Consider the following 56,062-nt stretch of genomic DNA (forward strand, 5'->3'; position numbering starts at 1 on the left):
CCCGACCCGCAGCCCGTCCGCCATCAGCGACCACTCCCCGCGTAGACGACGGCTTCTTCGTCGCCGCCGAGTTCGAACGCCTCGTGGATCGCGCGCACGGCGTCGTCGAGCTGCGCGTCCCGGATCAGCACCGAGATGCGGATCTCCGAGGTGTTGATGATTTCGATGTTGACGCCGGCTTCGGCCAGCGCTTCGCAGAACGTCGCCGTGACACCCGGGTGCGAGCGCATCCCGGCGCCGACCAGCGACACCTTGCCGACGTGGTCGTCGTAGAGGACCGACTCGAAGCCGATCTCCGCCTTGACCTTCTCCAGTTCCTTGACGGCCTTGGCGCCGTTGGCCTTCGACAGCGTGAACGTGATGTCCGTGCGGCCGGAGACGGTGCTGGACACGTTCTGCAGCACCATGTCGATGTCGATCTCGGCGTCGGCGATCACGCGGAAGATCCGGGCCGCGGCACCGGTGTGGTCCGGCACCCCGGTCACCGTGATCTTGGCTTCGGAGCGGTCGTGCGCCACACCGGTGATCAGGGCTTGTTCCACGGGGATCTCCTCGATAGAACCGGTCACCGTCGTGCCCGGCTTGTCGCTGTAGGAAGAACGGACTCGGATCGGGACGCCGTAGCGGCGGGCGTACTCGACCGAGCGCAGGTGCAGGATCTTCGACCCGCTCGCGGCGAGCTCGAGCATCTCTTCGTAGGTGACGGTGTCGAGCTTCTTCGCGTCCGGCACCACCCGCGGGTCGGCCGTGTACACACCGTCCACATCGGAGTAGATCTCGCAGACGTCGGCGTTCAGCGCGGCGGCCAGCGCGACGGCGGTGGTGTCCGAGCCGCCGCGGCCCAGCGTGGTGATGTCCTTGGTGTCCTGCGCGACGCCCTGGAAGCCGGCGACCAGCGCGATGTAGCCCTGGTCCAGGGCCTCGGTGACGCGGCTCGGGGTGACGTCGATGATGCGCGCGTTGCCGTGCACCGACGTCGTGACCACGCCGGCCTGCGAACCGGTGAACGACCAGGCCTCGGCGCCCTGGGCCGCGATCGCCATCGCGACCAGCGAGTTCGAGATGCGCTCACCGGCGGTGAGCAGCATGTCCATTTCCCGCTCCGGCGGCGCCGGGTTGACCTGCTGCGCCAGGTCGAGCAGCTCGTCGGTGGTGTCACCCATCGCCGAGCAGACGACGACGACGTCGTTGCCCGCCTTCTTCGTCGCGACGATCCGCTCCGCCACGCGCTTGATCCGGTCGGCACTTTCCAGCGACGATCCGCCGTACTTCTGGACCACGAGGGCCACGCCCGAACCTCCTCGCGGGCCGGGCGGCTCCCTGGTGGGCACCGGAGAGCCCCCGCGTCCCATGATTTGAACTGGAGCCTACCGGGGCCGCGGCGGGCTGCCACCCTCTTGACGTGGGGCGCACCCGTCCGGCGGCGGTCTCGGAAGTAAATCTTCCGTAACACCAACGAAATGCGCGGAGCCCTTCCTTCCGAGTGATGCAGCGCACGCCCTGGGTATCGTCGGGGTCGTGCGGAAACCAGCTGTGACGAGCGTCCCGATCGCAACCCTGATGGCGGAACGGTGGAGCCCGCGGGCTTACGACTCGTCCGCTTCGGTCACCGACGAGCAGGTACGGGCCCTGCTGGAGGCGGCCCGCTGGGCGCCGTCGTTCGGCAACACCCAGCCGGCCCGCTACCTGGTGGGCGTCCGGGGCACGCCGTCGTTCGACGCGATCTTGAGCACCTTGAATTCGGGCAACCAGGCCTGGGCGCACCGGGCGAGCCTGCTGCTGATCGGCGTGATGGTGACGACGAACGAGAAGGGCGCGGTGCCGTACGCGGAGTACGGGCTCGGGCTGGCGTCGGAGAACCTCGTGCTGCAGGCGGTCGAGCTGGGCTTGATCGCGCACCAGATGGCGGGCTTCTCGCCGGACGCGGTGCGCGCGGCCTTCTCGCTGCCGGAGGACGCGGTCCCGAAGGTGGCGATCGCGGTGGGGTCGCCGGCGTCGCCGGACGTCCTCGAGGAGGACTGGCGGATCGAGCGCGAGAAGGCGGACCGCGTGCGGCTGCCGCTGGAGGAGTTCGCCTTCACCGGCAAGTGGGGCGAGCCGGCGCTATGAAGCCCCGCCCACCCGGCGGATGACCTTGGCCAGGATGCCCGACACGACCATCCAGAAGATCGCCGCGATCCCGTAGTTCACCAGCACGCGCAGCTTCTCGTCACTCGGCGTGAACAGGTCGCCGAAGCCGAGGGCCAGGCTGTCCGCCCAGGACTTCACGAACGAGACGATGCCGTTCGCCGGGTTCGCCGAGCCGACCGTGAAGATCACGTGGATCACCAGGAACGCGGCGAAGATCAAGCCCACCCAGCGGACGATCGACGCCACCAGCGAGGCCACCTTGCCCCCGGTCTGGCGCCAGTCGACGGCGGCGCGCCGCGAAACGCGCGTTTCCTCCGACGACGACTCTGCGTGCTCACCCATGCCCGCAGTTTCGCACGGTGTCCCGCCGATTGCTACCCACAAGTAACTGACCGGGTAACAGTTCCACCACGGCCCGGCTTCCCTCCGCGCACGTTCGCTGGTTATGGTGGGGCCGTGGCGCGTGCTCTCCTGCTTCGCTGCCGCGACGGGGCCTGACCGGACCGGCTCCCCGTCGCGGGGCTTCGTGGTGCCGGTCGCACCCGTCGATCTGGAGACACCCCAAATCCCATGAGCAAGATCCGCAAGCCTTCTCGCCCGGCTCCCGCCGACCAGCCCGCCTGGAACACCCAGCGCGGCACGTCCATGCCGGTCCACCGCTACCGCCCCTGGTACGAGCTGGTCGAGAACATCGACCTGCCAGACCGCACCTGGCCCGAAAAGCGCATCGAGCGCGCGCCGCTGTGGTGCGCCGTCGACCTGCGTGACGGCAACCAGGCCCTGATCGACCCGATGTCGCCCGCGCGCAAGCGCAAGTTCTTCGACCTGCTGGTCCGCATGGGCTACAAGGAGATCGAGGTCGGCTTCCCGGCCGCGTCGCAGACGGACTTCGACTTCGTCCGCGAGATCATCGAAGAGCACGCCATCCCGGACGACGTCAGCATCCAGGTGCTGACCCAGTGCCGTCCCGAGCTGATCGAGCGGACGTTCCAGGCGCTGGAAGGCGCGCCGCGCGCGATCGTCCACATCTACAACTCGACGTCGATCCTGCAGCGCCGCGTGGTCTTCCGCGAGGAGCGCGAAGGCATCAAGAAGATCGCGACGCAGGCCGCGGAAATGGTCGTCGAGCTGGCCGCGAAGCAGCCGGACACCGACTTCCGGTTCCAGTACTCGCCGGAGTCCTACACCGGCACCGAGCTGTCCTACGCGCTCGAGGTCTGCAACGCCGTCACCGAGATCTGGCAGCCGACGCCGGAGAAGCCGGTGATCCTGAACCTGCCCGCGACCGTCGAGATGGCCACCCCGAACGTCTACGCCGACTCGATCGAGTGGATGAGCCGGAACCTGGCCCGCCGCGACTCGGTGATCCTGTCGCTGCACCCGCACAACGACCGCGGCACCGGCATCGCCGCGGCCGAGCTGGGCTACCAGGCCGGCGCGGACCGGATCGAAGGCTGCCTGTTCGGCAACGGCGAGCGCACCGGCAACGTCGACCTGGTCGCGCTGGGCATGAACCTCTACAGCCAGGGCATCGACCCGCAGATCGACTTCTCCGACATGGACGAGATCAAGCGGACGGTCGAGTACTGCAACCAGCTGCCGGTCGGCGAGCGCTCGCCGTGGGGCGGCGACCTGGTCTTCACCGCGTTCTCCGGCAGCCACCAGGACGCGATCAACAAGGGTCTCGACGCGATGAAGGACGCCGCGGACAAGGCGGGCGTACCGGTCGACGAGCACCCGTGGGAGGTCCCGTACCTGCCGATCGACCCGAAGGACGTCGGCCGCACGTACGAGGCCGTGATCCGGGTGAACTCGCAGTCCGGCAAGGGCGGCGTCGCCTACATCATGAAGGCCGAGCACCAGCTCGACCTGCCGCGGCGGCTGCAGATCGAGTTCTCGAAGGTCATCCAGCGCTACACCGACACCGAGGGCGGCGAGGTCGACCCGACCACGATGTACAACGCCTTCTCGGCCGAGTACCTGGAGCTGAAGACGCCGCTGGAGCTGGTCCGCCAGCACGTCCGCGACAACGGCGACGGCGAGTACGACATCACCGCGACCGTGCGCGTGGAGGGTGACGAGCACGAGGTCACCGGCCGCGGCAACGGCCCGATCGCGGCGTTCTTCGACGCGCTGTCAACGGTCGGGTACGACCTGCGCCTGCTGGACTACAGCGAGCACACGCTCTCGCCGGGCGACGACGCGCGGGCCGCGTCGTACATCGAGTGCGCGATCTCCGACCGGGTGTTCTGGGGCATCGGCATCGACCCGTCGATCGTCACCGCGTCGCTGCGCGCGGTCGTCTCGGCGGTGAACCGCGCCAACCGGTAGTCAGTGAAAGCCGAGCGGCTGGTCGCGCTGTTGTTCACGCTGCAACGGCGGCGCAGCGCGACCGCCGCCGAGCTCGCCGCCGAGCTCGGCGTGTCCGAACGGACGATGCACCGCGACCTGGCGGCCCTGCGCGACGCGGGCGTTCCCCTGTGGACGGAGCCGGGGCGTCACGGCGGCTTCCGCCTGGTCGACGGCTGGCGCTCCGGGCTCGACGGCTTGACGGCGCGCGAGGCCGTCGCGCTGTTCGCGCTGGGGGTGCCGTCCGCGCTCGCGGGACTCGGTCTGGACACGGCGAGCAGCGCGGCGCGGGCGAAGGTGGCCGCGGGCATGCCCGCCGAGCTGCGCGAACACGCGGCTTTGGTGGCGGGACGGTTCCACCTGGACGCCCCTGGCTGGTTCGGCTCGCCGGACGAGCCGCCGTCGCTGGCGGCGGTGGCGCAGGCGGTCTGGGCACAGCGGCGGGTGTCGGTGTCCTACCGCCGCCGGGACAAGGTGGCCTCGCGCGAGCTGGAACCGCTGGGGCTCGTGCTGAAGGCGGGCATCTGGTACCTCGTGGCGCGGGTGGTCAAGGACGACGCTTTGCGGACGTACCGGGTCTCGCGAATCCTCTCGGTGGCCTCTTCGGACGTGCCTTTCGACCGGCCCCCGGACTTCGACCTGGCGAGCTGGTGGCACTCGTCGTCGGCGGAGTTCGAGCAGGTGGCGCGGCCGGTGCGGGTCCGGGCGCGGCTGAACCGGACGGCGGTGCGGGAGCTGCGCCGGGTGTTCGGCGGGGAGCACCTGGCGGACACGGTGGTTTCGCTGGGGCCGCCGGACGACGACGGCTGGGCCGAGGCCGAGCTCGCCCTGGAAGGGGGCGAGATCGGCCTCGGCCAGCTGGTCGCGTTGAGCCCGGGGGTGGAGGTGCTGGAGCCGGCTTCGCTGCGGGCGGCGCTGGCCGGGATCGGTGCGGAGCTGGCCGCCCGCAACAGCTGATCCACAAGTGGGGGTGGCTGGGGACAACCCCCGCTCGCGGCGGCCGTTCAGGCGGTTTTGTCCCACCCCGCCGATAGAATGGACCTGGGGACGCCCCCCGGAGAGGGTCAGGGTTCCGGCAAAGTCGTGTTGGTGCAGGCAGGCACGGCTCTCGGTGGTGATCATGTGGTTGTCGAAGCCCATGATCTGTGAGAGAGCCGTGCCTGCTGTTGCATCTTCTCCCATCCCTGCCGTGCTGACCCGACTGGCCTGCGCCGACCTCGATCGAGCAGCTGATCTGCGTGATTACCTGGCCCTGGTGCCTGATCCGCGGAAGCGGCGGGGGGTGCGGCATTCGCTGGGATCGGTTCTGGCGCTGGCCGCGGCCGCAGTCGCTGCCGGGGCCCAGTCGTTCACCGCGATCGGGGAATGGGCCGCCGACGCACCCCAGCGCGTGCTGGCCCGCCTCGGCGCCCGGTTCGACCCCCGCCGCGACCGGCACATCGCCCCGGACGAAGCCACCGTGCGGCGGGTGCTCTCCGGCATCAACGGCGACGACCTCGACACCGCGATCAGCTGCTGGATCAACGCCACAACAGATGGTCCAACTGCGATCGCGGTGGACGGCAAATCCCTGCGCGGCACCTTCGCCCGCACCGGCGGAGCGGGCGTGCACCTGCTCTCCGCGCCGACCCATGAGGACGGGATCGTGCTGGCCCAGCAGAACGTGACCAGGGGAACGAGCGAAATCAGCTGGATGCAACCCCTGCTCGAGGGCATCGACCTCGCCGGTGTCGTGGTCACCGCCGACGCCCTGCACACCACCCGCGGCCTGGCCCGCTACCTCACCCGCCGCGACGCGGACTACGTGTTCACCGTCAAAGCCAACCAGCACCGCCTCCACACCAGGCTCACCACAATGCCCTGGCCACAGGCCACCCACCACACCAGCACCGGAATCGGACACGGACGCCTCGAACAACGCACCATCGAGACCCTGCCCGCCCCCGACGACCTCGGCTTCCCCGCCACCACCCAGGTCTTCCAGGTCACCCGATACCGCACCGACCGCACCACCGGAACACGCGAAACCCACACCGGTTACGGCATCACCAGCCTGCCCTCAGACACCAGCCCAGCCGCCATCGCCACCCACCTACGCCGACACTGGCACATCGAGAACCGGCTGCACTGGGTCCGCGACACCACCTACAACGAAGACGCCTCCCGCGTCCGCACCGGCACCGGACCCCGCGCCATGGCCTCCCTGCGCAACCTCGCCATCAGCGCCCTCCGCACACAAGGCCACAACAGCATCGCCACAGCCCTCCGCCACATGGCCCGCAACCCCACCCGACCACTCACACTCTTCGGAATCACCCCATGAACAGCACAAACGACTTTGCCGGAGCCCTGCCGGAGAGGGTGGGGGCGCGTCAGCGGCAGGCGCTGCGGTGCTCCGTGGTGGAAGCCGGGGCTGTCGGCCGGGCCCGGTTCGAAAGTGCGGACTGACCTGGGGGTGTCAGGTCTCCGTAGCCGACGAGCCGATGCGTCCCGGTCTCCTGGCAGCTTGGTGCCCACCACCCCGAAGCCGCGATGGTGACTACGGCCGGTAGCACCGCGTCAAGGCGGGAAAGCGTGCCTTGACCCGGCGCCACCGGCCGTGTTCTGGCTTCGGATCGGGGCGGTGGGGGGGTCTGGGTGGGGTGCGAGTCCGGCCGTCAGCCTCCCGTTCCGGCCGGGCGTGGCCCCTGAAAAACGGTGCTCCGACTTTGCCGGAGCCCCGCCCAGAGGCGCGTCAGCGGTAACCGGTCGTGTCCGCCGGCTTGCCCGCGTCCGCGACCTCACGCATGTACCGCCACGCGTCCGGGCGGCTGCCGTCCACGTCGTCCACTCCGTACTCCTTCGCCAGCTGGCCGCTGCTCACCGTCTGGCCGGACCAGCGCTTCCGGGAGGGGTCCGCGGCCAGCGCCACCACCGTGCGCCCACAGAACGTCGGCGTCTCCGAGATCGCGAAGTGCGGCACTCGCGAGCACGCGTCTCGCCAGTTCTCCTCCGTCACCCCGTAGTGCTCCAGCATCGCCTCCGACCGCAGGTATCCCGGGGTGAACGCCACCGCCGTCGCCCCGAACGAAGCCAGCTCGGCCGCCTCGCCGATCGCCAGCAGGTGCGCCGACGCCTTCGCCAGGTAAAACGGCAGCGAAGTGCCTTCGCGGTACTTCGCGTTGTACTCGGCCGTCCCGTCGGTCAGCTCGACGACCAGGCCGCCCGGGCGGCCGATCAGCCGCGGGAGCAGGAAGTGGCTGGTGATCAGGTGCGCGTCGATGCCGAGGCGGATCATGCGCAGGCCCGCCTCGAGGTCGTGCTCCCACACCGGCTTGCCCCAGCCCAGGTGCTGGTCGCCGCCCCAGAGGCCGTCGATCAGGATGTCCAGCGGGCCGACTCGCTCGGCCAGTGCCGAGACCTCCGAAGGCACCAGGTGGTCGACGCGGATCGCCTCCGCCTCGCCGCCCGCCTTCTCGATCAGCTCGGCCGTTTCTTCGATGGTCTCGGGACGGTCCACTTCGGAGCGTCCCGCCCGGCTGGTCCGGCCGGTCACGTACACGAAGGCGCCCGCTCGGCCCAGCTCGACGGCGATCGCCCGGCTCGCGCCGCGCGTGCCGCCCGCCACCAGGGCGACTTTTCCGGAAAGTGTGTTCATGCGCCCCAGCCTCACGGCGAACCATGACAACTCCTGGCATGGTTTCGGCGACTCTGTGGGCGAGCTGTCGGGTTGCTGTGAGTCCCCGCCGATCGGGAGTGCTTCGCCAGGGGCAGGCGGTTGATGGAGGTGTGGACGGATCGACGGCGGGGCTGCTGGTGGCCGGGTGACTGGCGTCCGACCAGGCGCTCTACGCCCTCGGCCGGTTCGGTGGCGGGGCGGCGCTGGACCGGCTGAGCCGGCGGCCGGATCGTCACCGAACCCGGGATCAGCCTGCTGCTCTCCCTGGCCGTGGCCCTGATCCTGGGTTCGGTGATCACCTACCGCGTGAAACGGTCCGCTACAGCGCCTTGAGGATGTCCGCCGGTTCGGTCCGCGTGACGAAGTCCGGATGGACGTCGATGAAGCGAATCACCCGGTCCTGGCCGGCCACGACGACCGCCGGGTGGACCAGGTCCCAGCTGCCGTTGACCTGCTCGAGGTCGGTGCCCAGCGTCTTCATCGCCTCGCGCACGGCATCGGAAACCGGGTAGCTCAACCCGAGGCTCCGCCCCACGGTGCTGCCGACGTCCGAAAGCACGGGGAACGCCAGGTCCGGCGCAGGCCCGTCCGGCTTCTGCGGGCTGATCGCCGCCAGGGTCGCGCCGCGCTCCTGCAGCTCGGGCAGCAGTTCCTGCTGGTAGGTGCGCAGCGTCAGGTTGCAGTACGGGCACCACTGGCCGCGGTAGAACACGAGCACCGCCGGCCCGTCGGCCACGAGCTCACCCAAGCTGGTCGCCGCCCCGTCGGCTCCCGGCAGCGTGAAGTCCTCGATCTTGTCGCCCACCTCGGCGAAGTCCGTCGCGGCACGGCGCCGGTCCGCGTCGAGTATTTCGGCGAGCTCCGGCGGCAGGGCGCCGCGGAGCTGGGTGTTCAGCCCGGTCAGGGCGGTTTCGAGCGTCATGGATCCCCCTAGCTGGTTGTACTGATCGGTACAGTGACACGAACTGTACTATTCAGTACATGGAGACGCAAGCGGCTTCGACCCCGCGCGGCAAGCGGACCCGCGACGCGATCGTCGACGCGGCGGCGGGACTGATGTACGTCGACGGCGTCGCGGGCACCAGCGTCGACAAGGTGCTCGCCGCGAGCGGGGCCGGGAAATCGCAGATGTACCACTACTTCAAGAACAAGGAACAGCTGGTCGAGGCCGTGATCGACCGGTACCTCGAGCAGATCCTCGGCAACCAGCCCGCGATCTTCACGCTGTCTTCCTGGGCCGATCTCGAGACGTGGACCGAGCAGCTGCTCGACGTCCACCGCCGTGCGGGCGGGCCGATCGCGTGCCCGCTGGGCAACCTCGCCGGCGAGGTCGGCGACAACCCGAAGCTCGCCCCGCTGGTCGACCAGGCCTACCGGACGTGGGAGTCCCACCTGGAACGCGGGCTGAAAGCGTTGCAGGACAACGGCGAGCTCGCTCCGGACGCCGATCCGGCGAGGCTCGCGCAGGCGGCGATGACGTCCGTCCAAGGGGGACTGCTGCTGGCCCACATCCGGCACGACCTCACGGCCCTGGAGGACGCACTGGGCATCGCGCTGGCCTACCTCCGCTCCCACGCCACACGTCGTGAGTGAGAAACAGGGTTAGAACACTGTTTCTCACTCACGAGGCGGTGAGCTGGGCGACCTCCGCGCGCAGTTCCTCGATCACCTTGGCCACCGCCGGCCGCTGCAGCGCGCCGGTGCGGCACACCGCCTCGACCAGGCGGGCCGCGCGGATTCCGGCGAGCGGCCGCCCGACCAGGCCGCTGTCGCGGCCGGTGTTCATCGTGTACCGCGGCAGCAGCGCGATGCCGTGACCCGCGGCGACCAGCCGCTCGGTGATCCGGAAGTCGTTGATCCGCTGCACCACGACCGGCCGGACGCCGGTGCGGATGGTCAGCGAGCGCAGCACGTCGTCCACCGGGAAGCCGAAGTCGACGCTGATCCAGCGTTCGTCCGCCAGCTCGGCCAGCTCGACGCGGCGCTGGTTCGCCAGCCGGTGCCCGGCCGGGAGCGCGACGTCGAGCGGCTCGCGCAGCAGCGGCACCACCTCGAGGCGGCCGGAGTCGAACTCCGGTGCGTGCTCGTCGCGGTGCGCCACGACGATGTCGTAGTCCGCGACCAGGCCGGGCACCTCCGGTGGCGTCATGTCGACGTCCCGGACGTCGACCTCCAGGCCGTCGTACCCGGCGACGCGGGACAGCAGCCCCGGCAGCAGCATCAGGCCGGCCGACTGGAAGATCGCGATCCGCACCCGCCCGCGCGGCGCGCTGCGGTAGGTGTCCAGTTCGGACTCGGCCCGTTCGAGCGCGGCGAGCACCTCGTCGGCCCGGGCGACCAGCGCGCGGCCCGCGTCGGTCAGCCGCAGGCCGCGGCCGGCCGGCTCGGTGAGCGGCAGGCCGACCTCGCCCTGCAACGCGCGCAGCTGCTGCGAGACCGCGGACGGCGTGCAGTGCAGCGCCCGCGCGGCCGCCGTCACGCTCCCGCGGTCGGCGAACTCCCGCAGCGTGCGCAGCCGGCCCAGATCCACGCCGCCACTGTACTTGAAGTGCTGCTACAAGGTCCCTGCAGATATTCTCGCTGGTCCTTCACGGTCGCCGTTGACACAGTGAAGGCATGCCCGCTCGTGACCGTTTGCTCGCCGTGCTCGTCGCCGTCCTCTGGGGCCTCAACTTCCTGGCCATCCACGCCACGCTCGGCCAGTTCCCGCCGGTGTTCGCGGGCGCGCTGCGGTTCGCCGTGATCGCCGTCCCGACGATCCTGTTCGTGCCGTGGCCGAGGGTGAAGGTGCGGCACCTGCTCGGCTACGGCCTTGGCTTCGGCACCGGGCAGTTCGCGTTCCTGTTCATCGCGATGGACACCGGCATGCCGACCGGGCTCGCGTCGCTGGTGCTGCAGGCGTCGGCGCCGTTCACCGTGCTGCTCGGCGCGGTCTTCCTGCGCGAACGCGTCACGCCGCACCAGCTGGGCGGCATCGCGTTGGCGGTGGCCGGCATGGTCGCGATCGCGTGGCAGCAGTCCGGGCACGCCGCGCTGCTGCCGATGGTCCTGACCCTGCTGGCCGCGCTGAGCTGGGCGTTCGGCAACCTGAGCACGCGCAAGGCCGAGCCGGACAACCCGCTGCACTTCACGCTGTGGATGTCGGTGGTGCCGCCGCTGCCGATGTTCGCGCTTTCGCTGGTCATGGAGGGGCCGGCCGCGCAGTGGCGCTCGCTGACGACGCTCGGCACGCCGACCGGGCTGACCGCACTCGGCGGGCTGACCTACGTGGTGCTGATCGGCACGGTCGTCGGCTCGGGCCTGTGGACGACCCTGATGCGCCGCAACCCGGCCGGTGTCGTGTCGCCGTTCTCCCTGCTGGTGCCGGTGGTCGGGCTGACGGCGTCGTTCCTGTTCCTGGGCGAGCGGCCGACCTGGCTGGAGGTCGGCGCCGCCGTCGTGGTGATCGCCGGGGTGCTGCTCGGCTCGCTCCGGTTCGCGCCGAAGCGGGAGCTCGTCGCGGTTTAGGCGGCGGTCTCTTCCTGCTTCGGGGTTTCCGCGTCGGCCTGGTGCTCGCGGCCGAGGCGCTTCTTCATGACGACGAAGACCACGGCGCCGATGACGACGGCGGCGATCAGGCCGTACTTGGAGAAGCCGCCGAGCCACTTCTCGGCGGCCTCGCCGACGTAGTAGATGAGGGCGGTGGTGCCGCCGGCCCAGGCGATGCCGCCGAGCGCGTTGGCGATCAGGAACTTCGGGTAGTGCATGCGCAGCGAACCGGCGAGCGGCCCGGCGAGGATCCGCAGGAACGCGATGAACCGGCCGAAGAAGACGGCCCACATGCCGCGTTTGTTGAAGATCCGTTCGGCGTTGGCGATGTGCGTCGGCCCGAAGTGCTTCGGGAATTTCCGGCCGGCCCAGGCGAACAGCCGTTGCCCCCCGGTTTTCCCGATCAGGTAACCGATGCTGTCGCCGATGATGGCCCCGGCGCTGGCCACGACGCCGACCCACAACGGGCTGAGATCGGGGTGGCTCAGCGTGAGCAGGGCGGCGCTGACCAGCACGACTTCGCCGGGCAGCGGAATGCCGAGGCTCTCGATCATGATCACCGCACCGACGATCAGGTACACCGAGAGCGGCGGGATCGCCTCCAGCCATTGGTCGATGTGCACAGCCGTACCCCCTGGTACCTACGTCGGATCGTGTTCGCTTTCCGAAGGGTACCGGGGGCGCACACGGGAGTCGGCATCCTCAGGTATTGACCGGGGTCCTACTTAGGTCGGGGTTCACCCTGGCACGCCACGCGGGAGGTGCAGATCAGGGCATCACACGTGACTCCCGGGGCATCATGCGTGACTGGCGGGGCATCACGCCCCCGAAGCAACCATCCACCGCAGTTGTCCACAACATCCACCCCCATGTGGACAACTCCGCCGGACAGGAGACCCGATGAAGTACGTGGTCCTGATCTACGGCAACCCCGCGTCGCGCGCTGCCTGGGAAGGCATGACCGATGAACAACGCGCCGCCGGGCTGGCCTACTACCAGCAGCTCAACGACGATCTCGATGCCTCCGGCGAGCGGATCGTCTCCGAACGGCTCGCCTTCCCGGAGCTGACCAAGCAGGTGGGCGTCACCACCGACGGCCCGTTCGCCGAGGCCAAGGAGTTCCTCGCCGGCTTCTACCTGCTCGACTGCGAGAGCGAAGAACGCGCCCTGGAGATCGCCGCGAAGGTCCCGGAGGCGTCTTTCGGCAAGGTCGAGGTGCGGCCGGTGATGGGGTTGCACGGACCGGAGCTGTGACCGACGTCGAACGCCTGCTCCGCGAGCTCGCGCCGCAGGTCCTCGCCGCGCTGGTGCGGCGGTACGGCGACTTCGACGCCGGTGAGGACGCCGTCCAGGAAGCCCTGCTGGCCGCTTCACAACAGTGGCCGGAGGAAGGCGTTCCGGATCACCCGAAGGGGTGGCTGATCACGACGGCGTCCCGGCGGCGGATCGAGCAGTGGCGCAGCGAGACCGCGCGGCGACGGCGGGAGGAGGCCGTCGCTCACCACGAGCCACCCGAGCCCGAGCCGGTCAGCGGGGTCGACGACACCCTCACCCTGCTGCTGCTCTGCTGCCACCCGTCGCTGACGCGGCCGTCGCAGGTCGCCCTCACCCTGCGTGCGGTCGGCGGGCTGACGACCGCCGAGATCGCGCGGGCCTTCCTCGTCCCCGAGGCCACCATCGGGCAGCGGATCAGCCGCGCGAAACAGAAGCTGAAAGGCGAACGGCTCACGAACGACGACCGCCCCGAACGGCTCACCGCCGTCCTGCAGGTGCTGTACCTGATCTTCACCGAGGGGCACACGGCCAGTTCGGGGGACGCGCTGAGCCGCGTCGAGCTGACGACCGAGGCGATCCGGCTGGTCCGGCAGCTGCACGCGGAACGGCCGGACGACGGCGAGGTCGCCGGGCTGCTCGCGCTCATGCTGCTGACCGAGGCCCGGCGCCCGGCCCGCGTCGACGCGACCGGCGCGCTGGTCCCGCTGGCCGAGCAGGACCGGACCCGCTGGAACCGGGCGTTCATCGACGAAGGCGTCGCGCTGATCACGAATGCACTGGCGACCGCGCCCGTGGGCCCCTACCAGCTGCAGGCGGCCATCGCCGCGGTCCACGACGAAGCCGCGACCGCCGAAGAGACCGACTGGGCCCAGATCCTCACGCTCTACGACCTGCTGCGGGTCGTCGCGCCCGGCCCGATGGTGACGCTGAACCGCGTGGTCGCGTTCGCGCAGGTCCACGGCCCCGAAAGAGGCCTGGCGGAGCTGGGTGAGGCGGCGAAGCACCTCGGGGGGCACCACCGGGTCGACGCCATCCGCGCCCACCTGCTCGAAACCACCGGCGACCGGGCCGCCGCCCGGGACGCTTACCTGGCCGCCGCCCGGCGGACGCTGAGCCTGCCGGAACAGGCGTACCTCCAGTCGCGGGCCGCCCAGCTCGCACTTTCCCTATGAAAGTGGCGCGGCGTGGGTGGCCCACTCGCCACTTTCATAGGGAAAGCTGCGTCAGAGGATCTCGGCGGAGGTGCCGATGTCCGGCGGGCCCAGGTCGGGGTTGAGCGCCCCGGTCAGTTCCACCAGCTCCGGCTCCACCTCGTGCGGCTGGATGCGCCCGTCGCGGATCTCCTCCGCGTAGTGGCACGCCACCCGGTGGCCGCCGCCGATCTCGCGCAGCTGCGGGCGGTCGGTGTCGCACCGGCTCGCCTGCCGCCACGGGCAGCGCGTGTGGAACCGGCAGCCCGACGGCGGGTTGGCCGGCGACGGCAGGTCACCGGCGAGCAGGATCTGCTCACGGGTGTCCTCGACCTGCGGGTCCGGCACCGGGATGGCCGACAGCAGCGCCTTCGTGTACGGGTGCAGCGGATCCCGGTACAGCGAGTCCGCGTCGGTCTCCTCCACCAGCGCGCCCAGGTACATCACGCCGATGCGGTCGGAGATGTGCCGCACCACCGCGAGGTCGTGGGCGATCACGACGTAGGTCAGGCCGAGCTGGGCCTGCAGGTCCTCCAGCAGGTTCACCACCTGGGCCTGCACCGAAACGTCCAATGCGGACACCGGCTCGTCGGCGACGATCAGGTCCGGCTCCACGGCCAGCGCCCGCGCGATGCCGATGCGCTGGCGCTGCCCGCCCGAGAACTCGTGCGGGTACTTCCGCAGCGCCGTCTCCGGCAGGCCGACCGCGGCCAGCAGCTGCCGCAGCCGCCGCTGGGTGGCCTCCTTGTCCTTGTCGAGGCCATGCGCGTGCATGCCCTCGAGCAGGATGGACTCGACCGACTGGCGCGGGTCCAAACTGGACATCGGGTCCTGGAAGACCATCTGCATCCGGCGCCGGGCCTTCCGCAGCTCCTCGCCCTTGAGCTGGGCGACGTCGGTGCCGTCGAACTTCACGGAACCGGCGGTGGGCTCGTTGAGCCGCAGGATCGCCCGGCCCAAAGTGGACTTCCCGCAGCCGGATTCGCCCACCAGGCCGTAGGTTTCGCCGCGGCGGATGGCCAGGTCGACGCCGTCGACCGCGAACACGTGCCCGACCGTCCGGTCGAACACGATGCCGCGCTTGATCGGGAAGTGCACCTTGAGGTCGGTGACCTCGAGCAGCACGTCACCAGCGGGACGGGTCATCGGGCTCCTCCTCCCGCGGCGACCGCGGGCCGCACGGGGTTGTGACAGCGCAGCAGGCCGCCCTGGTCGGGCGCCAGCTGTGGCTGGACCTCGCGGCAGACCGGCAGCGCGTTGGGGCAGCGCGGCGCGAACGCGCACGCGTGGTCCCACGGGATGTTGTCGGCCACCGAGCCCCGGATGGGGATCAGCTTCTCGCCGCGGCCCGCGTCCAGGCGCGGGATCGAGGCGAGCAGGCCGTGCGTGTACGGGTGCCGCGGCTCGGCGAACAGCTGGTGCCGCCGCGCCCGCTCCACGATCTTGCCGCCGTAGAGGACGTTGACCTCGTCGCACAGCCCGGCGACGACGCCGAGGTCGTGCGTGATCATGATCAGCGCGGTTCCGGTGTCCTGCACCAGTTCCCGCAGCAGCGCGAGGATCTGCGCCTGGATGGTGACGTCGAGCGCGGTCGTCGGCTCGTCGGCGATGAGCAGCCGCGGGCGGCAGGCCAGCGCGATCGCGATCAGCGCGCGCTGCCGCATCCCGCCGGAAAGCTGGTGCGGGTACTCGGAAAGCCGCCGCGACGGGTCGGGGATGCCGACCTTGTCGAGCAGGTCCACCGCTTCCACGGACGCCGTCTTGCGGGACATCCCGCGGTGGCGCTCCAGCACCTCGGTGATCTGCAGCCCGATCGGGATGACCGGGTTCAGCGAGGACAGCGGGTCCTGGAACACCATGCCGAGGTCACGGCCCCGGCGGTCGCGCATGTCCTTGTCGGACAGCGTGAGCAGGTCCGTGCCTTCGAAGCGCACCGAACCGCTGACCTTGTTGCCGCGCTTGGCCAGCAACCGCATGATCGCCAGCGACGTCACGGACTTGCCGCAGCCGGACTCGCCGACCAGGCCGACCGTCTGGCCCGGCTCGACGTCGAAGCTGACGCCGTCCACCGCGGTGAACGGCTGCTCGCCGCGCCGCTGGAACACGACCGAAAGGTCGCGGACTTCAAGGAGTGCCATGGGTTCTCACCGCCTGTTCTTCGGGTCGAGGGCTTCACGGAGGGACTCGCCGAGCAGCGTGAACCCGAGCGCGACGATGATGATCGCGATCGCCGGGTAGTACGCGAGCTCGGGCCGGACGTCGAGGAACTGCCGGGCACCCTTGCTCAGCATGATGCCCCACTCCGCCCGGTTCGGGTCCGGGTCGCCCAGACCGAGGAACGACAGCGCCGCGGCCTCCAGGATGGCGGTCGCCAGGGTCAGCGTGGCCTGCACGATGACCGGGCCCAGCGAGTTCGGCAGCATGTGCCGGAACACGATGGTGCCGCGCTTGACGCCCAGCGACGTCGCCGCGAGGACGTGGTCGCTGCCGCGCTGCACCAGCATCGAACCGCGCAGCAGCCGCGCGAAGATCGGCACGCCGATCAGCGAGACGGCGAGGATCACCGTCCACTGGCTGGGCTTGGCGAACAGCGCCGCCACCGAGATCGCCAGCAGCAGCGACGGCACCGACAGCATGACGTCGACCAGTCGCATGAGGACGGTGTCGACCCAGCCGCCGAACGCGCCGGCCAGCCCGCCGATGATGATGCCGAGGAGCACGCCGATCACCGTCGCCAGCACGCCGACGAGAAGGGTGTTCTGCGCGCCGACGATCAGCCGGGACAGTTCGTCGCGGCCGAAGTCGTCCACGCCGAGCGGGAAACCGGGACGGCTGCCCGGGATGATCCCCTGGCCGAGGGCGACCTCGCCCTGCAGGTAGCGCTCGAACGGGTCCTTGGGCGCGATCAGCGGCGCGAACACCGCCAGCAGCACGAACAAGCCGGTGATCACGCCACCGGTGATCGCGACCGGGCTGCGCAGCATCCGCCGCAGGGCTTCGCGGCCGAGGCTGTTGCCGCTCGCCGCGGCCAGCTTGTCGATCGGCTCTTTCTTCTTGTTCAGCAGAGTGTTCATCGCACACGCACCCTCGGGTCGATGATCCCGTACGAGACGTCGACCAGCATGTTCACCAGGACGTACACCAGCGCGCCGAAGAGCAGCAGCGCCTGGAGCCGGGGGTAGTCACGCCGTTCGATGCCTTCGGCCAGCAGGAATCCGAGGCCGCGGAAGTTGAACACCCGCTCGGTCAGCACCGCGCCGCCGAGCAGCGCGCCGGTCTGCAGGCCGATGGTGGTGACCACCGGGAGCAGGCCGTTGCGCAGCACGTGCCGCCGCCGCACGACGGGCTGCGTGAGGCCCTTCGAGTTGGCCGTGCGGATGAAGTCCTCGTTGAACACTTCCAGCACCGACGCACGGGTGATCCGGGTGATCACCGCGAGCGGGATGGTCGCGAGCGCGAACGCCGGGAGGATCAGGTGCTTGATCGCGTCCCAGACGGCGTCCCACTCGCTGGTCATGATGCCGTCGAGGACGGCGAAGTTCGTGATGGCGGTGGCGTCGAGCCCGGCGGTCTGCCGGCCCTGCGAAGGCAGGCCCAGCGGGCCGGCGAGCAGGTCCTGCATCATGTAGCCGAGGAAGAACACCGGGACCGCGACGCCGATCAGCGTCAGCACGATGATCACGTTGTCAGCGGCACCACCGCGGTAGCGGGCCGAGAGGTAGCCCGCCGGGATGCCGATGAGCACCGCGATGATCATCGCGGAGATGCCCAGCTCGATGGTGGCGGGCAGGAACGTGCCGATCTCCGACATCACCGGCTGGGTGGAGACCAGCGAGGCACCGAAGTCACCGGTGATCGCGCGGCCGAGGAACTTGAAGTACTGGACGATGACCGGCTGGTCGAGACCCAGCACGCGGTTGAGGTTGGCGATCTTCTCCGGCGTTGCCTTGTCGCCGAGGAGGGCGGCCGCGGGCCCTCCGGGCAGCGACCGTAGCCAGGCGAAGACCAGGATGGACAGGATGAGGAGCGTCGGGATCGCTTGTAGCAGCCGACGCACGAGAAAACGGAGCACTTGCAGTCCTTTGGATGGCAGCCCGCTGCTTACGGACATGGGGTGGGCGCGGTAGCGCCCACCCCATGCCTCGCGGCGCGTGGAACCGTCAGTTCACGGTGACGGTGTTGAACCGCTCGTCGGTCAGCGGGCTGGCGACCAGGCCCTTGACCTTCGGGCCGACCACGATCGCGGGCGGGCCGTAGGAAATCGGGATGGCGGGCAGGTAGTCCATGATCTGCTTGTTGACTTCCTGGTACGCCTTGGCGTGCGCGTCACCGGCGGGCGAAGCGTCCGCGGCGGCCAGCGCCTGGAACAGCTGCGGGTTGTCGAACCCGAACTCCGGCTTCTTGCGGCCGAAGAAGGTGCCGATGAAGTTCCCGGCGTCGTTGTAGTCACCGGTCCAGCCGAGCAGGTGCAGGTCGTGCTTGCCGAACTTCTGGACGTCGTCCTTGTAGCCACCGTTCCACGGCTTGGCGACCGGCTCGATCTTGATGCCGATGGCCTTCAGGTCCTCCGAGATCGAGGTGAACACGTCCGCCGGGTTCGGCATGTAGGGACGGGTGACCTCGGTCGGGTAGTAGAACTTCAGGGTCAGGTTCGTCGCGCCGGCCTCGGACAGCAGCTGCTTGGCCTTCTCCGGGTTGTACGGGTACTTGGTGACCTCGTCGGTGTAGCCGGAGATCGTCTTGGGCACGAACTCGGTGGCCACCTCGGCACCTTCGGGCAGCTTGCTCTTGACGAACTGCTCGCGGTTGATGCCGTAGGCCAGCGCCTGGCGGACGCGGACGTCCTTCAGCTTCTCGCCGGCCTCACCGGACTGGTTGATGCCCATGTAGAGCACGTTGAACGGCGGGCGCACCAGCACCTGCTCGCCCTCGTTGCGCAGCAGGCCGTAGTCCGCGGGCGCCGGGTAGTCGTAGCCCTGGATGTCACCGGCCTTGAGCGCCTGCTTGCGGGCGTTCTCGTCCGGGATGACCTTGAAGATCAGCTTGTCGAGCTTGGCCGTCTGGCTCGGGCTCTGGTCGTTCTTGGACAGGACGATCTCGCCCTTGCCCTGGTCCCAGCTGTCGAACTTGAACGGGCCGGTGCCGACCGGGTGCTTGTTCGCGTACTCGCTGTAGGTGAACGAGTCACCGGACTGGGTGACCTCGTCCGACTTGTACTGCTTGAGCGCGGTCGGGCTCTGCATCGCGAACGACGGCAGGGTGAACGCCGCGGGGAACGCGCCCTTGGCCTTGTTGAGGTTCACGACCGCGGTCGCCGGGTCCTTGGCTTCGCAGCTCTTGTAGACCGGGTCGCTGTAGTCGTCGCTCTCGTTCTTGGCGAACCCGCCGAAGACATCGGCGTAGTAGATCATCTGGCTCTGGGCGGCGGCGCCCTTCATGTTGTACCAGCGGTCGAAGTTGAAGCAGACCGCGGTCGCGTCGAAGGCGGTGCCGTCCGAGAACTTCACGCCCTGCTTGAGGGAGAAGGTCCAGGTCTTGCCGTCGTTGCTCGGCTCCCACTTCTCGGCCAGCGAAGGCTCGAGGTCGGCGGTGCCCGGCTTGTTCTGGATCAGCGTGTCGAAGATCTGGCGCGTGATCCGGAAGGTCTCGCCCTCGTCGTTGAAGATGGGGTCGAACAACTTCGGGTTACCGGCCGCGCCGAAGATCATGGTGCCCCCGGAACCACCCCCTGCGCCCTCTTCACGCTTGGATTCCGCACAAGCCGACAGCGAAACCGCGAGCGCGCCGGCGAGCCCGATCAGGGCCACGCGGCGTGTTCGGGTCAGCCGCAATTGCTGCATCTGGCACCCCTTGGGAGATGTTCGGGTTCAAAGTCACCGTCCGGTCGGTCAGGAACTCGACGGACGATCGGTGTGCTCGCCGACACTAGCGGGAACTCGGCCCGCACTTAAGCACGTGAGGTTACGATCGCGCTACGTGGACGTCGATTTGACCGCAATGTGTCCGTAAATCGCGACAGAATGTGACCATTTGCCGTCTTCGGCTGCACCCGGTGTCCGATCCCTGACACAGATGGCGGTACCGACATTGATCCGGACGTGTATCCGGCTACGGACCGCTGGATCGATCCGGAGCTTTCGCACACGCTGCGTGACCGACTCGTCCCCTACGAAAGTCGGGTTCCCGCGGCTTCGGGGGTCCGGTCGACGGCGAACCAGCCGCGCTCGAACCGTTGCCACCGCGCCAATGCGGCCCGTGCGGCCGCGCCGTCCCGGGCGACGGTCCTGGCCAGCCGCTCGGCGTCAGAGCCGCCGGAGAGCCAGCAGAGGTGGGAAAGCAGGGCTCTGGCCGAAGCCCGGCCGCTCGAAACGCCCTCCAGCACCAGGACGTCCGGCACGCTCACCTGGACGAGTTCACCCGGCCGCGGGGCCCCGGTGGACCAGTCCATGCGCCGGTACGCCCCGGGAAGGCCGTCGGCCAGGGGACGCAGGACGCCGCCGGCGAGCCGGGGCCACCACGAAACCGGGTCTTCCCACGTCGCGAAGGCGTCGGTGCTCACCAGGGCCGTGCGGCACCCGCGCGCGGTCAAGCCGTCGACGACGTGGGCGGCCAGCGTGGACTTGCCGGCGCCGGACGGGCCGTCGATGGCCAGCACGCGCACCCGGCCCAGCCGCGCGGGAGCGGCGAGCAGGGCCTCGACCAGGACGTCACTTGCTGACGCGTTCGACCTCCGGAAGCCCTTTGACGTCGTCGGGCGCCGCCGTCTTCGCCTCCAGCTCGGCGATCCGGCTCGCCAGCTCGCGCCGGGTGTCTTCCAGCTCGCAGCGCAGCAACGCGATCTCCTCGACCGAGGTGCGCACCTCCTCCTCGAGGTGCCCGGTCTCGGTGGACAGGTGCAGCGACACGAGCGCCAGGACCACCCCGGCCAGCAGGAAGACGAAGTTGGACGGCGTCTCCACCCCGGTCAGCCGGGCCAGGAACTGCGCGGCCGACGGGATCACGGCCAGCACCACGACACCGATGGCGACGACCAGCCACACGCCCGCGTACTTCTCCCGCAGCTTGCGCCGCCGCATCATCTCGATGACGACGAAGAGCACCAAGCAGGCGATGACGATGCTGAGGATGCGCCAACCGGCCATCTTCCCAAGCTCCTTATGCCGAGTCCGACGAGTCGACCGCGGGACGGCGGCGGACCAGCGCGAGCAGCAGTGCGAGCCCGGCGCGGCCCAGGTAGACGGCCGACTTGACGGGCGAGTGGCTGGGCGTGCCGCCCGCGCGCTCGCGCATGATGACCGGGATCTCCTTGATGACCAGCTCGGCCCGGATGGCCATGACCAGCGACTCGACCGTGTCGCCGAGGTATTCGGCCGGGTAGTAGCCGGCGAACAGCCGGATCGCGCGCGGTCCCATCGCCTTGAAACCCGACGTGACGTCGGTGAGCCTGGTCTTCGCCAGCCGCGAGAACACGATCGACAGTGCGACCATGGCGTACTTGCGCGGCCCGCTGGCCTTGTAGGCGCCCTTGCCGGCGAACCGGGAGCCGATCACGATGTCCGCGTCGTCCAGGCCGCGCAGCAGCGCGTCGAGCTCGTCCGGGTCGTGCTGACCGTCGGCGTCCACCTGCACGACGACGTCGTAGCCGCGGGTGGCGGCGTAGCGGAAGCCGGTGCGCATGGCGCCGCCGACCCCGAGGTTCACGGCGAGCCGGGCCACCTCGGCGCCCGCGGCGCGGGCCAGCTTGGCGGTGTCGTCCACCGAGCCGTCGTCGACGACCAGCAGGTCGGCCTCCGGACGGGCGCGCTTGACGTGCTCGATGACCGACGCGACGCTCGCCGACTCGTTGAGAGCGGGCATCACGATGAGCACGCGGCGGCTGGTCACCGAGGTCGCCGGGGTCACAGACACGCTGACACTTTAGCTCTTCACCGGCCGTCGCCCGCCGCGGACCCGGGCGCGGCACCGGCCGCGACGACGTCCTGCTGCCCCGCGATCTCGTAGATCGCGGCACCGGCGTTGCGGTAGACCAGCTTGAACCCCGGAGCGGTGTCCAGGTCGAGCAGACCGGCGTCGTTGTGCGCGTCGGGAACGGCGTTGCCCTGGCCGACGAAGGCGTACCGTACCTTGAGCTCCCGCAGGATCTTCCGGACCCGGGGTCGGCTTCCAGGCGGTTCGCGTGCGCGCTGACGTACCCGATGTCGCTGGCGGGCTCGGCGCCGTAGTAGTTCCACTGGGTCGGGTGAATGCCCTGGAGCGCGTACATCCAGACCGACCCGTCGAGGCGGTCGTTCAGGACGCGCTCGCCGGGGACCGTGTGCCCGGCCAGCCAGGCGAACGCCGTCTCCTCGTCCGCGCTCACCGCGGGGAAGCCGCGGTAGCCGATGTTCACGTGGACGGTGTTGATGCCGACGTAGGCACGGCTGAACCCGCCGATCACCGCCGCGAGCAGCACCACGCCGGCCAGCACGGGCGCGGCCGGGTGCAGCTTCGGCAGCCGGGGCCGGACCTTCGCCGCGAACCACGCCGTCGCCGTGTTGACGAACTCGCCGAAGCCGACGGCCCCGATCAGCGGCAGCAGCGCCGCGATCCGGTAGTTGTCGTTGTAGAACGGTCCGGTCAGCAGGTGGACCAGGCCGTTCTCCATGGAGACCGTCGCCGCGTACAAGCCGCCGAGGACGACGTACGCGCCGACCAGCCAGACCACCTTCCGCTGCCGGGCCAGCAGGACGACGCCGACGACGGCGGGCAGGCCGATCCACCACTGCGGGAAGTCCGCCATCGGCGAGAACGTGACCGCCTGCCCGACCGCGCCGGTCACCGTCGCCGCGTTCGACCAGACCGCGGACGTGACGCCGCCGGCGTTCCAGAGCGACGGCAGCACCTGGGGCAGGCCGAGCCCGATGGCGAGCAGCGCGGCCGCCACCAGCGACGGCCAGGCGCGCCGCCAGTCGATCGGCTCGAACCGGAAGAGCACCGCGGCCAGGATCAAGACGCAGTACACGACGAGGACGAACACGACGCTGGTGTGCAGCGCCGCCAGTCCCCCGACGCCGACCCCGACGGCCAGCGGCCCGGTGGCCCCGCCCGGCTCGAGCAGCAGGCGGACCACCGCGAGCATGGCCGGGACCAGGGCGACACCGGCGGCGTACGGCCAGACCGGGCCGTGCCAGAACAGGTCGTAGGGGAACGAGGTGAAGCAGGCGGAAGCCGTGGCGGCCGCGGCCGCCGTCACCGGCGGCAACCGCCACGCGCGGCACATCGCGGCCACGCCGAGCGGCACCGCGAAGGTGACGGCGATCGACGCGAAGTTCAGCAGCGGCATCACGCTCAGGCCGCCCTTGCCGAAGAGCACGGCGAGCAGCGCGTGGTAGGTGTCCGGGTAGAAGTAGTGCGTCTCGTCCGGCAGGTTCGCGATGGTGCCGATCGTGGACGGGCGCGCGTCACCGCGTTCGGCGATCCAGCGGACGAGGTTCGCGTGGAACGCCGCGTCCCAGTCCTGGTTCACCGTGCCGGGTGAACCGATGCCGCGCAGCACGGTGACCGTGCCGATCGCCATCCCGGCCGCGACGCCGAGCGCGGTCAAGGCGTGCGCGCGCCAGGACCACCGCGGGCGTCCGGGCGGGACCGCCTCGGCGTCCGGACGGCGCCGCCGGGTGAACCGGGCCACGGCCCAGGTGATCGCGAAGCCGGCGGCCGAAACCACGAGCGTCCACAGTGTCAGGGAGAGCGCGGTCCACCGGACGCCCGCTCCGCCGAGCAGCGGGATGCCGAGGGCCACCACCCCGAACGTGAGGACCGGCGCCGCCGCGCCCAGCGTCCAGCCGCGCAGGCCGATCGCCGCCCCGAAAACGGCGCCCGGCAACCAGAAAGCGGCCAGAACGAGCAGAAACCCCATTGTCCCTTCCCATTTCGCCGTGATCCGTCCCGCGATCGCGGTGCCCGCTTCCGGACGGCGGCGGCCACGCTACCGTGCACGTCAGTTCGCTGGTCACCCGCATCCTCGGCACACCGCGGCCCCCCATAGACTCCGGGCGTTGACGGCTTTGTTGATCGGAGAAGGCATGCTGTCCGAAGCTGTCCGGCTGGCCGTGGGAATCCTGGTGGTATTGCTCCCCGGATTCTTGATTCTGCTGGTCACCGGTGTACGCGAACGGTTGTGGCTCGCGGGTCTCTCGGCGCCGTTGACGACCGGGTTCGTTCTTTTGGTGTCCCTCTTCACGGGGGTGACCGGGCTCCGCTTCGGACTGCTGACGACGATCGTCGCGCTCGCGGTCGTCCTGCTCGTGCTCGGCGGCGTGCGGTGGCTCGTCCGCCGCCGTCGTCCGGTCGCGGCGCCGGTCGAGCCCGCCGAAGACCCGCGGCTGCGCACGCTGACCGGCCGGGCCGGGACGGCGGCCCAGGTGCTGGGCGCGCTCATCGCCGTCGCCGGGGTCGGCCTCGGCGTCCGCCTGTGGCACAAGGGTCTCGGGTCGTGGCGGACGCCGACCCAGGAGCACGACACCGTCACGCACGCCGTGCTGACCGCCTTCACGCACTTCACCGGCAAGGCCGCGCCGTGGCAGATCCTGCCGATCGACGTCGTGCACGACACGAACGTCCAGTTCTACCCGCCCGGCTTCACCGACCTCTGCGCCCTGCTCACCGACATCTTCGGCGACACGATGCTGTCGCTGAACCTGGTGACCGTGGTGTTCTCGGTGGTCGTCCTGCCGCTGTCGGTGGCCGCCCTCACCGCGGCGGTGCTCCGGCACGGACGGCTGGGCCGCGGCTGGGTCGAGCTCGCCGCCGGCGTGGCCGCGCTGGTCTCCGTGCAGCTGTACCGCCCCGGCATCGCCTTCGCCCACGACGGCGGCGTCCTGCCGAACGCGGCCGCGATGACGCTGATGCCCGGGCTCGTCGCCGTGATGCTGGTGCTGGGCAAGCGCAACTGGGGCCGCGCGGTGCTGGTCGGCGTCGCCGCCGCCGGGGCGTTCAACGTGCACCCGAGCGCGCTGACCTCGGTGGCGCTGACGACGGTCGCGGCCCTGATCGGCCTGCTGTTCACCAAGGCGGGCCGGCTCGCCTTCGTCCGCGCGCTGCTGCCGCTGGTGCTGACGGGGGTGGTCGCCGTCGTCCTGATCGTCCCGGACGTGCTGGCGCTGCTGCGGCTCGGCGGCGGCACGGTGGTCGACGCGCCGGCCAACATCCCCGGCTCCCCGCTGGGCGAGTCGGCCGAGCTGCTCGCCCGGCTGCCCTACGGCGGCTACTTCGACCCGAGCGGCGCGATGGGCCAGCCGGCGCTCGGCCTGCTGGGCCTGGCCGGTGTCGTCGCCGCGCTGCTGTCGCGGCGGGCGTGGCCGCTGCTGACGGCCTGGCTGTTCTGGGCCGCGGTCGTGGTGAGCTTCCACTTCTCGCCCAACTCCGGCTTCGGCGCGACGATCGGCCGGTACTACTACCGCGTCGCCAACCGCCTCGACACCCACGTCTACCTGCTGATCCCGCCGCTGGCCAGCGTGCTGTTCGTGGCGCTGGGGCTGGTCGTCGTCGCGGTCCGGAAGGGCAACCCGGTTCCGGCGCGGCTCCGGCCGGCGGTGGCGTTCGGGCTGATCGTGGTGCTCCTCGGCGCGCTGACGGTGACGACGTTCCGCGGCTACATGAACACCGGCGCGCTGTCGCTGAGCCAGCGCTACGCGACCCCGCAGTTCGTCCGCTACAACGCGGCGGACGACGCGGCGGCGAAGTGGCTGGACCAGAACGCGGCCCCGGGCGAGGCGATCCTCAACAACGCGAACGACGGCTCGACGCTGTTGTACGTCGACTACGACCTGCCGATCCTCAACATCGTCCCGGACGGGCACAGCCCGATCGAGGACAACATCACCCTGCTGGCGAAGTTCCGCGACTTCCCGGACGACCCGCAGGTCCAGAACATCCTCCGGGCGAAGAACGTCCGCTGGGTGTACGTGGATTCGTCGGCCCCGACGGTCGGCACGGACGGCCACCACTGGACGGGTCAGCTGACCTACAGCCTGGCGCCGGGGCTGAGCGGGCTGGCCGGACTCCCGGGCCTGACGAAGGCGTTCAGCTCGGGCACGGTCACCGTGTACCGGCTGGACCTCCCGCAAACCCCACCCCGCGGCTGACGTTCTACCGCGGCAGGTCGTGAGTGGGAACAGGGTTAGAACACTGTTTCTCACTCACGAGGCTCGACGGGCTGGGGCGCCCGGCGCAGGACGAACGCCAGCACCACGGCCAGGCCCAGCGTCGGCGCCGCGGCCAGGGCCACGACCGCGCGGAACACCGGCTCACCCGGCAGCAGCACCAGCATCAGGGACGCCGTTCCGGTGACCACGGCCCAGGTGACCAGCACCAGTTTCGCCTGGGTGCGGGCGATCAGCACGGCCGTGAGCAGCTGCATCGGCACCAGCAGCACCGACGACCACACCAGCCCCGCCACCGACCAGCCGTCGATGTCGTACTCCGGCCCGCTGACGGTCCGGACCGCCCACGGGCCGAGCCACATCCCGACCAGGGCGCCGAGCGCGGCCAGCCCCAGCGACGCCGCCGCGCCGAGGGCGAGCACGCGGCGCAGCCGGTGACGGCCCTCCTCGGTGACCGAGAGCCGGACGACGAACGGCACCGCCAGCGACTGCACCGGCCCGATCAGCGTCAGCGGCAGCCGGGCGATGACCAGCGCGGCGAACAGCGAGCCGACCCGGTCGCGGTCCCCGCCGGGCGCGAGCAGGCCGACCAGCGCGGGGTAGCCCGTGATGACCGCGGCCGTGAGCGCGGCGCCGACCAGCAGCATGCCCATCCGGCGGACCGTGACGCCCCAGCCGTCGCCCTCGACGTGGACGTCCAGCAGCTGCCGGGCCGGCCGGGCGAACAGCAGCCAGGCGAACGACCCGGCGGCGACCGCGATCGCCAGCGAAACGATGTTGTAGGCGACCGAGACGAACAGCACGCCCAGTATCAGCGCCCGTATCGCCGGTTCGGCCACCACGAGCAGCGAGAACGCCTTCACCTTGTGCTGCCCGATGAGCAGCCCGCGGGTGCCGAACTGGCACGCGAACGCGACCCCGCCGGCCAGCACGATCACCGCCAGCGACCACTCGCCGCGGAAGAGGCGTTCGTTGAGCGGCGGGATCAGCAGGGTCAGCGAGAACGCGGCCGCGACCACCACGCCGACCGCCACCGCCCGCAGGGCCGGGAGGCCCGCCTTGCCGCCGCCGAGCGCGGCCACCGCGGACTGGCGCGACAGCTCCTGCTCCAGCGGCGACAGCGCGCTGCCGAGGCCCATCACCAGGCCCCAGTAGGTCAGGAAGACCACGTACTCGTGCGGGGGCAGCAGGCGCTGGCAGGCCACCGTGAGCACGTAGCCGAGGCCGATCGACACGATCAGCGAGCCGCCAAGGCTCCCCGCCGTCGTCCGGCCGCCGGCCGCCGCGGTGCCGGGTTCCACTTCGGTGCTCATCGGCGGCGGAGCCGGGCGCGCACGGCCATGGCCAGCCCGCGCAGGACACCGGCGCCGAAGCCGCCGGCGAACACCGGCAGCAGCGTGGTGACCGCGCGGGCTTCGGGGCCGGTCGCGCCGCACTTCTTGACGACCTCGCCCGCCGCGACCGCGCCGAGGACACCGGCGGCGAGCGTCGTCTTCGGCTTCTTCGCGGCGAAGAACAGGCCGACGGCACCGGCGGCGAGCGCGCCGAACAGGGCGTTGCGGGCCGGGCCGGGCGAAGCGATGTAGGAGTCCACGTAGGTCGTGCCGCGGAAGTACGCCTGCTGCGTGAACTTCTTGAAGGAGTCGCGCCCGTGGTAGGTCGCCGACAGCTCCGGGGCGAGCCAGATCCGCTCGCGCTCGGCGATCCAGCGCAGCATGCGGGTGTCGTCGCTGGCGAAGCGGAGGTCGTCGAACAGCGACGCGAACGCCGTCACCGAGCCCTCGAGGAGGCCGCGGCGGGCGCAGAAGAACGTGGTGCCCTTCGGGTGGACGTCGAACTCCTCGATGCCGTACGACATCAGCCGCGGGTTCGCGCAGTACTGGCGCCAGGGCACCTTCACCAGGCCGGCCATGAAGCCCGCGTACGGGTTGTGTTCGGAGGCGACGTTGATGTGCCCGTTCCAGACCGCGCGCTCGGGGTGGTCGACGAGCTGGTCGCGCAGGAACGTCAAGGTGTGCTCGTCGACGACGACGCGGCTGTCGAGCAGGGCGATCCACTCGCCGGACGACTTGGCGATGCCCGCCCGCCGGGCCTCGAACCGGCCGGAGTTGGCCTGGCGCAGCACCGTGATGCCGTGGCGTTCGCGCAGGTCGTCGAGCCGGGACGGAGTGGCGTCCGTGCTGCCGTCGTCGACCACGACGACCTCGATCGGCCAGCTCGCGGCCGCCGCGGAGGCGAGCAGCGCGCCGACACTGCGTTCGATCCAGTCCTGCTCGTTGTAGACCGGGATCACGACGCTGAGCGAGGGGAGGAGCGGGTTCGCACTCACCGTGCCGAGGCTACCCGGCGGCTCCTGCGCCGGGTTGGCCAGTATCCTTACGCGACCGCACCCGACCAGAAATGGGCTTCACGGTGATTTCCTTCATTCTCGGCACCACCGCGGAACTGATCAAGATCGCGCCGGTCTACCACGGGATCCGCGAGCGCGGGATGCGGCCGAAGATCTGGTTCACCGCCCAGCACGTCGACGAGGTCGCGGACGTTCTCGCGGACCTGGACATGCCGGAGCCGGACGTCTGGCTGGTGCCGCAGGACAAGGCCCACAACCTCGAGTCGCCCGCGCAGGTGCCAGGCTGGGCCGCGCAGGTGCTGCGCACCGCGTGGAGCCGCCGCCACGAGCTGCGCGCCGCGCTGACCGAGGACGGGCGCCCGCCGCTGGTGCTGGTGCACGGCGACACGTTCACCACGCCGTACGGCTCGCTGATCGGCAAGCGGATCCTCAAGTCCCGCGTCGGGCACGTCGAGGCGGGCGCGCGGTCGGGCAGCATCCTCTCGCCGCTGCCGGAGGAGCTGAACCGCAAGATCGCGGCGAAGATCGTCGACATCCACTTCGCGCCGAGCATCCGCGAGGTCAACAACCTGCGCAACGCCCGCGGCGTGGTGGTCGACACCGAGGCGAACACGGCGATCGACGCGATGCGCCTGGCCATCCACCAGCCGCTGGACGTGCCGAATCTGCCCGAGAAGTTCGGCCTGGCCACGCTGCACCGCTTCGAGCTGGTGTCGCGCCCGGACAAGTACCGCGAGGTGCTGGAGATCCTGCGCGAGCAGAGCCGCAAGATGCCGATCCTGTACATGGCCGGCGCACCGGAGCGCGAGAAGATCCGCTCGCTGGGCCTGGGGAACATCTTCGACGACCAGTTCATCGTCCAGCCGAAGATGCGGTACCTGAAGTTCCTGCCGCTGGTGGCGCGCGCCGAGTACGTCGTCACCGATTCGGGTGGTCTTTCGGCGGAGTGCTACTACCTCGGCCTGCCGTGCGCGGTGCACCGCGAGCGCACGGAGACGCCGCAGCACCTCGGCGAGACGGTCGTGCTGACCGAAATGCGCGGCGACAAGCTGCAGAACTTCCTCGACACGTACCAGAACCGGCGCGGGGAGTCCTGGATGGACAAGTACCACCCGTCCGAGATCGTCGTCGACACGCTGGCGCAGCTCGGCTACTGCTGAGGTCTCTTTGGGGTGACCCCCGGTTTCTCCGGGGGTGAGCCGGGCAAAGTGTCGCCATGATCCACATCGGACTGGCGGCCGCGCTCGTGGTGGTGCCGCCCATCGACCAGGGTGCCGTTCGCGACGCCGCGCTGTCGGCGGGCTTCCAGGAGGCGTACGTCGGCGTGGCGGGCCCGATCGCCCAGGCGATCCACGCCGCGTACGACATCCCGGCGTCGGTCACGGTGGCGCAGGCGATCCTGGAGTCGAACTGGGGCCGCAGCAAGCTGTCGACGGCCGAGCTCAACCACTTCGGCTTCAAGTGCGTGACGCCGACGAGCCCGGGACCGATCGCGCTGAAGTGCGCGCGCTACCCGTCGACGGAGTGCGTTCCGGCGCCGTGTCACGCGGTGGACGCGTATTTCCGCTCGTACGCCTCGATCGGCGACTCGTTCCGTGACTACGGGCGATTGCTGACGACCTCGTCGAACTACGCGGCCGCGCTGCCGGTGCGGTCGGACCCGGACGCGTTCATCCGGGCGGTGGCGCGGAAGTACGCCACCGACCCGGAGTACGCGAACAAGGTCATCCGGCTGATGGACCTCTACGACCTGCGACGCTTCGACCGGTGAGCTCCTCCAGCTTCGCGAAGAACTCTTCCGCACCCGCCTCGAGCGCGGAAAGCAGCTTTTCCTCCCCGGTGACCGCAGTCTCGCGGTAGGGCCCGGCCAGGACGGTGATGCGGACCAGACCCGGCGGGACCGGCTCGAGCGTGAGGTACGCGGACTGGTCGGGGAACCGCACCTCGGCGCGCCCGTTTTCGCGGTAGCCGGCCACGAGGTCGGCCACGGCACCCCACAGCCCTGGGATGTCCGACTCCCAGTCCGGGCCCAGGAGGGCGACCGGCCCGATCGTCAGCTCGATCACGCCGGTCAGGTCGGCGCCGCGGCGCAGCTTGGGCAGCTCGGTGCAGTCCCGGATGTCGACGAACTCGACTTCCCGCCGCTGTTCGAAGGCGATCAGCGTCCGGACCGGCTCGACCGGCAGCCCGTCAAAGGGCACGGCGGCCCGACAGCGCCCGGCCGAGGGTCAGCTCGTCCGCGAACTCCAGGTCGCCGCCCATCGGCAAGCCCGACGCCAACCGCGTCACGCTCAGGCCCGGGAAGTCCCGGAGCATCCGGACCAGGTAGGTCGCCGTCGCCTCGCCCTCCGTGTTGGGGTCGGTGGCGATGATGATCTCCTTGATGTCCGCCTCGCCGATGCGCTTGAGGAGCTCGCGCATCCGCAGCTGCTCCGGGCCGATGCCCGAAAGCGGGTCGAGCGCGCCGCCCAGGACGTGGTAGCGGCCCTTGAACTCGCGCGTGCGCTCGACCGCCAGGACGTCCTTCGGCTCCTCGACCACGCAGATGACCGTGAGGTCGCGGCGCTCGTCGCGGCAGATGCGGCACTTCGGGTGCTCGGAGACGTTGCCGCAGACCTCGCAGAACTGCACGCCCTCCTTGACCTTGCCGAGGACGTCCTGCAGCCGCGCGATGTCGGCCGGGTCGGTGGCCAGCAGGTGGAACGCGATCCGCTGGGCGCTCTTCGGCCCGACCCCGGGCAAGCGCCCGAGCTCGTCGATCAGGTCCTGGACGACACCTTCGTACAAGTTCGTCAGCCGCCGAAGCCGAGGCTGCCGAGGTCCGGCATGCCGCCACCGCCGCCGAGCCCGCCGGCCAGCGGGCCGAGCTTCTGCTCGGTGAGCTTCTGCGCGCTCGCCGACGCGTCGCGGACCGCCGCGACGATCAGGTCGGACAGCGTCTCGACGTCGTCCGGGTCGACCACCTTCGGGTCGATCTGCAGGCTCTTCAGCTGGCTGTCACCGGACACGGTCGCGGTGACCAGTCCGCCGCCGGCGGTGCCGGTGACCTCGGTGTTGGCCAGCTCTTCCTGGGCTTCGACGAGCTTCTGCTGCATCTGCTGCGCCTGCTGCATCAGCTGGGAAAGGTCGAAGCCGCCGCCGGGTTGGGCCATGATCGCACTCGGTCCTCTCTGCACGCCTGTGTCCCCACCAGGGTAGTCGCGCCACGCGAAGGGCCGGGCTGTGGCACCGTGGTCGCCGTGCGACGCGCGACTGCTCCCCTGCTGCTGGCCGGTGCCCTCCTGCTCACTGGCTGCTCCGACGACGCTCCGGCGGCTCTTTCCACCGCGCCTGCGACGGTGGTCACGACTGCTTCGCCCACGTCTTCCGCTTCGCCGTCTCCGTCTTCGGTCACGCCTTCCTCGGTCACGCCATCTTCGTCGTCGGCACCGGCCGGGAAGGTCGTCGTGCTGGACCCGGGGCACAACGGCGGGAACGGCGCCCACCCGGCGGAGATCAACCGCGCGGTGCCGGCCGGGCGCGGGCAGACCAAGCCGTGCAACACGACGGGCACCTCGACCAACGCGGGTTACCCCGAGCACGCGTTCACCTTCGACGTGGCCCAGCGGGTCGGAAAAGCGTTGGCGGACAAGGGAATCCGTGTTGTTTACACGCGGCAGGACGACACCGGCGTCGGCCCGTGCGTCGACCGCCGCGCGGCGATCGGCAACGAGGCGAACGCCGACGCGGTCGTCTCCATCCACGCCGACGGTTCGGAAGCGGCGGGGGCGAACGGCTTCCACGTCGCGTATTCGTCGCCGCCGCTGAACGCCGCGCAGGGAGCACCGTCGACGAGGCTGGCGCAGACGCTGCGCGACACGATGCGCACGAGCGGCTTCAGCGCGGCGAACTACATCGGCACGAACGGCCTCTCGGCCCGCGCGGACCTGGCCGGCCTCAACCTCTCGACCCGCCCGGCGGCCCTGGTGGAGTGCGGCAACATGCGCAACGCGACGGAGGCGGCCCGGATGACGAGCGCCGACGGCCGTCAGCAGTTCGCGGCGGCCATCGCGGCGGCCATCGAGGCCTACCTGGCCTCCTGACCCCAGCACCCGAAGGCTCGGCCCGCGCACCCGAAGAGTCGGCTTGCGTACCCGGAGAGTCGGCTTGCGTACCTGGAGAGTCGGCCTGCGTACCCCAGCGGTCGGCTTGCGTATCTGGAGGGTCGGCCGTGAGCCGACTGTCCGGGTACGCAGACCGACCGGCTGGGTACGCAAGCCGACTGTCCGGGTACGCAGACCGACCGGCTGGGTACGCAAGCCGACTGTCCGGGTACTCAGGCCCACCGTCCAGGGACGTGGGCCGACCTGCCGGGTACTGCCGGGTCAGTCGAGGGGGCGGGCGCCGAGGTGCTCGGAGAGGAGTTTGCGGGCCAGCTCGTCCGGGTCCTTGTCCGGTGGGGGCGGGGGCGGCGGGGGTGCCGGGCTGGCGTCCTCGTTGTAGAGGTCCTCGTCGTCCTCGTCGGAAGGCTCCGGGGGCAGCGGGATGTCCGGCTCGGTCGTCGTCACCTTCGGGCGCGACGGCGGAGGCGGCGCCGCCGGGCGCGCGGGCTCGGCGGGAGGCGGCGGCGCGGCCGCCGCCGACTGGCGGGTGAAGGACCGCTCCGGCGCCGGGGCCGCCTGCTGCGGACGGGCGGCGGCGGGCGCCGCCGGGGCGTTGCCGTGGACGCAGCGGACCTGCCAGTCGCCGCCGAGGACGTCGGTCAGGGCGCCGGCGATCTTGCGGGCGTTGTCCTGGTCGGAGAGGCGGCGGGCCAGGGGTTCGGACTTGTGGGTCAGCGTCACGGCGTTGCCCTCGACGCTCGCCACGGTGGCCTGCGTCAGCATCGCTTCGAGGCTGCGGCCGCCGGTGAACTTGCGCAGCGCGGTCATCAGCTGCGGCCAGATGCTCCGGATCCCGGCGGCGTCCATGCCGCCCGAGCCGGTCGGCGCGGCTTCTGGCTCCGGGGCGGACACGGACGCGGAAGCAACAGCGGCGGCCGGGGCGGGCGTGCCGCCGCCGGGGGTGCGCACCGCACCCCAGCCGCCGTCGCCGGACTGGGGCTCGGCCGCCGCGACGCCGCCACCGGGAGCTTGGGCCGCCGGGGCAGCAGTACCTGTGGCACCGCCACCATCGCGGGGCTGAGGCGAAGCAGGAGCAGCGCCCGCAGGCGCACCCCCGCCGGGATGGGCCGCGGCCCGAGCAGCAACCCCGCCATCGCCCGGCTGGGTCCGAGCAGCTGCCGCACCGCCACCGGCGGGCGGCTGGGCCGCAGCGGCCGCGCCGCCACTCGGCTGGGTCCGAACAGCTGCTGCACCGCCACCGGCGGCCGACGGGCCCGCAACGGCCGCGCCGCCACCCGGCTGGACCGCGGCGGCCGCGCCGCCACCCGGCTGGGCCGGAGCGGACTCGGCCGGGCGCCCGGGCGGCTTGACCGGCTCCGGCACCGGTGCCGGGCCCGCCGAGGCCGCTCGCTGCGAAGGCCTCGAAAACTCGCGCTCCGGCGCCGCACGCAGTGGCGGCTCCACGCCACCCTCGGCCGGCGCGCCGCCTCCGCCCGCGACGGTCGCGCGGCGCTCCAAACGCTCGATCCGCGCCAGCAGCGCCTTTTCCGCGTCGGTCACCGACGGCAGCAGCATCCGCGCGCACAGCAGCTCGAGCACGAGCCGGGGCGAGGTCGCGCCGCGCATCTCCAGGAGTCCATTGTGGACGATGTCGGCGTAGCGGGAGAGGGTGGCGAGGCCGATCCGCTCGGCCTGCGCGACCATCCGCGACAACTCCTCCTCCGGCGCGGACACCAGCCCGCCCGCGGACTCCGGCACCGCGCGCAGCAGCACCAGGTCGCGCAGCCGGTCGAGCAGGTCGGTGGCGAACCGGCGCGGTTCGTGGCCGGCCTCGGTGAGCTTCTCGACCGTGCCGAACACCGTCGCCGCGTCCTCGGTCGAGAGCGCGTCGACCATGTCGTCGATCAGCGCGACGTCGGTGACGCCCAGCAGCGCGACCGCCCGCGAGTACGAAACGCCTTCCGGTCCGGCACCGGCGAGCAGCTGGTCGAGCACCGATTGCGTGTCGCGCGCCGACCCGCCGCCCGCGCGGATGACCAGCGGGTACACCGCCGGCTCGACCTCGACGCCTTCGGCCGCGATGTTGCGCTCCAGCAGGTTGCGCATCGCGCTCGGCGGGATCAGCCGGAACGGGTAGTGGTGCGTGCGCGAGCGGATGGTGGTGAGCACCTTGTCCGGCTCGGTCGTCGCGAAGATGAAGATGACGTGCTCAGGCGGCTCTTCCACGATCTTCAGCAGGGCGTTGAAGCCCTGCGTGGTGACCATGTGCGCCTCGTCGATGATGAACACCCGGTAGCGCGACTCGGCCGGCGCGTAGAACGCCTTGTCCCGCAGCTCGCGGGCGTCGTCGACACCACCGTGGCTGGCCGCGTCGAGTTCGGTGACGTCGACGCTGCCCGGCCCCTCGGGCGCGAGCGCCTTGCACGAGTTGCACTCGCCGCACGGGTCCGGTGTCGGGCCCTGGGCGCAGTTCAGCGAGCGCGCCATGATGCGCGCGCTCGACGTCTTCCCGCAGCCGCGTGGGCCGGAGAAGAGGTAGGCGTGGTTGATCCGCCCGGCGGACAGCGCCGTGCGGAGGGGTTCGGTCACATGCTCCTGACCGACGACCTCGGCGAAGGTCGCCGGACGGTACTTGCGGTACAGCGCGAGAGCCACCTCGCGAGGGTACCGGGCACCACCGACAACCTTCGCCGTGCGGTCAGGAGACCAGGGCCGCCGCTTCCGCGACCAGACCGTTCACCTTGGTGACGTGCGCCGCCGTGAACGCGTCACGCGCCCGCGCCTTGAGCAGCTCGCCGTCCAGGTAGGCCTGCAGGGCCGAGTCCGGCCCGTCGAGGACGCCCTGCGCGACCGCGACGACCTCGGGGCCCTCGCCCAGGGTCCGGGTGGCGTACACCCGCAGGTCGATCAGGTGCGCGACGTACCGGCCGTGGGCCAGGAACTCGCGGATGTCCGCGACGGTGCCGTCCAGCGCCTTCTGCGCCGCCGGCTTCGTCGACGGGCCGCCGGCCGCCATGATCTGGTTGACCTCGACGCGGTCGTCGGTGTCGCGGCCCGGGTAGTCCCCGGTGCGCAGCAGCGCGACGACCCCGGCGTACGGGCCGGCCAGCGCGTCACGAGCCGCCTGGCGCAGGCCCGGGCGGGCGTTCGGGTCCGCCGCGATCGCCGAGACGGCGGCGCGGTCGTCGGACTCCTGCGCGGCGGCGAGACCGCTGCGCACGAACGTGACGACGTCGTCGTCCGAGCCGCTCAGCGCGGCACGCGCGGCCGTCTTGACCGCGGCACCACCGTTGCGCAGCAGGTAGACCGACGCCTTGCGGCCGTTCGGGACGGTCAGCGCCGGGTCGGCCGCGTCGGCGAGCAGCTTGTCGTTGTCGGTCTTGGCCTTCGCGGCGCGAGCAGCGGCCTCACTGGCCTGCTGCTGCGCGGCCGCTTCGGCGGCCGAGGCGTCCCGGCCGGCCTGCTGGTTCTGGCCCCGCTGGACGACGAGCCGGTCGGCGTTCGCCTTCCGCGCGTCCGCGGCGAGCTGCGCGGCCCGGTCGGCGGCGGCCTTCACGTCCTGGGGACGGTTTCCGGCCGCGGCCGCCTTGGCCGCGTCGACCTGCTCCTGGACCGCGGTGACTTCGGTGTCGTAGTTCGCGGCGACCTGCCGCCACAGCGACAGGAAGTACCGGATGTCCTCCGGTGTGCCGTCGAGCGCCGTCTGCGCGGCGGCCTTGACCTCCGGGCCGCCGGCGGCCATGGCCTGGGTGGCCGTGACGCGGTCGTCGACGTCCTTCGCCCGCTGCAGCCCGGTTTCCAGGAAGGCCCGCACGTCCTCGGGGGTGCCGTTGTCGAGCACCTCCGCGCCGCGTTCGTTGACGGTCGGGCCGCCGACGTCCATGGCCTGGCTGACGGCGATCCGGTCGTCCGCGCTCCTGGCCAGCGGCAGGCCGTTCGCCAGGTACTCGCGGATGTCGTCCGGGGTGCCGTTGAGCGCCCGCTGGGCGGTGCGCTTGGTGATCGGGCCGCCGGTGGTGAGCGCCTGGCTGACGAGGACCCGCTCGTCGTCGCGCTGCGCCTGCTGGCGGCCGGTGGCCAGGAAGGCCGCCAGGTCGGCCGGCGAGCCGAGCAAGGCCGCTTCGGCGGCCCGCGCGACGCCGGGACCGCCGGTCTCCAGCAGCGAAACGGCCTGCGCCCGGTCGGGCAGTTCGGCCGCGGCCGCGGGCGTCGCGAAGACCCCGGCGGCGAGTGCGGCGGCCACGATTACTGCGTTTGCACGCAAGTGAAACCCCCTCGATCGATGATCGTCCGTTCCCTTATCGCCGGAGTGGTCGGAATGTTTCCGATAACCTCGGATTTCGTGAGCCGAACGCGGAAGACCGCTCCGGAGCCCGGGCGCTACCCCGTGCGGTTCGGCACGGCGGAGCTGGTCCGCGACGCCGACCGCGGCAACGCCTGGCTGGTGTCGGTGGACGGCGTCGCGCAGTCGTACGTCGACCTCGACGACCCCGCTCACCTGGAGTTCGACTACGTCCGCCGGTTCGGGGACGTGGTGGACCGGCTGCCGCCCGGCCCGCTGGACGCGCTCCACGTCGGCGGCGCGGCGTGCACGCTGCCCCGGTACGTCGCGGCGTCGCGGCCGGGCTCGCGGCAGCTGGTGTTCGACGCCGACGGCGAGCTGGTGGAGCTGGTCCGCACGCAGCTGGGGCTGCGGGTGCCGGGCTTGCGCGTCCGGGTGACGGACGGCCGCGAAGGCCTCGCGACGCGCCGGGACGATTCGGCGGACCTGGTGGTGGTCGACGCGTTCCGGCGCGCCACGCTGGCCGGCGGCTTGGCGACCCTGGAGGCGACGCGGGCCTGCGCGGGCATCCTGCGCGCCCAGGGCGTCTACCTGGCGAACATCACGGACGGCTCGGGCCTGCCGTTCGCCCGCCGGTTCCTGGCGACGCTGCTGTCGGTGTTCCCGGAGGTGCTGCTGCTGGCGGACCCGGGAGTGCTGCGCGGCCGCCGGTTCGGCAACCTGGTGCTGGCGGCCTCGGCGAGCGAGCTCCCGACGGCGGAGATAGCCCGCCGGACGGCCTCGGCGGCGTTCCCGGCGCGGTGCTTGTACGGCGCGGAGCTGCGAAAACTGGCCGGGAAGGCGGCTCCGATCACCGACGCGGACGCCCCGCCACCGCCAAGCCCTCCTGACGACGTCCTGGGCCTGTTCTAACCCCACCCAAGCGCCCCAATGTGGCCTTCGGTGCGTCAGACGCACCCAAGGCGGCCTTCGGTGCGCTAGACGCAACCAAGGCCACATTGGGGCGCTCGAGCCCACCCGCCCCCCTCAGCCGCGGCAGCGAGAAGCGGCGCGGACTTCCCAGGCCGCGGCAGACCACAGGTTGCGGCAGAGCTCCCAGCCCGAGCCGGAGGCACCGTGGGGGTCCGGGGGCTCGGCCCCCGGGTGAAAGAACGAAGTGAAGGCCCGGCGAAGGGGCGAAGCCCCGAGAGCCGGAGCCGAAAAGAAGGGGACCCCGCGCACCCGCCAGAGCCTGCTTATCCTTGCTGCCTTCCGGCCCTGGGGAGGTTCACAGGGTGGACGCCGCGCGGGGTCCGCCGCCAAGTGTAGCGGGCCCCGATCAAGCCCCTGCACCAGCCTGGGCTCGGGCCCGCTTGAACGTGTTGTGCAGCACCGCCAGCAGCGCGTCCCGCACCGAGAGCTTCTGCCGGGCGTCGAACGTGATCAGCGGGACGTCGTCGCTGACCGCCAAGGCCCACCTCACGTCCTCCAGGTTGTGGCCGAGCGATCCGTCGAACATGTTCACCGCCACCACGAACGGCAGGCCCGCGTTCTCGAAGTAGTCGACCGCCGGGTAGCAGTCGTCCATGCGGCGGGTGTCGACGATGACCAGGGCTCCGAGCGCGCCGTGGACCAGGTCCTGCCACATGAAGCCGAAGCGGTCCTGGCCCGGCGTGCCGAACAGGTACAGCTTGACCTCTTCGTCGATCGTGATGCAGCCGAAGTCCAGTGCCACCGTCGTCGTGGTCTTGGACGGGACGTGGCCGGTGTTGTCGGCGGACATCGAGGTGATCGCTGCCTCGGTCGTGAGGGGCTTGATCTCGGAGATGGACGACACCGCCGTCGTCTTGCCGACGCCGAAGCCGCCCGCGATGACGATCTTGACCGGGGCCGGCGGCCGGGTGCCCGGTTCAGTGAATGGCTTCGAGTCCACGAATGACCCTTTCGATCATGCCGAGGTCGTGCGAGTTGTGGTTGCCCGGCCGCCGGACGACGACGTAGCCCAGCTCGGCGAGGTCGGCCACCAGCACCCTGGCCACGCCGATGTGCAGGCCGAGCATGGCGGCCACCTCGGCGACCGACATCGTGTTCCGGCAGAGGGAAACGATTTCCTGGCGTTCGAACGTGAGCTTCGGGTGCGACGCCGCGCCGAGGCGGGACGTCATGACCTGCGCCTCGATCTCCAGGCTCTGGTCGACCGGCTGGGCCCGGCCCGAGGTCATCAGGTACGGCCGCAGCAGCGAAGGCTCCTCGGTCATCACGACCCCACGGTGTTCTTGAGCTCCTCGATCAGGCCGGGTGTGAGGACCTCGGTGGCGCGGTTGGCGAACATCGCCATCTCGTAGGCGATCGTGCCGAGGCTGGCCTGCTTGTTGGCCAGCACCCCCAGCGAGCAGCCGATGCTGATCGTGCAGACGAGCAGGTACCCGTGCTCGAGCTCGATGATCACCTTGTCCGGCGAGCCGAGCGGGTGGCTTTCGGAGACGCCGTGGGCGAGGCCGAGCATGGCCGAAGAGATCGCGGCGAGGCGGTCGGCGTTGGAGCGCTCGAGCTCCGTCGACATCGCGATCAGCAGGCCGTCGGCCGAGACCGCGATGGCGGCTATCGCGCCCGCGGTGTGCTGCGCGAAGCGGCTCACCAGCCAGTTGAAGTTCTGGGCTTCGACACTGACGCCAGCTGCGGGGATGCTCATTTCCTGCTCTCTTCTCCTCGTTCCATCACACGACCGGCGACCACGCCTTGGGGCGGGCTGTCTGCCGTCACGTCCTCCGCCTTGGCGAGGCCGGCGGCGAACGCGTCGAACGCCGCTCGTTCGGCCGCCGGGTCCCGCTTGGTGCGGTTGACGACGGCGCGGGCGAGCGGCCGCCCGGCGGGCTGCTGACGCAGGCCGGGGGCGAGCTGGGCACCGGGGACGCGGCGGATCAGGCCGTCCCGCGACGGTGGGACGGCCGTGGCGGGCGTGCGGCCGGCGGGCATCGCCGAGTCCCCCGGGATGCGCACCGGCAGCGACGCGCCGTCACCCGGCGACGGTGCCGCGGCCCCGGGAGGGTCGCTTTCACGGGACGCGGCCTTCGCGAAGGCGCTCTCGAACCCGTCCATCGCGGCCTTGGTGGCCTCCGGGTCGTGCCGCGGCTTGCCGTCGGACACCGGTGCGGTCGTGCCGGGAGCCGGCAGCTGCGCCCCGCGGACGCGGCGCCGCAGCCCGCTGCGGGTCTCGGCGTCCGGTGCGGGCGCGGCCGTGTCCGTGTCCATGGCCGGGGGTGGCGGCGGATCGGCGGGTTCGGTGTCCGGCCACACCGGTTCGAGCTGGTTGAACCAGCGGAAGCCGTTGTCGTGCGCGGTGGCCAGCAGGGCCGGGATCGCCGGTGCCGGCAACGGCTCGACCGGCCGCACGTCGTCCGAGGTGGACACCGCGACGGCCTCCGCGGGGCGGGCGTGGACCGGCGCGGGCGCCTGCGCCGGGATCACGGGCGCCTGCTCCGGTTTCGGCCGCGGCCCGGTGCGGTGGGTGAACAGCGACGGCGGGATGGTCAGCCGGGCGGTCACGCCGCCCGTGGTCGGCGTCGCGAGCAGCTCGACCCCCAGCTCGTGGCGCCGGGCCAGGCGGCCGACCACGAACAGGCCGAGCACACTGGTCGGCGCGAGCTCCAGGCGTTCGCGCTCGACGAGCCGCCGGTTCTCCTCGCCCATCTTCTCCGCGGTCATGCCGATGCCGTGGTCGACGATGCTCACCAGGCAGGCGCCGTCGGCCAGCAGCATGGTGTCCACCTCGACCATCGAACCCGGCGGCGAGAACGACGTCGCGTTCTCCAGCAGCTCGGCGAAGACGAGCACCAGGTCGGCGCCGAGGGCCGACGACAGCAGGATTTCGGCGACGACCCCGAGCTTGACGCGCTGGTAGTCCTCGATCTCCGCGAGCGCCGAGCGCAGGGCCGTGGACAGCTCGATCGGGCCGGCGATCCGGGTTTCGTCGCGGGTGCCGGACACCACGAGCAGGTTGTCGGCGTTCCGGCGCAGGCGGGTGGAGAGGTGGTCGAGCCGGTAGAGGCTGGCCAGCAGCCGGGTGTCCTGCTCGTTGCGCTCGACCTCGTCGATCAGGGCGAGCTGGCGGCCGACGAGGTTCTGCGTGCGCTTCGCGACGTTCGCGAACATCAGGCTCGTGTTGCGCCGCGTGAGCGCCTGGCGTTCGACCAGCTCGGCCGCGGTGGTCTGGACCCGGTTGAACGCGGCGGCCAGCTTCCCGAGCTCGTCGGAGGAGACGACGTCGATGGTGGCCAGGCGCGGGATCTGCTCCTCGGCCTCTTCGGTGTCGGTCACGCGGACGAGTTCGGTGCCGGCGAGGTCGGCGACCGAAGTCGCCGCGGTGGTCAGCTGGCGCAGCGGGCCGGCGATCGAGCGGGACACCGCGACCGCGAGGAAGGCGACCAGCAGGAACAGCCCGCCGGCGCCGAGGCCGACCGTCCAGGCCAGGTTCGTCGCGCTGTCGGCGCGCTCGGTCGCGGAGTCGGCGATCTCGCTGATCGCCCTCTCCTGGACGAGCTTCCGCTGTCCCGCGTGGGTGTCCGCCGCGGAGAGCACGTCGGCGACGTACTTCGTGGTGGCGGCCGCGTCACGGGGCTTCTCGACCTGGGCGGCGAGCTCGTCGACGCGGCGCCCGGCGTCACTCTGCTCGACCCGGACGACGAGCGCGGACCGCTCGCTGTCGTCGCCGTCGTCGCCCTGCTTGACGAACCGGTCGACGAAGATCGGCGCCTGCTGGGTCGCGTTGTCGAGGATCGGACGGCCGGCCGCCGGCGAGATCGCGGTCACGATGAGCGCCATCGCGCGCAGCGAGTTCTCCTCGTTCGCGCGCAGCAGCGCGTCCAGCGCGGTCAGCTCGCGCGCGCCCTCGGCGTCACTGGTGAGCTGCGGGACCAGGCGCAGGGCGTCGATCACCGCGTCGACCACGGCGTTGTAGGTCCGGGCGACGCTGTCGAGCGCGACACCGCGGCGGGCGGCGTTCTGCCGCAGCTCGGCGAGCGAGCCGATCCGGGTCAGCGCCGCGGAAAGCTCGTCGGGGGCGTCCTCGCCGAGGGCACCGCGGACGTCGGCGACCGTCTGGTCGACCACCCTCTGCTGCTGGACCATCTGCTCGGGACTCGCCGACGGCGTCGCCACGAACGCGGCCGTCAGCAGCCGTTCGCGCTGCAGCTGCCACATCAGCCCGCCGAGCTGCTGGGCGTGCCGCGCGACGGCGGCCGACTGCGCCGCCGCACCAGCGCTGTTCGCCTGGGTCAGCACGAACGGCACCGACACCAGCACCACCGCGACCAGCGGGGGCAGGAGCAGCAGGTTCAGCTTGCCGCGAATCCCGAGCCGGGCGAGAAAACCGCCGCCGGCCCGTTCCGCGGTCGGCCTGCCGTGTCTCATCCCGCGACCTTCCCGTCTTCCGTTCTCACTCGACCGCGGCCACCCGGCTCACGTGGCCCCGGTGCTGCTCCCGGACCAGGTCCTCGATCCGGGCGCGCAGCGCGAGGAACCCCGGCTCGCGCTTCACCGCCAGGTCGCGCTCGGCGGGCAGCGCCACCTCGACGTCGGCGGCGATCCGGCCCGGGTCGGAGGCGAGCACCACCACCCGGCCGCCGAGGAAGACCGCTTCCTCGACGTCGTGGGTGACCATCAGCACCGTGGTGCCGGTGTCGGCCCACACCTGGCGGATCAGCACCTGCATGTCCTCTTTGGTCTGGACGTCCAGGGCGCCGAAGGGTTCGTCCAGCAGCAGAACTTCCGGTTCGCACGCCAGGGCCCGCGCGATCGCGACGCGTTGCTTCTGGCCGCCGGAGAGCTGTTTCGGCAGCGACTTGCGCACGCCGTCGAGGCCGGTTTCGGCGAGGTACCAGTTCACCCGCTCCGCGCGCTCGACCGGATCGACCGAAAGCAGCTCGAGTCCGAACGCGACGTTCTTCTCGACGCTGCGCCACGGGTAGAGCGCCCCGGCCTGGAAGACGAGCCCGCGGTCGGGCCCCGGCCCGGTCACCGGCACGCCGTCGAGCACGATCTCGCCCTCGGTCGGCCGGCTGAGCCCGGCCACCACCGACAGCAGCGTCGACTTGCCCGAGCCGCTCGCGCCGACGACGCAGACGAACTCGCCGCGCAGCACTTCGAGGTCGACGCCGACGAGGGCGCGGGTGACCTTGCCGCGGACGGTGTAGTCCTTGGCGACGTTCCGCAGTTCCAGCGTCATGCCGCCCACTTCCCGACCCGCGTGCGCAGCAGGCGCAGCAGGACGTCGATGGCGAGCCCGGCGATCCCGATGACCACGAGCACCGCGAAGATCTTGTCGGTCTGCAGGAACCGCTGCGCGCGGACGATCCGGTAGCCCAGGCCCGCCGAGGAGTTGATCAGTTCGGCGACGACCACGAAGTTCCACGCCGCCGCGGCGTTGACGCGGATCGCGTCGATCATGCCCGGCAGCGAGTGCGGCACGACGATCTTGCGCAGCACCTCGCCGCGGCGCGCGCCGAGGGTGTAGGAGACGTCGATGAGCGCGTCCGGCACGCCGCGGACCACGTCGGCGGTCATCAGCGTGTTGAAGAAGACCGTGCCGATGAAGAGGATGGCGATCTTCGACGGCTCGCCGAGGCCGAGCCAGATGATCAGCAGCGGGATGAACGCGCTCGCCGGCAGGTAGCGCAGCAGCCCGATCAGCGGCTCGAAGAACGCCTGCCCGGCGGTGAAGCTGCCCATCAGGATGCCGAGCGGCACCGAGACGAGCACGGCGAGGCCGAAGCCTTCGAGCACCCGCTGGGTGGTCGTCCAGAGGTCGTCGAAGAGCTCGCCGGTGCTCGCCATGTCCACCCCGGCTTCGAGCACCGCGGCCGGCGACGGCAGGAACGTCGAATCGACGGCCCCGCTGATGCTCAGCACGACCCACGCGAGGAACGGGATGGCGAAGGACAGCGCCGCGAGCGTCCAGCGGGACGCCGCGGAAATGGGCGTGCGCAAGGAGAACAGCGGCGAAGCGGACGGTTTCAGCCCGGCCCGGCGGGGCAGCGGCGACCAGGCAGGCCGTCCGCCACCCACCCGGCCGGCCTCCTGCTGCTCGGCGAGCCGCTGCTCCGCTTCCTGCGCCTCGGCGGCCCGCGCCTCGGCCGTGCTCGCCGGCGTGGTGCGCTGGGTCGGACCGGTCACTGGGGCGCGGCCTTCACGAACTGGTCGTCGAAGAGGCCGTCGAGCGAGGGCCGCTGCTGGGCGAGCCCGGTACCGACGATGAAGTCGATGATCTTGTTCGCCTGGAAGTCGAGGTGCTGGGCGGTGACGCCCGGGGTGAACGCGTCGATGTTCTGCTGCCGCGTGAAGATCGTGGTGCCGGCGTCGTAGGACTTGTAGTCCGCTTCGGACACGCCACCGCGCTTGGCCATGATCTTGACGGCCGCGTCCTTGTTGTTCTTGATCCAGGTCAGCGTCTCGAACCAGGTGTTGACCAGCGCCTGTACATCCTTCGGGTGGTCCTTGACCAGCTTCTGCGAGGTGACCAGGTGGTCCGGGATGGCGCCGGGGAACTCGGCCGACGTCGAGATCGCGCGGCTGCCCGCGCGCTCCAGCGCCGTCGAGGTGAACGGCGCGAACGCGGCGACCGCGTCGACCTGGCCACTCTTGAACGCGGCGGCCGCGGCGTCGGTCGGGAGGTTGACGAGCTGGATGTCCTTTTCGGTCAGGTTCGCCGACTGCAGCGCGAGCAGCAGCAGGTAGTGGTCGACGGCGCCCTGCTCGACGGCGACCTTCTTGCCCTTGAGGTCGGCGATGCTGGTGATCCCGTCCCGCGCGATCACCTTGTCGTTGCCGGTGGAGTTGTCGTTCACCAGCACGATCGACAGCTTGGCGCCGCCGGAGACCGACGACAGCGTGTCGTTGAGGGTCTGGCTGTTGGCGTCGATGGCGCCGCTGGAAAGGGCGTTGATGCTGTCGGTGTAGTTGTCGAAGTACTTGAGGTCGACGTTGACGCCGTTCTTCGCGAACAGGCCCTGTTCCTGCGCCACCTGCCACGGGAACCAGCCCGGCCAGGCGCTGAACCCGATGGTGATCTTGGTGCCGCCGCCGGAGGCGGAGCTGTCACTGCACCCCGAGAGCGCGGTGACCCCGGCGAGGGTCAGCAAAGTCAGGAGCACCGTCAGCAGACGGGGGCGGGAACGGGAAATCACAACGAACTCCAGGTTGCGGGGGAAGTGGAGTGGTGCGTACCGAAAGGGAGAATTGCGGCGCTCGGGGCTACGGGTGGGGACGGTCATCGCGAGAGAACGCGGACAGGAGGCGCTCACCACCAGTGAAATCCCAGCACTCAGCGCACCGGATCAGCCACCCCTGTCCTTCTCCCGGCGGAGAGCCTAGCGACTAGCACAAGATCCCCACAACGTCCGCTCTTTGCATCCAAACGAGTGACCGTCGCCCGGGTCAGCCTGCGGGATCGACGCGTTCGAGATCGTCGGGGAGATCGTTTCTGTCGGCCGACCGGCCAATATTCCGGCAGGCGTGTGCGCGGAGCGCGTGCAAGGGCACGGCCCGAAGTCCCTCGTCGTTACGACGACAGCGTGGGGTGCCGGCTTCCTCACTCAGAGCGAAGCGACGGCTCCGAACGGTCGTTCGGAATGACCCGGGCACGCGCCGGGAATTCGAACACCTGTCCGCATTCGCCGATACCGCACGGGTCTGGAATACGCCGAATGATTCCTCGACTGTTAACACGCTTGAAACAATTCAAGCGGGCCGTCTAATTTCTATCAAACGATAGATTTGGTGAGGTCGTAAACGGTCGTGCCGCCGATGGTGACCGGCGCGAAGTTCTGCTCCACCCAGGTCTGGATCTCGCCGGCGGTCCCGCGGCCGCCGCCGAAGCCGCCGCGGCCACCGGCGACGTAGTAGTGGATGTCGCCGTCGGCGACGTACGCCTGGAACTGCTGCAGCGTCGGCGCCGGGTCGCTGCCGCTGAAGCCGCCGATCGCGAGCACCGGCCGCCCGCTCGCCAGCGCCAGGCCCGCCGGCTGCATCGCGCCGCTCTGCGCCGCGGCCCACTTCGTCGTCGTGCTCTTCAGCAGGTCGATCACCGCGGAGTCGGTCTCGCCCGCGCCGAAGCCGCGCTGCCCGCCGAAGCCGCGTCCACTCGCGACGGCCGGGCCGGAGGACGGCGTCCCGCCGGAGTGCGCGTTCGCCGCCGTGGCCAGCGTGTAGGACGTCGTCCCGAGCAGTGCGCCGCACAGGCCGAGCACGGCCACCACCGGGCCGGCCCGCCGGACGCGGTCGGCGCCGAAGAGCAGACCCGCGACCGCGGCGGCGCCGGACACCAGGAGCGCGTACCGCACCCACGGCTGCCAGTCCGGCGTCCGCGCGAGGAGGACGAAGGCCCAGACCGCCGTCACCGCGACCATGACGGCGAGCACCGCCCGCGCCGTGAAGTTCGCCCGGCCACGCCAGAGCTCGCGGGCGGAGATCGCCAGCGTCGCGGCGACCCCGGGGGCCAGCGCGACCGTGTAATACGGGTGGATGATGCCGCTCATGTAGCTGAACACCAGCGCGGTGACGACCAGCCAGCCACCCCACAGCAGCAGCGCCGCCCGCGTGCGGTCGGTGCGCGGTGCCCGGCGGGTGAACCACAGGCCGGCGACCAGCCCGATGACCGCGGCGGGCAGCAGCCACGACGCCTCACCGCCGAACTCGCCGGAGAACAACCGCGTCAGGCCGGTCTGGCCCCCGAAGCCGCCGAAGCCGCCCCGTCCGCCGGCGGGCAGTTCCACCCCCGCGGGCGGGGTGAACGCCCGGCCACCGCCCCCGCCACCGCGTCCTTCGCCGAAGATCCGGCCGAGGCCGTTGTAGCCGAAGGCCAGTTCCAGCACGGTGTTGTCGGTCGAACCGCTGATGTAGGGCCGGTCCGCGACCGGCCACAACGCGACGGCGGCGATCCACCACCCCGCGGAGACGAGCACCGCACCCGCCGCGGCGAGCAGCTGGCCGATTCGGCGGCCGAGGGACGTCGGCGCCGCGACGGCGTAGACGAGCACGAACGCGGGCAGCACGAGAAAGGCCTGCAGCATCTTGTCGAGGAAGCCGAGGCCGATCGCGACGCCGGCGAGCACCAGCCACTTCGTGCTCGCGTGGTCCAGCGCCCGCACCACGCAGTAGGCACCGGCGACGAGGAGCAGAACGAGGAAGGCGTCGGGGTTGTCGTAGCGGAACATCAGCGCGGCGACCGGCGTCAGCGCGAGCCCGGCCCCGGCCAGCAACCCGGCAGCGGGTCCGGACAGCCGCCGCACGGCCAGGTAGAGCAGGCCGACGGACGCGACGCCGGCGAGCGCGTCCGGCACGAGCAGGCTCCAGCTGGAGAAGCCGAAGAGCCGTCCGGACAGCCCCATGACCCACAGCGAAAACGGCGGTTTGTCGACGGTGACGACGTTGCCCGGATCGAGCGAACCGAAGAACAGCGCCTTCCAGCTCCACGTCCCGGCCTGCACGGCCATCGCGTAGAAGTCGTTGGCCCAGCCGGTCTTCGCCAGGTCCCACAGGTAGAGCAGGCCGGTGCCGAGCAGCAGCGCGGCCACGGAAGGCTGGACCCACCGGGGTTTCCGGACCGGGGCGGGCGGCTGGGGCTGGGCGTGTCCGGGCGCCGACAGCGTGGTCGTCATGGCGTTCACCGTGTCGGCGGTGGATGTGGTGAACTTGTGGCCAAGCTGTGCGCCAGCTGTGCATCAACCCCGGACGGGTGAGCATGTCGGAGAACGGAACGGCGGAGTACGCGGGCGAACCCGGCTTGCCCGAGCTCGTCCGGCGGGCCGTGGACGCGGCCGCGCGGGCGGGGTTCGGCTGCTCCTGCCACCCCGCCCAGGGCCGGTTGCTGCAGCTGCTCGCCGGCGGGGTCACGGGTGGCACGATCGGCGAGACCGGGACCGGCTTCGGCGTGGGACTGGCCTGGCTCGCCGCCGGCGCGGGCCCGGGTACCGCACTGGTCAGCGTCGAACGGGACGCGGGGCGCCACGCGGCCGCGGCCGAGCTGTTCGACGGCACGCCGTCCGTCACGCTCCTGCGCGGAGACTGGACCGAGCTGGCCGCGGCCGGGCCGTTCGACCTGCTGGTGGTCGACGGCGGCGGCCAGGGCAAGGGCGCCGAACCGCCGCTGGAGCCGCGCGCGTGGCTGCGCCCGGGCGGCTGTCTCGTCGTCGACGACTTCACGCCGATGACGTCCTGGCCACCGACGTTCCGCGGCAAGCCCGACGAAGCACGGCTGCACTGGCTGCGGCACCCGGACCTGCTGGCGACCGAGCTGCGGCTGACACCGGACCTCGCGACCGTCGTCGCCCGCTACCGCGGCTAGGCAGGCGGGGGTGCCTCCGGGAAGGTGATCTCGAACTCCGTGCGCCCCGGCCGGCTCTGCACCCCGACGCGGCCGCCGTGCGCGCCCACCACCGCCGCCACGATCGCCAGCCCCAGCCCCGTGCTCCCGGCCGCACGCGACCGGGAATTGTCGCCGCGGGCGAAGCGCTCGAAGATGTCCGGCAGGATCTCCGGTGGGATGCCCGGGCCGTCGTCGGCCACCCGGAGCCGGACGATTCCGTCCGATGTGGACAGCGTGGTCGTCACCGTGGTCCCCGGCGGGGTGTGCGTACGCGCGTTGGCCAGGACGTTGATCACCACCTGGTGCAGCTGGCCCGCGTCGCCGAGGACGCCGATCGGCTCGCCGGGCACGTCCATCAGCCACTTGTGGTCCGGGCCCGCGACGTGCGCGTCCGCGACCGCGTCGGCCACCAGGCGGCACAGGTCTGCCCACTCCCGCACCACCGGGCGGCCGGAATCGAGCCGGGCGAGCAGCAGCAGGTCCTCCACCAGCGTCGTCATCCGGCGGGACTCCGACTCGACGCGGCTCATCGCGAACGCGACGTCCGGCGGCACCTGCTCGCCGCCGCGCCGGGTCAGCTCGGCGTACCCGCGGATCGCCGCCAGCGGGGTGCGCAGTTCGTGGCTGGCGTCCGCGACGAACTGGCGGACGCGGTTCTCGCTCGCGTGCCGCGCGCTCAGCGCGTTCGCGATGTGCTGCAGCATCCGGTTCAGCGCCGAGCCGACCTTGCCGACCTCGGTGTTCGGGTCGGTGTCGGCCTCCGGGACGCGTTCGGACAGCGCGACTTCGCCGCGGTCCAGCGGCAGTTCCGAGACGCGCGTCGCGGTCGCCGCCAGCCGGTCGAGCGGCTGCATCGTGCGCCGGATCGTCGCCGCGCCGACCGCGCCCGCCACCAGGATCCCGGCCAGTGCGACGCCGCCGAGGATGAACCCGAGCTGCCAGAGCGTCTCGTTGACGTCCTTCAGCGGCAGGCCGATGACCGTCTTCTCCCCGCGCGCCGACGTCGTCGAGACGACGCGGTATTCGCCGAGGCTGCCACCGAGGTCGATGCTGCGCTGCTTCCCGTCGGACGGCAACGCCAGCAGGCGCAGCGCCTGGTCCGCGGGAACGGGCTTGAACGGCGCCTTGCGCTTCGACACCCCGGCCACGCTGGAGTCGATCACCGCGGCCGAGGCCTTCGAGCCGGTCTGGACGACGGCGAGCGTGCCGTCACCCTGGCCGAGCACGCGCAGCGCGTCCGGCGGTGGCGGCGTCTCGCCGTACTGCCACGGCGGCGGCCGCTCCCCGCTGTGGCGGGCGCGGTCGCTCGCCGCCGCCAGCCGCTGGTCCTGCTGGCCGATGAGGAACTCGCTCAGCGCGAACTCCGTGACGACGCCGACGACCAGGCACACCAGGGCGAGCAGCGCGGCGAGCTGGACGATCAGCCGCCGCCGCAGCGACCACGGCCGTCGGGCGCGCTTCGGTTCAGCCGGCGGGCTTGAGGACATACCCGGCGCCCCGCATGGTGTGGATCATCGGCTCGCGGTCGGCGTCGATCTTCTTCCGCAGGTAGGAGATGTAGAGCTCGACGATGTTGGCCTGGCCGCCGAAGTCGTAGCTCCACACGCGGTCCAGAATCTGGGCCTTGGACAGCACCCGCTTGGGGTTGCGCATGAGGTAGCGCAGCAGCTCGAACTCGGTCGCCGTGAGCGGCACCAGGTCCCCGCCGCGGTGCACCTCGCGGCTGTCCTCGTCCAGGGTGAGGTCGCCGACGACCAGCGTCGACCCGCTCGCGCCGGTCACCCCGCCCGCCCGGCGCAGCAGCGCGCGCAGCCGCAGCGCGACCTCTTCGAGGCTGAACGGCTTGGTGACGTAGTCGTCGCCGCCCGCGGTGAGGCCGGCGATGCGGTCCTCGACCGCGTCCTTCGCCGTGAGGAACAGGACGGGCAGGTTCGGCGCCTCGGACCGCATCCGGCGCAGGACTTCGAGACCGCTGAAGTCGGGGAGCATGACGTCGAGGACGACGGCGTCGGGGCGGAAGTCGCGCGCGATCCGGACGGCCTCGGTGCCGTCGCCCGCGCTGCGCACCTCCCAGCCCTCCATCCGCAGGGCCATCGACACGAGCTCGGCCAGCGTCGCCTCGTCGTCGACGACGAGGACCCGGACCGGGCTCCCGTCGGCGCGGCGGAGGTCGGCCTTGCCGGGGCCGGACGACGTGGCGTTCATAGCGGTCATGGTGCCACCTTCCCGGCCCGGCGTCGGTGTTCGCTGTGCGCTCGCTGTGCATTTGCTGTGAAGGTTCGCGCGTTCGAGGCACAGCGAGTGCTGACGCTCCCCACAGCTCAAACACAGCCGCGGCGGCGAACCTGAGCGGGACCAGTGTGGGCACCACCGGAGGACACGATGACGACCGAGCCGATGCCGAACACCCAGCCCGAGGGCGCCAACTGGGGCGACCCGGCCCCGGCCGCGCCGAAGAAGGGCTGGTCCGGCAAGAAGACGGCGATCGCGGCCGGCATCGCCGTGGTGATCGCGGCGGGCGGCGGCGCGGCGATCTGGGCGGGCACCAGCAGCGCCGACAACAACACGGCCCAGGGCCCCGGCGGCTTCGGCGGCCCGGGCGGACCCGGCGGCGGCCAGTTCCGCGGCCAGGGCCCGGGCGGCGGCTTCGGCGGCGGGATGGCGGCCCTGCGGGACGCGCTGCACGGCGACTTCGTGGTGTCGAACGGCAACGGCGGCTACACGACCGAGCGCCTGCAGACCGGCGACGTCACCGAGCTGAGCGCCACTTCGGTGACGCTGACCAGCAAGGACGGCTACAAGCAGACGTACGCGCTCGATTCGTCGACCGAGAAGACGGGCGACGTGAAGACGGGCGACACGAACGTGACGGTGGTGGCGAAGGTCGAGGGCCAGACGACCACGGCAACGTCGCTGGGCAAGGGCTTCGAGCCGGGCCAGCGCCAGCCGGGCCAGCGCCGAGGCGGCTACTCGGCCCGCCCGACCAACTGACCCCAGCGCCCTCGAGCCGGGAACGCTCCGGTGCCGCGCACCCCCCTCACGCCGCATCGGGGCGTTCCCACCTCCTTCGCACCGCGGTTAGGGCACAGTTGCGGGTGTGCAGGACATCCGGGGGTCGCTGAGACGGCAGTCGCTGCTGGTCGCGCTCGTCTGCGTGGTCTGCGACGCCGCTCTCTTCGTCCTCCGCGGTCCGCTCGGCGAGGCCGGCTGGCGGGCCTGGGCCGTGCTGCTCGCCGGCGTCGCCGCCAACGCCGCGCTCGCCGGGGCCGCCCGGTACTCCGGGTGGGTCGCGCTCGCCCACGCCGTCCTCTACGCCAGCGCGCCCGTCCTCCTCTGCACCTGCCAGGGGTACGTCACCGGGAACAACGCCGGGATCCTCATCGCCGGCTACCGGGCCGGCGCCTGGCTGCGGACCCGGCCGGCCGTGCTCGCGCTCGGGGCGCTGCTCGCCGGGGTCACCGCCGGCTGCATCGAGGGCGGCGGGCGGACGGCCGCCGACTGGCGGCTCATCGTCATCAACGTCAGCGTCTCCGCGCTGCTGCCGTGGCTGGTCGGCCGGTACACGACCGCCCGGCGCGCCTACATCGCCGATCTCGAGCGCGAAGCCGACGAACGCCGCCAGCAGCAGGAAGAGGCCGTCAAACGGGCCGTTCTCGAGGAACGCACCACCATCGCGCGCGACCTGCACGACGTGATCTCCCACCACGTCAGCGCCATCGGCGTGCACGCCGGCGCCGCCCGGCTCGGCCTGCCCGATGGCGCCGAACCGGCCCGGAAGTCGCTCGGCGCCGTCGAATCGGCGAGCCGCTCGGCGATGGCCGACCTGCGGCGGCTGCTCGACCTGCTGCACGCCGAAACCAACGTCGAACAGCCCGGCCTGGACAACCTCGGCGAGCTGGTCGAGACGGTCCGCGCGGCCGGCCTGCCGACCCGGCTGACGTTGCGCGGAGAGCCCCGCGAGCTGCCGGGCTCGCTCGACATCGCGCTCTACCGGATCGCCCAGGAGGCCCTGACCAACGCCCTGCGCCACGGCGAGGGCCCGGTCGAGGTCGAGCTGAACCTCGGCCGCACCGAGGTCGTGCTCGTGGTGACCAACGGTCTCCGCGAAAACCGGACGGCCGAGACCGAGCACGCGCACCGCGGCCTGGCGGGGATCCGCCGTCGCGTCACCCTGTTCGGCGGCCAGGTCTCCTACGGCGAGACCGGCGGGCTCTGGCAGCTGCGCACGACCTTCCCGGTGGAGAGCACATGATCCGCGTCCTGCTGGCCGACGACCACGCGATGTTCCGGTCCGGGATGCGCGCGCTGCTCGACACCCAGCCCGACTTCACCTGCGTCGGCGAGGCGTCCGACGGTCGCGAAGCCGTCGCCGAGACCGCCCGCCTGCGCCCGGACGTCGCGGTCCTCGACGTCCGGATGCCCCGCCTCGACGGCCTCGCCGCGACCGAGGCGATCCTTTCCGCGCCGGGCAACGACACCCGCGTTCTCGTGCTCACGACCTACGACGCCGACGAGTACGTCTACCGCGCGCTGCGGGCCGGGGCGAGCGGGTTCCTGCTGAAGAGCCTGGCGCCGGAGGAGCTGGTCGCGGCGATGCGGGTGGCGGCGCGCGGGGACGCCCTGATCGACCCCTCGGTGACGCGGCGGCTGGTGGCGAAGTTCGCGTCGGTCCTCGAACCGGCGGCGGCCGAACCCCCGGAGCTGGCCCGGCTGACCTCCCGCGAACGCGAGGTGCTGCTGCTGCTCGCCGGCGCCTGCAGCAACGCCGAGATCGCGCGGAAGCTGCACGTCGGCGAGGAGACGGTGAAGACGCACGTGTCGCGCGTGCTGAGCAAGCTCGGGCTGCCCGACCGGGTGCACGCCGTCGTCTACGCCTACCGCCACAAACTGGTGCCGCCCGCTTAAGCTGGACGCATGAGGCGGTGGATCACCCTCGCGGCCGGGGTCGTGCTCGTGCTCGTCGGCGCCGTCTGGGTGCTGCAGGGCATCGGCGTCATCACCGGCAGCTTCATGACCGGCCAGAAGCTGTGGTTCCTCATCGGGCTCGTCGCGTTCCTGGTCGGCGTGGTCTTGGTCGCGGCCAACTTGACGCGGCGGAAACCTACCTCGTGAAGATCTCGAAGATCGGGTAGCCCGGCGCGATCTCGCGCAGCTTCTCGTCCGAGGCCTTGGCGTCGACGCCGTCGAAGAACACGCCGACCTCGAACTTCCAGCGCTTGAGGTAGGCGCGCAGGATGCCCGGCTTGTCGTCGTCGGCCAGCTCGCGGAAGGTGAACGCCTCGACGCGGCGGCCGACGCGGAGCGTGCCCTGGCCTGCCGCACGCAGGTTCCGCACCCACTGCGTCTCGCCGCGCGGGGCGACGAGGTAGCGGACGCCGTCGACGGTCAGGAGGTTGACCGGCACCGAGCGCGGCTCGCCGCTCTTCCGGCCGACGACGGTCAGCACCCGGCTGCCCCAGACGCTCAGGCCCAGGTTGGTCAGCTTCGCGACGGCCTGGTTGAAGACGTTGGTGGACTTCTTCGGCTTGATGTAGCGGGTGGCGGTCACGGTGTCCTCCAAAGTTTGGGAGAGCAGTGCTCTCGGTTAAGAGCAGTGAACACTAGAGCGCCGCACGCTGTCAAGAGCACTGCTCTCTGTTTTGTGCAGCGCTCTCGTCATGGCACACTGATCACATGACCGCCACCCGCACCGCGCGTGAACGCGCCCGCGCCGAACTGACCCAGGAGATCAAGGACGAAGCCCGCCGCCAGCTCGCCGAGGTCGGCGCGCACGGGCTCTCGCTGCGCTCGGTGGCCCGGGAACTGGGCATGGTGTCGTCCGCGATCTACCGGTACTTCCCGAGCCGCGACCGGCTGCTGACCGACCTGATCGTCGACGCCTACAACGCCATCGGCGAGGCGGCCGAGAAGGCGGACCCCGGCACTGGCGACCTGCGCGAACGCTGGCTGGCGATCTGGCAGGGCACCCGCGACTGGGCCCGCGCGCACCCCCACGAGTACGCGCTGATCTACGGCTCGCCGATCCCCGGGTACGCCGCACCGCAGGACACGGTCGTGCCGGCCTCCCGGGTCGCGCTCGCCCTGGTCAAGGTCCTCACGCACACCGAGCTGCGGGACGTCGACGGCGAAGTCCCGCCCGAGCTGCGTGCCCAGGCCGAGACGCTGACGAAAGCCCTCGGGATCATCGCCGGTCCCGAAACCGTGGCCCGGCTGCTCATGGCCTGGACCCAGCTGTTCGGCGCGATCAGCTTCGACCTGTTCGGCCAGTACGTCGGCAGCGTCGATCCGGCCGACGCGTTCTTCGCCCACTCGGCGAGGCGGATGGCGGAGTTCGTGGGGCTCTAGGCTGAGGCGGGAGTCCAACGGCGGAAGGCGGCACGACGTGACGGGGTGGGCCGGGCAGGTCGGCAGGATCCGGGTGATCGGGACCGGGGTGATGGGCCGCGGGATCGTCCAGCTGGCCGCGACGGCGGGGGTGACCGTCGAGCTGGCCGATGTCCGGCGCGAGGCCGTCGCCGACGCGATCGAGTACGTCGGCGGGATGGTGGACAAGCTCGCCGCCAAGGGCAAGCTCGCCGGCGACCCGCAGGCGGTGAAGGACCGGCTGATCGCCGTGGACGCACCCGACGCGCCCGCGGACGGCGTCGACCTCGTGGTCGAAGCCGTCCGGGAGGACCTCGCGACGAAACGCGCCCTGTTCGCGAGCCTCGAACGCGTCTGTCCACAGGAGACGATTTTCGCGACCAACACGAGTTCGCTGTCGGTCACCGAGATCGCCGCCGAGCTGGCCGACCCGGGGCGCCTGCTCGGCCTGCACTTCTTCAACCCCGTTCCGCTGATGCGGCTGGTCGAAGTGGTGCCGGGCGCGCGCACGCACGCCTGGCTGCCGGGCGAAGCGCTCGAGCTGGTCAAGAGCTGGGGCCACGAGCCGGTGCTCGCGAAGGACGCCCCGGGCTTCCTGGTCAACCACACCGGCCGCGGCCTGAACACCGAGGCGCTGCAGATCCTCGCCGAGGCGCTGGCCGAGCCCGCCGACGTCGACCGCATCGCCCGGGACGTCCTCGGCCTGAAGCTCGGCCCGTTCGAACTGCTCGACCTCACCGGCCTCGACGTCTCGCACGCCGTCCTGGAAAGCATCTGGAGCGGCTTCCACGGCGATCCGCGGCTGCGGCCGTCGTGGCTGACCCGCCCGCGCGTCGCGGCCGGCCTGTTCGGGCGCAAGAACGGCGAAGGCTTCTACTCCTACCCCGACGGCAAGCAGCAGGTCGCCGACGAGCCCGCCGCCCCGCCGAAGCCGGCGAGCCCGGTGTTCACCGCGGACGAGCACCTCGCCCGCGCGCTGTCGTCCGCGGGCGTCCAGGTGGTGTCCGACGCCTACCCGGACGCCATCCTGCTCGTGCCGCTCTACGGGGAATCCACAGTGGACGCCGCGACCCGCGCCGGGCTGCCGTTGGACCGCGTGGCCGGCGTCGATCCGCTGGGCGGTTACGAACGCCGCCTGACGATGTCCGTCCACCCGGGACTCGACCCGGCGGCGGGCCGCGCCGCGTGGGGTGCGCTGGCCGCCACCGGCCACCCCGTGACCGTGGTCCGCGACGGGCCCGCGCCGATCGCGCAGCGCCTGCTGGCGTCGATCGTCAACACGGCTTGCTTCATCGCGGGCCAGCACCTGGCCACCCCGGCGGACATCGACACGGCGGTCCGCCTCGGCCTCGGCTACCCCCGCGGCCCGCTGGCCTG

Annotated in this window: 53 protein-coding genes, 1 other RNA gene and 1 pseudogene (2 of these 55 cut by a window edge); 20 read left to right on the plus strand and 35 right to left on the minus strand. The window is 71.3% G+C overall.

All coding sequences use genetic code 11. The features are described from left to right. Both ACFPLC_RS11865 and ACFPLC_RS11870 read right to left on the minus strand, forming a co-directional pair. Positions 1-24, minus strand: partial view of an aspartate-semialdehyde dehydrogenase gene (locus tag ACFPLC_RS11865; RefSeq protein WP_378207963.1) — the 5' portion only. It extends 1,017 nt beyond the left edge of the window; 24 of the gene's 1,041 nt are visible here — the first part of the coding sequence; the start codon lies at positions 22-24; its stop codon lies off the left edge, out of view. Continuing rightward, complete coding sequence (locus tag ACFPLC_RS11870) at positions 24-1,289, minus strand: aspartate kinase (protein WP_013230598.1); 1,266 nt, start codon at positions 1,287-1,289, stop codon at positions 24-26. The genes ACFPLC_RS11865 and ACFPLC_RS11870 overlap by 1 nt, the downstream gene beginning before the upstream one ends. A gap of 229 nt (positions 1,290-1,518) precedes the next feature. Here ACFPLC_RS11870 and ACFPLC_RS11875 point away from each other — a divergent pair, with 229 nt between their 5' ends. After that, a complete protein-coding gene (locus tag ACFPLC_RS11875) occupies positions 1,519-2,109 on the plus strand; it encodes a nitroreductase family protein (protein ID WP_378207960.1) in 591 nt (196 codons plus the stop codon). On the opposite strand, the gene ACFPLC_RS11880 is transcribed toward ACFPLC_RS11875, so the two are convergent. Further along, a complete protein-coding gene (locus ACFPLC_RS11880; RefSeq protein ID WP_191312747.1) occupies positions 2,104-2,472 on the minus strand; it encodes a hypothetical protein in 369 nt (122 codons plus the stop codon). The two genes, ACFPLC_RS11875 and ACFPLC_RS11880, sit on opposite strands and share 6 nt — an antisense overlap. A 228-nt stretch (positions 2,473-2,700) precedes the next feature. Here ACFPLC_RS11880 and leuA point away from each other — a divergent pair, with 228 nt between their 5' ends. From leuA to ACFPLC_RS11895, 3 genes are all read left to right on the plus strand, one after another. Next, complete coding sequence (gene leuA / locus ACFPLC_RS11885) at positions 2,701-4,461, plus strand: 2-isopropylmalate synthase (protein WP_378207957.1); 1,761 nt, start codon at positions 2,701-2,703, stop codon at positions 4,459-4,461. 3 nt (positions 4,462-4,464) lie between these two features. Continuing rightward, positions 4,465-5,436 carry a helix-turn-helix transcriptional regulator gene (locus tag ACFPLC_RS11890; RefSeq protein ID WP_378235810.1) on the plus strand — a complete coding sequence of 324 codons (972 nt, stop codon included), beginning with the start codon at positions 4,465-4,467 and terminating at the stop codon, positions 5,434-5,436. 232 nt (positions 5,437-5,668) lie between these two features. After that, positions 5,669-6,802, plus strand: a complete 1,134-nt coding sequence (locus tag ACFPLC_RS11895) for an ISAs1 family transposase (RefSeq protein ID WP_378235811.1) — start codon at positions 5,669-5,671, stop codon at positions 6,800-6,802. Between the two features lie 411 nt (positions 6,803-7,213). Here the strand turns inward: ACFPLC_RS11895 and ACFPLC_RS11900 are convergent, their stop codons facing one another. Next, positions 7,214-8,116, minus strand: a complete 903-nt coding sequence (locus tag ACFPLC_RS11900) for an SDR family oxidoreductase (protein ID WP_378190302.1) — start codon at positions 8,114-8,116, stop codon at positions 7,214-7,216. A 340-nt stretch (positions 8,117-8,456) separates the two neighbouring features. Next, positions 8,457-9,059: a peroxiredoxin-like family protein gene (locus ACFPLC_RS11905; protein ID WP_378190304.1), complete on the minus strand. Its 603-nt coding sequence runs from the start codon at positions 9,057-9,059 to the stop codon at positions 8,457-8,459. A 59-nt stretch (positions 9,060-9,118) separates the two neighbouring features. Between ACFPLC_RS11905 and ACFPLC_RS11910 the strand changes: the two genes are divergently transcribed. Continuing rightward, complete coding sequence (locus ACFPLC_RS11910; protein ID WP_378190307.1) at positions 9,119-9,730, plus strand: TetR/AcrR family transcriptional regulator; 612 nt, start codon at positions 9,119-9,121, stop codon at positions 9,728-9,730. A gap of 28 nt (positions 9,731-9,758) precedes the next feature. Here the strand turns inward: ACFPLC_RS11910 and ACFPLC_RS11915 are convergent, their stop codons facing one another. Further along, positions 9,759-10,667, minus strand: coding sequence for a LysR family transcriptional regulator (locus tag ACFPLC_RS11915; protein ID WP_191312760.1), 909 nt, complete (start codon positions 10,665-10,667; stop codon positions 9,759-9,761). A gap of 86 nt (positions 10,668-10,753) precedes the next feature. On the opposite strand from ACFPLC_RS11915, the gene ACFPLC_RS11920 reads away from it, so the two are divergent. Then, the gene (locus tag ACFPLC_RS11920; protein WP_378190310.1) at positions 10,754-11,644 is read left to right on the plus strand and encodes an EamA family transporter; all 891 of its coding nucleotides are present in this window, start codon (positions 10,754-10,756) and stop codon (positions 11,642-11,644) included. On the opposite strand, the gene ACFPLC_RS11925 is transcribed toward ACFPLC_RS11920, so the two are convergent. Further along, the gene (locus ACFPLC_RS11925) at positions 11,641-12,288 is read right to left on the minus strand and encodes a DedA family protein (protein ID WP_378190312.1); all 648 of its coding nucleotides are present in this window, start codon (positions 12,286-12,288) and stop codon (positions 11,641-11,643) included. The two genes, ACFPLC_RS11920 and ACFPLC_RS11925, sit on opposite strands and share 4 nt — an antisense overlap. Before the next feature lie 277 nt (positions 12,289-12,565). Between ACFPLC_RS11925 and ACFPLC_RS11930 the strand changes: the two genes are divergently transcribed. After that, positions 12,566-12,919 (plus strand): YciI family protein, encoded by a 354-nt coding sequence (locus ACFPLC_RS11930; RefSeq protein ID WP_378190314.1) that lies wholly within the window; start codon positions 12,566-12,568, stop codon positions 12,917-12,919. Further along, entirely contained in the window at positions 12,916-14,112 is a 1,197-nt protein-coding gene (locus ACFPLC_RS11935; protein WP_378190316.1) for an RNA polymerase sigma factor, read from the plus strand. Before ACFPLC_RS11930 ends, ACFPLC_RS11935 begins: the two co-directional genes overlap by 4 nt. 51 nt (positions 14,113-14,163) lie before the next feature. On the opposite strand, the gene ACFPLC_RS11940 is transcribed toward ACFPLC_RS11935, so the two are convergent. The 9 genes and pseudogenes from ACFPLC_RS11940 to ACFPLC_RS11980 form a co-directional block, all read right to left on the minus strand. Further along, positions 14,164-15,276 (minus strand): ABC transporter ATP-binding protein, encoded by a 1,113-nt coding sequence (locus ACFPLC_RS11940; protein ID WP_378190319.1) that lies wholly within the window; start codon positions 15,274-15,276, stop codon positions 14,164-14,166. Beyond that, positions 15,273-16,268, minus strand: coding sequence for an ABC transporter ATP-binding protein (locus ACFPLC_RS11945; protein ID WP_378190321.1), 996 nt, complete (start codon positions 16,266-16,268; stop codon positions 15,273-15,275). Before ACFPLC_RS11945 ends, ACFPLC_RS11940 begins: the two co-directional genes overlap by 4 nt. Positions 16,269-16,274: 6 nt before the next feature. After that, positions 16,275-17,204 carry an ABC transporter permease gene (locus ACFPLC_RS11950; protein ID WP_191312774.1) on the minus strand — a complete coding sequence of 310 codons (930 nt, stop codon included), beginning with the start codon at positions 17,202-17,204 and terminating at the stop codon, positions 16,275-16,277. Beyond that, on the minus strand, positions 17,201-18,202 hold the full coding sequence (locus ACFPLC_RS11955) for an ABC transporter permease (RefSeq protein ID WP_378190325.1): 1,002 nt from the start codon (positions 18,200-18,202) through the stop codon (positions 17,201-17,203). The genes ACFPLC_RS11950 and ACFPLC_RS11955 overlap by 4 nt, the downstream gene beginning before the upstream one ends. Before the next feature lie 88 nt (positions 18,203-18,290). Further along, positions 18,291-19,970, minus strand: coding sequence for an ABC transporter substrate-binding protein (locus ACFPLC_RS11960; protein ID WP_378190327.1), 1,680 nt, complete (start codon positions 19,968-19,970; stop codon positions 18,291-18,293). 326 nt (positions 19,971-20,296) lie between these two features. Further along, the gene (locus ACFPLC_RS11965; RefSeq protein ID WP_378190329.1) at positions 20,297-20,791 is read right to left on the minus strand and encodes a uridine kinase family protein; all 495 of its coding nucleotides are present in this window, start codon (positions 20,789-20,791) and stop codon (positions 20,297-20,299) included. A 46-nt stretch (positions 20,792-20,837) separates the two neighbouring features. Then, positions 20,838-21,272, minus strand: a complete 435-nt coding sequence (locus ACFPLC_RS11970; RefSeq protein ID WP_191312778.1) for a DUF2304 domain-containing protein — start codon at positions 21,270-21,272, stop codon at positions 20,838-20,840. Positions 21,273-21,285: 13 nt separating this feature from the next. Continuing rightward, positions 21,286-21,987, minus strand: coding sequence for a glycosyltransferase family 2 protein (locus ACFPLC_RS11975; protein ID WP_191312829.1), 702 nt, complete (start codon positions 21,985-21,987; stop codon positions 21,286-21,288). A 68-nt stretch (positions 21,988-22,055) separates the two neighbouring features. Then, positions 22,056-24,025, minus strand: a pseudogene (locus ACFPLC_RS11980) (DUF6541 family protein). 166 nt (positions 24,026-24,191) lie between these two features. Between ACFPLC_RS11980 and ACFPLC_RS11985 the strand changes: the two are divergent. Beyond that, a complete protein-coding gene (locus ACFPLC_RS11985) occupies positions 24,192-26,252 on the plus strand; it encodes a DUF6541 family protein (protein ID WP_378190334.1) in 2,061 nt (686 codons plus the stop codon). A gap of 50 nt (positions 26,253-26,302) precedes the next feature. Here ACFPLC_RS11985 and ACFPLC_RS11990 read toward each other — a convergent pair whose 3' ends face one another. After that, positions 26,303-27,583, minus strand: coding sequence for a lipopolysaccharide biosynthesis protein (locus tag ACFPLC_RS11990; protein ID WP_378190336.1), 1,281 nt, complete (start codon positions 27,581-27,583; stop codon positions 26,303-26,305). Next, positions 27,580-28,599: a glycosyltransferase family 2 protein gene (locus tag ACFPLC_RS11995; protein WP_378190338.1), complete on the minus strand. Its 1,020-nt coding sequence runs from the start codon at positions 28,597-28,599 to the stop codon at positions 27,580-27,582. Before ACFPLC_RS11995 ends, ACFPLC_RS11990 begins: the two co-directional genes overlap by 4 nt. Positions 28,600-28,670: 71 nt before the next feature. Between ACFPLC_RS11995 and ACFPLC_RS12000 the strand changes: the two genes are divergently transcribed. Both ACFPLC_RS12000 and ACFPLC_RS12005 read left to right on the plus strand, forming a co-directional pair. Further along, entirely contained in the window at positions 28,671-29,780 is a 1,110-nt protein-coding gene (locus tag ACFPLC_RS12000) for a UDP-N-acetylglucosamine 2-epimerase (protein WP_378190340.1), read from the plus strand. A 56-nt stretch (positions 29,781-29,836) separates the two neighbouring features. Further along, positions 29,837-30,391 (plus strand): glucosaminidase domain-containing protein, encoded by a 555-nt coding sequence (locus tag ACFPLC_RS12005; RefSeq protein WP_191312790.1) that lies wholly within the window; start codon positions 29,837-29,839, stop codon positions 30,389-30,391. On the opposite strand, the gene ACFPLC_RS12010 is transcribed toward ACFPLC_RS12005, so the two are convergent. From ACFPLC_RS12010 to ACFPLC_RS12020, 3 genes are read right to left on the minus strand one after another with little or no spacing between them, the layout of a single operon-like run. Then, the gene (locus tag ACFPLC_RS12010; RefSeq protein ID WP_378190342.1) at positions 30,345-30,821 is read right to left on the minus strand and encodes a hypothetical protein; all 477 of its coding nucleotides are present in this window, start codon (positions 30,819-30,821) and stop codon (positions 30,345-30,347) included. The genes ACFPLC_RS12005 and ACFPLC_RS12010 overlap by 47 nt on opposite strands. Next, positions 30,811-31,407, minus strand: coding sequence for a recombination mediator RecR (gene recR / locus ACFPLC_RS12015; protein ID WP_191312794.1), 597 nt, complete (start codon positions 31,405-31,407; stop codon positions 30,811-30,813). The genes ACFPLC_RS12010 and recR overlap by 11 nt, the downstream gene beginning before the upstream one ends. 5 nt (positions 31,408-31,412) lie before the next feature. Further along, a complete protein-coding gene (locus tag ACFPLC_RS12020; protein ID WP_013230627.1) occupies positions 31,413-31,772 on the minus strand; it encodes a YbaB/EbfC family nucleoid-associated protein in 360 nt (119 codons plus the stop codon). A gap of 78 nt (positions 31,773-31,850) precedes the next feature. On the opposite strand from ACFPLC_RS12020, the gene ACFPLC_RS12025 reads away from it, so the two are divergent. After that, a complete protein-coding gene (locus tag ACFPLC_RS12025; protein ID WP_378190345.1) occupies positions 31,851-32,702 on the plus strand; it encodes an N-acetylmuramoyl-L-alanine amidase in 852 nt (283 codons plus the stop codon). A gap of 282 nt (positions 32,703-32,984) precedes the next feature. Here the strand turns inward: ACFPLC_RS12025 and ACFPLC_RS12030 are convergent, their stop codons facing one another. Further along, a complete protein-coding gene (locus ACFPLC_RS12030) occupies positions 32,985-35,357 on the minus strand; it encodes a DNA polymerase III subunit gamma and tau (RefSeq protein WP_378235812.1) in 2,373 nt (790 codons plus the stop codon). Positions 35,358-35,400: 43 nt separating this feature from the next. Beyond that, a complete protein-coding gene (locus ACFPLC_RS12035) occupies positions 35,401-36,945 on the minus strand; it encodes an ALF repeat-containing protein (protein ID WP_378235813.1) in 1,545 nt (514 codons plus the stop codon). Between the two features lie 75 nt (positions 36,946-37,020). Between ACFPLC_RS12035 and ACFPLC_RS12040 the strand changes: the two genes are divergently transcribed. Next, on the plus strand, positions 37,021-37,896 hold the full coding sequence (locus tag ACFPLC_RS12040) for a spermidine synthase (protein WP_378190349.1): 876 nt from the start codon (positions 37,021-37,023) through the stop codon (positions 37,894-37,896). Positions 37,897-38,186: 290 nt separating this feature from the next. Here ACFPLC_RS12040 and ffs read toward each other — a convergent pair. From ffs to ACFPLC_RS12085, 9 genes are all read right to left on the minus strand, one after another. Then, positions 38,187-38,281: signal recognition particle sRNA small type (ffs, locus tag ACFPLC_RS12045), an RNA gene on the minus strand. Positions 38,282-38,302: 21 nt separating this feature from the next. After that, positions 38,303-38,896, minus strand: a complete 594-nt coding sequence (locus tag ACFPLC_RS12050; protein WP_378190350.1) for a GTP-binding protein — start codon at positions 38,894-38,896, stop codon at positions 38,303-38,305. Further along, positions 38,874-39,221, minus strand: a complete 348-nt coding sequence (locus tag ACFPLC_RS12055; protein WP_091319104.1) for a DUF742 domain-containing protein — start codon at positions 39,219-39,221, stop codon at positions 38,874-38,876. Before ACFPLC_RS12055 ends, ACFPLC_RS12050 begins: the two co-directional genes overlap by 23 nt. After that, a complete protein-coding gene (locus tag ACFPLC_RS12060; RefSeq protein ID WP_285987111.1) occupies positions 39,221-39,655 on the minus strand; it encodes a roadblock/LC7 domain-containing protein in 435 nt (144 codons plus the stop codon). The genes ACFPLC_RS12055 and ACFPLC_RS12060 overlap by 1 nt, the downstream gene beginning before the upstream one ends. After that, complete coding sequence (locus ACFPLC_RS12065; protein ID WP_378190353.1) at positions 39,652-42,372, minus strand: sensor histidine kinase; 2,721 nt, start codon at positions 42,370-42,372, stop codon at positions 39,652-39,654. Before ACFPLC_RS12065 ends, ACFPLC_RS12060 begins: the two co-directional genes overlap by 4 nt. Before the next feature lie 25 nt (positions 42,373-42,397). Then, entirely contained in the window at positions 42,398-43,186 is a 789-nt protein-coding gene (locus ACFPLC_RS12070) for an ABC transporter ATP-binding protein (RefSeq protein WP_378190355.1), read from the minus strand. Then, positions 43,183-44,133 (minus strand): ABC transporter permease, encoded by a 951-nt coding sequence (locus ACFPLC_RS12075; RefSeq protein ID WP_378190356.1) that lies wholly within the window; start codon positions 44,131-44,133, stop codon positions 43,183-43,185. The genes ACFPLC_RS12070 and ACFPLC_RS12075 overlap by 4 nt, the downstream gene beginning before the upstream one ends. Beyond that, positions 44,130-45,143, minus strand: a complete 1,014-nt coding sequence (locus ACFPLC_RS12080; protein WP_378190358.1) for an ABC transporter substrate-binding protein — start codon at positions 45,141-45,143, stop codon at positions 44,130-44,132. Before ACFPLC_RS12080 ends, ACFPLC_RS12075 begins: the two co-directional genes overlap by 4 nt. 576 nt (positions 45,144-45,719) lie before the next feature. Then, positions 45,720-47,615: a glycosyltransferase family 39 protein gene (locus ACFPLC_RS12085; RefSeq protein ID WP_378190360.1), complete on the minus strand. Its 1,896-nt coding sequence runs from the start codon at positions 47,613-47,615 to the stop codon at positions 45,720-45,722. A gap of 83 nt (positions 47,616-47,698) precedes the next feature. On the opposite strand from ACFPLC_RS12085, the gene ACFPLC_RS12090 reads away from it, so the two are divergent. Next, on the plus strand, positions 47,699-48,301 hold the full coding sequence (locus ACFPLC_RS12090; RefSeq protein WP_378190362.1) for a class I SAM-dependent methyltransferase: 603 nt from the start codon (positions 47,699-47,701) through the stop codon (positions 48,299-48,301). Here the strand turns inward: ACFPLC_RS12090 and ACFPLC_RS12095 are convergent. Together ACFPLC_RS12095 and ACFPLC_RS12100 are read right to left on the minus strand one after the other, a co-directional pair. Then, a complete protein-coding gene (locus ACFPLC_RS12095; RefSeq protein ID WP_378190364.1) occupies positions 48,298-49,809 on the minus strand; it encodes a sensor histidine kinase in 1,512 nt (503 codons plus the stop codon). The genes ACFPLC_RS12090 and ACFPLC_RS12095 overlap by 4 nt on opposite strands. After that, complete coding sequence (locus tag ACFPLC_RS12100) at positions 49,787-50,536, minus strand: response regulator transcription factor (protein WP_308443415.1); 750 nt, start codon at positions 50,534-50,536, stop codon at positions 49,787-49,789. Before ACFPLC_RS12100 ends, ACFPLC_RS12095 begins: the two co-directional genes overlap by 23 nt. A 168-nt stretch (positions 50,537-50,704) precedes the next feature. Here ACFPLC_RS12100 and ACFPLC_RS12105 point away from each other — a divergent pair, with 168 nt between their 5' ends. The 4 genes from ACFPLC_RS12105 to ACFPLC_RS12120 all read left to right on the plus strand — a co-directional run bounded on the left by ACFPLC_RS12105 (position 50,705) and on the right by ACFPLC_RS12120 (position 53,434). Beyond that, positions 50,705-51,313 (plus strand): hypothetical protein, encoded by a 609-nt coding sequence (locus tag ACFPLC_RS12105; RefSeq protein ID WP_378190366.1) that lies wholly within the window; start codon positions 50,705-50,707, stop codon positions 51,311-51,313. A 106-nt stretch (positions 51,314-51,419) separates the two neighbouring features. Then, positions 51,420-52,574 carry a sensor histidine kinase gene (locus tag ACFPLC_RS12110; protein WP_378190368.1) on the plus strand — a complete coding sequence of 385 codons (1,155 nt, stop codon included), beginning with the start codon at positions 51,420-51,422 and terminating at the stop codon, positions 52,572-52,574. Then, entirely contained in the window at positions 52,571-53,227 is a 657-nt protein-coding gene (locus tag ACFPLC_RS12115; RefSeq protein ID WP_191315610.1) for a response regulator, read from the plus strand. Before ACFPLC_RS12110 ends, ACFPLC_RS12115 begins: the two co-directional genes overlap by 4 nt. Before the next feature lie 9 nt (positions 53,228-53,236). After that, positions 53,237-53,434: a hypothetical protein gene (locus ACFPLC_RS12120; protein ID WP_378190370.1), complete on the plus strand. Its 198-nt coding sequence runs from the start codon at positions 53,237-53,239 to the stop codon at positions 53,432-53,434. Here ACFPLC_RS12120 and ACFPLC_RS12125 read toward each other — a convergent pair. Continuing rightward, entirely contained in the window at positions 53,424-53,870 is a 447-nt protein-coding gene (locus ACFPLC_RS12125) for a nitroreductase family deazaflavin-dependent oxidoreductase (RefSeq protein ID WP_378190372.1), read from the minus strand. The genes ACFPLC_RS12120 and ACFPLC_RS12125 overlap by 11 nt on opposite strands. 125 nt (positions 53,871-53,995) lie before the next feature. On the opposite strand from ACFPLC_RS12125, the gene ACFPLC_RS12130 reads away from it, so the two are divergent. Both ACFPLC_RS12130 and ACFPLC_RS12135 read left to right on the plus strand, forming a co-directional pair. Beyond that, on the plus strand, positions 53,996-54,667 hold the full coding sequence (locus ACFPLC_RS12130) for a TetR/AcrR family transcriptional regulator (RefSeq protein ID WP_191315607.1): 672 nt from the start codon (positions 53,996-53,998) through the stop codon (positions 54,665-54,667). Between the two features lie 37 nt (positions 54,668-54,704). Then, positions 54,705-56,062, plus strand: the 5' portion of a protein-coding gene (locus ACFPLC_RS12135) for a 3-hydroxyacyl-CoA dehydrogenase (RefSeq protein ID WP_378190376.1). It continues 166 nt past the right edge of the window; 1,358 of the gene's 1,524 nt are visible here — the first part of the coding sequence; its start codon is at positions 54,705-54,707; its stop codon lies beyond the right edge, outside the window.

The sequence above is a fragment of the Amycolatopsis plumensis genome (genome assembly GCF_042652605.1).
Classification (GTDB): domain Bacteria; phylum Actinomycetota; class Actinomycetes; order Mycobacteriales; family Pseudonocardiaceae; genus Amycolatopsis; species Amycolatopsis plumensis.

Excerpts from the sequence above, each read along its gene's own strand:
- ACFPLC_RS12040 (WP_378190349.1), top strand. The coding sequence starts at position 37,021 with ATGTTTCCGATAACCTCGGATTTCGTGAGCCGAACGCGGAAGACCGCT.
- ACFPLC_RS11880 (WP_191312747.1), bottom strand. The coding sequence starts at position 2,472 with ATGGGTGAGCACGCAGAGTCGTCGTCGGAGGAAACGCGCGTTTCGCGG.
- ACFPLC_RS12105 (WP_378190366.1), top strand. The coding sequence starts at position 50,705 with ATGACGACCGAGCCGATGCCGAACACCCAGCCCGAGGGCGCCAACTGG.
- ACFPLC_RS12020 (WP_013230627.1), bottom strand. The coding sequence starts at position 31,772 with ATGGCCCAACCCGGCGGCGGCTTCGACCTTTCCCAGCTGATGCAGCAG.
- ACFPLC_RS12100 (WP_308443415.1), bottom strand. The coding sequence starts at position 50,536 with ATGACCGCTATGAACGCCACGTCGTCCGGCCCCGGCAAGGCCGACCTC.
- ACFPLC_RS11920 (WP_378190310.1), top strand. The coding sequence starts at position 10,754 with ATGCCCGCTCGTGACCGTTTGCTCGCCGTGCTCGTCGCCGTCCTCTGG.
- ACFPLC_RS11970 (WP_191312778.1), bottom strand. The coding sequence starts at position 21,272 with ATGGCCGGTTGGCGCATCCTCAGCATCGTCATCGCCTGCTTGGTGCTC.
- ACFPLC_RS12070 (WP_378190355.1), bottom strand. The coding sequence starts at position 43,186 with ATGACGCTGGAACTGCGGAACGTCGCCAAGGACTACACCGTCCGCGGC.
- ACFPLC_RS11960 (WP_378190327.1), bottom strand. The coding sequence starts at position 19,970 with ATGCAGCAATTGCGGCTGACCCGAACACGCCGCGTGGCCCTGATCGGG.
- leuA (WP_378207957.1), top strand. The coding sequence starts at position 2,701 with ATGAGCAAGATCCGCAAGCCTTCTCGCCCGGCTCCCGCCGACCAGCCC.
- ACFPLC_RS12065 (WP_378190353.1), bottom strand. The coding sequence starts at position 42,372 with ATGAGACACGGCAGGCCGACCGCGGAACGGGCCGGCGGCGGTTTTCTC.
- ACFPLC_RS12090 (WP_378190362.1), top strand. The coding sequence starts at position 47,699 with ATGTCGGAGAACGGAACGGCGGAGTACGCGGGCGAACCCGGCTTGCCC.
- ACFPLC_RS12005 (WP_191312790.1), top strand. The coding sequence starts at position 29,837 with ATGATCCACATCGGACTGGCGGCCGCGCTCGTGGTGGTGCCGCCCATC.
- ACFPLC_RS12085 (WP_378190360.1), bottom strand. The coding sequence starts at position 47,615 with ATGACGACCACGCTGTCGGCGCCCGGACACGCCCAGCCCCAGCCGCCC.
- ACFPLC_RS11940 (WP_378190319.1), bottom strand. The coding sequence starts at position 15,276 with ATGACCCGTCCCGCTGGTGACGTGCTGCTCGAGGTCACCGACCTCAAG.
- ACFPLC_RS11905 (WP_378190304.1), bottom strand. The coding sequence starts at position 9,059 with ATGACGCTCGAAACCGCCCTGACCGGGCTGAACACCCAGCTCCGCGGC.
- ACFPLC_RS12115 (WP_191315610.1), top strand. The coding sequence starts at position 52,571 with ATGATCCGCGTCCTGCTGGCCGACGACCACGCGATGTTCCGGTCCGGG.
- ACFPLC_RS11990 (WP_378190336.1), bottom strand. The coding sequence starts at position 27,583 with ATGAGCACCGAAGTGGAACCCGGCACCGCGGCGGCCGGCGGCCGGACG.
- ACFPLC_RS12130 (WP_191315607.1), top strand. The coding sequence starts at position 53,996 with ATGACCGCCACCCGCACCGCGCGTGAACGCGCCCGCGCCGAACTGACC.
- ACFPLC_RS11945 (WP_378190321.1), bottom strand. The coding sequence starts at position 16,268 with ATGGCACTCCTTGAAGTCCGCGACCTTTCGGTCGTGTTCCAGCGGCGC.
- ACFPLC_RS12000 (WP_378190340.1), top strand. The coding sequence starts at position 28,671 with ATGGGCTTCACGGTGATTTCCTTCATTCTCGGCACCACCGCGGAACTG.
- ACFPLC_RS11930 (WP_378190314.1), top strand. The coding sequence starts at position 12,566 with ATGAAGTACGTGGTCCTGATCTACGGCAACCCCGCGTCGCGCGCTGCC.
- ACFPLC_RS11985 (WP_378190334.1), top strand. The coding sequence starts at position 24,192 with ATGCTGTCCGAAGCTGTCCGGCTGGCCGTGGGAATCCTGGTGGTATTG.
- ACFPLC_RS11975 (WP_191312829.1), bottom strand. The coding sequence starts at position 21,987 with ATGCCCGCTCTCAACGAGTCGGCGAGCGTCGCGTCGGTCATCGAGCAC.
- ACFPLC_RS11900 (WP_378190302.1), bottom strand. The coding sequence starts at position 8,116 with ATGAACACACTTTCCGGAAAAGTCGCCCTGGTGGCGGGCGGCACGCGC.
- ACFPLC_RS12095 (WP_378190364.1), bottom strand. The coding sequence starts at position 49,809 with ATGTCCTCAAGCCCGCCGGCTGAACCGAAGCGCGCCCGACGGCCGTGG.
- ACFPLC_RS11950 (WP_191312774.1), bottom strand. The coding sequence starts at position 17,204 with ATGAACACTCTGCTGAACAAGAAGAAAGAGCCGATCGACAAGCTGGCC.
- ACFPLC_RS12060 (WP_285987111.1), bottom strand. The coding sequence starts at position 39,655 with ATGAGCATCCCCGCAGCTGGCGTCAGTGTCGAAGCCCAGAACTTCAAC.
- ACFPLC_RS12120 (WP_378190370.1), top strand. The coding sequence starts at position 53,237 with ATGAGGCGGTGGATCACCCTCGCGGCCGGGGTCGTGCTCGTGCTCGTC.
- ACFPLC_RS12055 (WP_091319104.1), bottom strand. The coding sequence starts at position 39,221 with ATGACCGAGGAGCCTTCGCTGCTGCGGCCGTACCTGATGACCTCGGGC.
- ACFPLC_RS11910 (WP_378190307.1), top strand. The coding sequence starts at position 9,119 with ATGGAGACGCAAGCGGCTTCGACCCCGCGCGGCAAGCGGACCCGCGAC.